Source organism: Emticicia sp. CRIBPO, from assembly GCF_009905725.1.
In the GTDB taxonomy this organism is placed as follows: domain Bacteria; phylum Bacteroidota; class Bacteroidia; order Cytophagales; family Spirosomataceae; genus Leadbetterella.
The window spans coordinates 171563-229233 of record NZ_JAAAKV010000008.1 but is presented as its reverse complement, the minus strand read 5'-3'; the positions used below and the strand labels follow the sequence as shown (position 1 = coordinate 229233).

At 42.5% G+C, this 57671-nt stretch carries 55 protein-coding genes (2 of these 55 running past the window's edge); 26 read left to right on the top strand and 29 right to left on the bottom strand.

Features of this window, described 5'->3' with window-relative positions:
• The 5 genes from GVN16_RS17825 to hemW form a co-directional block, all read left to right on the top strand.
• On the top strand, positions 1–113 hold the end of the coding sequence (locus GVN16_RS17825; RefSeq protein WP_166565282.1) for a chorismate mutase. 982 nt of this gene lie to the left of the window's left edge; only the last 113 of its 1095 coding nucleotides appear in the window; the start codon falls outside the window, past its left edge; its stop codon occupies positions 111–113.
• Between the two features lie 89 nt (positions 114–202).
• A complete protein-coding gene (locus tag GVN16_RS17820) occupies positions 203–661 on the top strand; it encodes a hypothetical protein (protein WP_166565281.1) in 459 nt (152 codons plus the stop codon).
• A gap of 97 nt (positions 662–758) precedes the next feature.
• Positions 759–3173 (top strand): heavy metal translocating P-type ATPase, encoded by a 2415-nt coding sequence (locus GVN16_RS17815; protein ID WP_166565280.1) that lies wholly within the window; start codon positions 759–761, stop codon positions 3171–3173.
• Positions 3174–3271: 98 nt separating this feature from the next.
• Positions 3272–4045: a class I SAM-dependent methyltransferase gene (locus GVN16_RS17810; RefSeq protein ID WP_166565279.1), complete on the top strand. Its 774-nt coding sequence runs from the start codon at positions 3272–3274 to the stop codon at positions 4043–4045.
• Positions 4045–5187: a radical SAM family heme chaperone HemW gene (gene hemW, locus GVN16_RS17805; protein ID WP_166565278.1), complete on the top strand. Its 1143-nt coding sequence runs from the start codon at positions 4045–4047 to the stop codon at positions 5185–5187. The genes GVN16_RS17810 and hemW overlap by 1 nt, the downstream gene beginning before the upstream one ends.
• A gap of 60 nt (positions 5188–5247) precedes the next feature.
• Here hemW and GVN16_RS17800 read toward each other — a convergent pair whose 3' ends face one another.
• From GVN16_RS17800 to sufC, 6 genes are all read right to left on the bottom strand, one after another.
• Entirely contained in the window at positions 5248–5670 is a 423-nt protein-coding gene (locus tag GVN16_RS17800) for a BrxA/BrxB family bacilliredoxin (RefSeq protein WP_166565277.1), read from the bottom strand.
• Between the two features lie 112 nt (positions 5671–5782).
• Positions 5783–6100: a DUF59 domain-containing protein gene (locus tag GVN16_RS17795; protein WP_166565276.1), complete on the bottom strand. Its 318-nt coding sequence runs from the start codon at positions 6098–6100 to the stop codon at positions 5783–5785.
• A 72-nt stretch (positions 6101–6172) separates the two neighbouring features.
• The gene (locus GVN16_RS17790; RefSeq protein ID WP_166565275.1) at positions 6173–6595 is read right to left on the bottom strand and encodes a SufE family protein; all 423 of its coding nucleotides are present in this window, start codon (positions 6593–6595) and stop codon (positions 6173–6175) included.
• Positions 6592–7812, bottom strand: a complete 1221-nt coding sequence (locus GVN16_RS17785; protein WP_166565274.1) for a cysteine desulfurase — start codon at positions 7810–7812, stop codon at positions 6592–6594. Before GVN16_RS17785 ends, GVN16_RS17790 begins: the two co-directional genes overlap by 4 nt.
• Positions 7813–7952: 140 nt before the next feature.
• Positions 7953–9251, bottom strand: a complete 1299-nt coding sequence (gene sufD / locus GVN16_RS17780) for a Fe-S cluster assembly protein SufD (protein WP_229244226.1) — start codon at positions 9249–9251, stop codon at positions 7953–7955.
• Positions 9252–9290: 39 nt separating this feature from the next.
• On the bottom strand, positions 9291–10061 hold the full coding sequence (gene sufC, locus GVN16_RS17775; protein ID WP_166565272.1) for a Fe-S cluster assembly ATPase SufC: 771 nt from the start codon (positions 10059–10061) through the stop codon (positions 9291–9293).
• 420 nt (positions 10062–10481) lie between these two features.
• On the opposite strand from sufC, the gene GVN16_RS17770 reads away from it, so the two are divergent.
• Positions 10482–11948, top strand: a complete 1467-nt coding sequence (locus GVN16_RS17770) for an arginine deiminase family protein (protein WP_166565271.1) — start codon at positions 10482–10484, stop codon at positions 11946–11948.
• Between the two features lie 104 nt (positions 11949–12052).
• Complete coding sequence (gene ctlX, locus GVN16_RS17765) at positions 12053–12985, top strand: citrulline utilization hydrolase CtlX (protein ID WP_166565270.1); 933 nt, start codon at positions 12053–12055, stop codon at positions 12983–12985.
• A 54-nt stretch (positions 12986–13039) separates the two neighbouring features.
• Here the strand turns inward: ctlX and guaA are convergent, their stop codons facing one another.
• The gene (gene guaA / locus GVN16_RS17760) at positions 13040–14569 is read right to left on the bottom strand and encodes a glutamine-hydrolyzing GMP synthase (RefSeq protein WP_166565269.1); all 1530 of its coding nucleotides are present in this window, start codon (positions 14567–14569) and stop codon (positions 13040–13042) included.
• A 329-nt stretch (positions 14570–14898) separates the two neighbouring features.
• On the opposite strand from guaA, the gene GVN16_RS17755 reads away from it, so the two are divergent.
• Positions 14899–16119 carry an FtsX-like permease family protein gene (locus GVN16_RS17755; protein WP_166565268.1) on the top strand — a complete coding sequence of 407 codons (1221 nt, stop codon included), beginning with the start codon at positions 14899–14901 and terminating at the stop codon, positions 16117–16119.
• Here GVN16_RS17755 and GVN16_RS17750 read toward each other — a convergent pair.
• The 5 genes from GVN16_RS17750 to GVN16_RS17730 all read right to left on the bottom strand — a co-directional run bounded on the left by GVN16_RS17750 (position 16116) and on the right by GVN16_RS17730 (position 19693).
• Positions 16116–17024, bottom strand: coding sequence for a polysaccharide deacetylase family protein (locus GVN16_RS17750; protein ID WP_166565267.1), 909 nt, complete (start codon positions 17022–17024; stop codon positions 16116–16118). The two genes, GVN16_RS17755 and GVN16_RS17750, sit on opposite strands and share 4 nt — an antisense overlap.
• A gap of 120 nt (positions 17025–17144) precedes the next feature.
• Positions 17145–18173: a LiaI-LiaF-like domain-containing protein gene (locus tag GVN16_RS17745; protein WP_166565266.1), complete on the bottom strand. Its 1029-nt coding sequence runs from the start codon at positions 18171–18173 to the stop codon at positions 17145–17147.
• Between the two features lie 25 nt (positions 18174–18198).
• On the bottom strand, positions 18199–18708 hold the full coding sequence (locus tag GVN16_RS17740; RefSeq protein ID WP_166565265.1) for a PspC domain-containing protein: 510 nt from the start codon (positions 18706–18708) through the stop codon (positions 18199–18201).
• A gap of 10 nt (positions 18709–18718) precedes the next feature.
• On the bottom strand, positions 18719–18919 hold the full coding sequence (locus GVN16_RS17735) for a PspC domain-containing protein (protein WP_166565264.1): 201 nt from the start codon (positions 18917–18919) through the stop codon (positions 18719–18721).
• Between the two features lie 195 nt (positions 18920–19114).
• Entirely contained in the window at positions 19115–19693 is a 579-nt protein-coding gene (locus GVN16_RS17730; RefSeq protein ID WP_166565263.1) for a hypothetical protein, read from the bottom strand.
• A gap of 115 nt (positions 19694–19808) precedes the next feature.
• Between GVN16_RS17730 and mnmA the strand changes: the two genes are divergently transcribed.
• From mnmA to GVN16_RS17715, 3 genes are all read left to right on the top strand, one after another.
• Positions 19809–20951, top strand: coding sequence for a tRNA 2-thiouridine(34) synthase MnmA (mnmA, locus tag GVN16_RS17725; RefSeq protein WP_166565262.1), 1143 nt, complete (start codon positions 19809–19811; stop codon positions 20949–20951).
• Positions 20952–21019: 68 nt separating this feature from the next.
• Positions 21020–22216: an MFS transporter gene (locus tag GVN16_RS17720; RefSeq protein ID WP_205748905.1), complete on the top strand. Its 1197-nt coding sequence runs from the start codon at positions 21020–21022 to the stop codon at positions 22214–22216.
• A gap of 139 nt (positions 22217–22355) precedes the next feature.
• On the top strand, positions 22356–24017 hold the full coding sequence (locus tag GVN16_RS17715; protein ID WP_166565260.1) for a S8 family serine peptidase: 1662 nt from the start codon (positions 22356–22358) through the stop codon (positions 24015–24017).
• 128 nt (positions 24018–24145) lie between these two features.
• On the opposite strand, the gene hisD is transcribed toward GVN16_RS17715, so the two are convergent.
• Together hisD and hisG are read right to left on the bottom strand one after the other, a co-directional pair.
• The gene (gene hisD, locus GVN16_RS17710; RefSeq protein WP_166565259.1) at positions 24146–25408 is read right to left on the bottom strand and encodes a histidinol dehydrogenase; all 1263 of its coding nucleotides are present in this window, start codon (positions 25406–25408) and stop codon (positions 24146–24148) included.
• Positions 25409–25410: 2 nt separating this feature from the next.
• Positions 25411–26277, bottom strand: coding sequence for an ATP phosphoribosyltransferase (hisG, locus tag GVN16_RS17705; RefSeq protein WP_166565258.1), 867 nt, complete (start codon positions 26275–26277; stop codon positions 25411–25413).
• A gap of 406 nt (positions 26278–26683) precedes the next feature.
• Here hisG and GVN16_RS17700 point away from each other — a divergent pair, with 406 nt between their 5' ends.
• From GVN16_RS17700 to GVN16_RS17670, 7 genes are all read left to right on the top strand, one after another.
• Positions 26684–29746 carry an amidohydrolase family protein gene (locus GVN16_RS17700; protein WP_166565257.1) on the top strand — a complete coding sequence of 1021 codons (3063 nt, stop codon included), beginning with the start codon at positions 26684–26686 and terminating at the stop codon, positions 29744–29746.
• A 19-nt stretch (positions 29747–29765) separates the two neighbouring features.
• Positions 29766–31064 carry an amidohydrolase family protein gene (locus GVN16_RS17695; protein WP_166565256.1) on the top strand — a complete coding sequence of 433 codons (1299 nt, stop codon included), beginning with the start codon at positions 29766–29768 and terminating at the stop codon, positions 31062–31064.
• A 74-nt stretch (positions 31065–31138) separates the two neighbouring features.
• A complete protein-coding gene (locus GVN16_RS17690) occupies positions 31139–32401 on the top strand; it encodes a prephenate dehydrogenase (protein ID WP_166565255.1) in 1263 nt (420 codons plus the stop codon).
• On the top strand, positions 32398–32946 hold the full coding sequence (locus tag GVN16_RS17685; RefSeq protein WP_166565254.1) for a WcaF family extracellular polysaccharide biosynthesis acetyltransferase: 549 nt from the start codon (positions 32398–32400) through the stop codon (positions 32944–32946). Before GVN16_RS17690 ends, GVN16_RS17685 begins: the two co-directional genes overlap by 4 nt.
• 106 nt (positions 32947–33052) lie before the next feature.
• Positions 33053–34237, top strand: coding sequence for an MraY family glycosyltransferase (locus GVN16_RS17680; RefSeq protein WP_166565253.1), 1185 nt, complete (start codon positions 33053–33055; stop codon positions 34235–34237).
• A gap of 133 nt (positions 34238–34370) precedes the next feature.
• Positions 34371–34958: a hypothetical protein gene (locus GVN16_RS17675; protein ID WP_166565252.1), complete on the top strand. Its 588-nt coding sequence runs from the start codon at positions 34371–34373 to the stop codon at positions 34956–34958.
• Between the two features lie 11 nt (positions 34959–34969).
• Complete coding sequence (locus GVN16_RS17670; RefSeq protein WP_166565251.1) at positions 34970–35707, top strand: DUF3307 domain-containing protein; 738 nt, start codon at positions 34970–34972, stop codon at positions 35705–35707.
• On the opposite strand, the gene GVN16_RS17665 is transcribed toward GVN16_RS17670, so the two are convergent.
• The 3 genes from GVN16_RS17665 to GVN16_RS17655 all read right to left on the bottom strand — a co-directional run bounded on the left by GVN16_RS17665 (position 35694) and on the right by GVN16_RS17655 (position 40515).
• On the bottom strand, positions 35694–38084 hold the full coding sequence (locus GVN16_RS17665; protein WP_229244224.1) for a TonB-dependent receptor: 2391 nt from the start codon (positions 38082–38084) through the stop codon (positions 35694–35696). The genes GVN16_RS17670 and GVN16_RS17665 overlap by 14 nt on opposite strands.
• Positions 38085–38112: 28 nt before the next feature.
• A complete protein-coding gene (locus tag GVN16_RS17660; protein ID WP_166565250.1) occupies positions 38113–39252 on the bottom strand; it encodes a DUF4249 domain-containing protein in 1140 nt (379 codons plus the stop codon).
• A 114-nt stretch (positions 39253–39366) separates the two neighbouring features.
• Entirely contained in the window at positions 39367–40515 is a 1149-nt protein-coding gene (locus tag GVN16_RS17655) for a DUF4249 domain-containing protein (RefSeq protein WP_166565249.1), read from the bottom strand.
• Positions 40516–41091: 576 nt separating this feature from the next.
• On the opposite strand from GVN16_RS17655, the gene GVN16_RS17650 reads away from it, so the two are divergent.
• Positions 41092–41547, top strand: coding sequence for a GNAT family N-acetyltransferase (locus GVN16_RS17650; RefSeq protein ID WP_166565248.1), 456 nt, complete (start codon positions 41092–41094; stop codon positions 41545–41547).
• Here GVN16_RS17650 and GVN16_RS17645 read toward each other — a convergent pair.
• A complete protein-coding gene (locus GVN16_RS17645) occupies positions 41538–42284 on the bottom strand; it encodes an RDD family protein (protein WP_166565247.1) in 747 nt (248 codons plus the stop codon). The genes GVN16_RS17650 and GVN16_RS17645 overlap by 10 nt on opposite strands.
• Before the next feature lie 38 nt (positions 42285–42322).
• Here GVN16_RS17645 and GVN16_RS17640 point away from each other — a divergent pair, with 38 nt between their 5' ends.
• Genes GVN16_RS17640 through GVN16_RS17615 form a run of 6 tightly spaced genes read left to right on the top strand, consistent with a single transcriptional unit; the run spans position 42323 to position 48340 of the window.
• On the top strand, positions 42323–43267 hold the full coding sequence (locus GVN16_RS17640; RefSeq protein ID WP_166565246.1) for a stage II sporulation protein M: 945 nt from the start codon (positions 42323–42325) through the stop codon (positions 43265–43267).
• Positions 43260–44117: a hypothetical protein gene (locus GVN16_RS17635; RefSeq protein WP_166565245.1), complete on the top strand. Its 858-nt coding sequence runs from the start codon at positions 43260–43262 to the stop codon at positions 44115–44117. Before GVN16_RS17640 ends, GVN16_RS17635 begins: the two co-directional genes overlap by 8 nt.
• Complete coding sequence (locus tag GVN16_RS17630) at positions 44104–44805, top strand: DUF4129 domain-containing protein (RefSeq protein ID WP_166565244.1); 702 nt, start codon at positions 44104–44106, stop codon at positions 44803–44805. Before GVN16_RS17635 ends, GVN16_RS17630 begins: the two co-directional genes overlap by 14 nt.
• 5 nt (positions 44806–44810) lie before the next feature.
• Positions 44811–46034, top strand: a complete 1224-nt coding sequence (locus GVN16_RS17625) for a DUF4350 domain-containing protein (protein WP_166565243.1) — start codon at positions 44811–44813, stop codon at positions 46032–46034.
• Positions 46035–46036: 2 nt separating this feature from the next.
• Positions 46037–47008 (top strand): MoxR family ATPase, encoded by a 972-nt coding sequence (locus GVN16_RS17620; protein WP_166565242.1) that lies wholly within the window; start codon positions 46037–46039, stop codon positions 47006–47008.
• A 48-nt stretch (positions 47009–47056) separates the two neighbouring features.
• Entirely contained in the window at positions 47057–48340 is a 1284-nt protein-coding gene (locus tag GVN16_RS17615) for a DUF58 domain-containing protein (protein WP_205748904.1), read from the top strand.
• Here the strand turns inward: GVN16_RS17615 and GVN16_RS17610 are convergent.
• Both GVN16_RS17610 and apaG read right to left on the bottom strand, forming a co-directional pair.
• Positions 48337–49110, bottom strand: a complete 774-nt coding sequence (locus GVN16_RS17610; protein ID WP_166565240.1) for an O-methyltransferase — start codon at positions 49108–49110, stop codon at positions 48337–48339. The two genes, GVN16_RS17615 and GVN16_RS17610, sit on opposite strands and share 4 nt — an antisense overlap.
• Positions 49111–49120: 10 nt before the next feature.
• Positions 49121–49507: a Co2+/Mg2+ efflux protein ApaG gene (gene apaG / locus GVN16_RS17605; protein WP_166565239.1), complete on the bottom strand. Its 387-nt coding sequence runs from the start codon at positions 49505–49507 to the stop codon at positions 49121–49123.
• Between the two features lie 187 nt (positions 49508–49694).
• On the opposite strand from apaG, the gene ung reads away from it, so the two are divergent.
• Positions 49695–50360, top strand: coding sequence for a uracil-DNA glycosylase (ung, locus tag GVN16_RS17600; protein ID WP_166565238.1), 666 nt, complete (start codon positions 49695–49697; stop codon positions 50358–50360).
• A gap of 5 nt (positions 50361–50365) precedes the next feature.
• Here ung and GVN16_RS17595 read toward each other — a convergent pair whose 3' ends face one another.
• From GVN16_RS17595 to GVN16_RS17555, 9 genes are all read right to left on the bottom strand, one after another.
• Entirely contained in the window at positions 50366–50818 is a 453-nt protein-coding gene (locus GVN16_RS17595) for a hypothetical protein (RefSeq protein WP_166565237.1), read from the bottom strand.
• A 26-nt stretch (positions 50819–50844) separates the two neighbouring features.
• On the bottom strand, positions 50845–51297 hold the full coding sequence (locus GVN16_RS17590; RefSeq protein WP_166565236.1) for a hypothetical protein: 453 nt from the start codon (positions 51295–51297) through the stop codon (positions 50845–50847).
• A gap of 26 nt (positions 51298–51323) precedes the next feature.
• Positions 51324–51776 carry a hypothetical protein gene (locus GVN16_RS17585; RefSeq protein WP_166565235.1) on the bottom strand — a complete coding sequence of 151 codons (453 nt, stop codon included), beginning with the start codon at positions 51774–51776 and terminating at the stop codon, positions 51324–51326.
• Between the two features lie 450 nt (positions 51777–52226).
• Positions 52227–53354, bottom strand: coding sequence for a signal peptidase I (gene lepB, locus GVN16_RS17580; protein ID WP_166565234.1), 1128 nt, complete (start codon positions 53352–53354; stop codon positions 52227–52229).
• A 138-nt stretch (positions 53355–53492) separates the two neighbouring features.
• Positions 53493–54632, bottom strand: coding sequence for a signal peptidase I (lepB, locus tag GVN16_RS17575; RefSeq protein WP_166565233.1), 1140 nt, complete (start codon positions 54630–54632; stop codon positions 53493–53495).
• Positions 54633–54713: 81 nt separating this feature from the next.
• The gene (gene dapB, locus GVN16_RS17570) at positions 54714–55433 is read right to left on the bottom strand and encodes a 4-hydroxy-tetrahydrodipicolinate reductase (protein WP_166565232.1); all 720 of its coding nucleotides are present in this window, start codon (positions 55431–55433) and stop codon (positions 54714–54716) included.
• Between the two features lie 3 nt (positions 55434–55436).
• Positions 55437–56096 carry a DUF5683 domain-containing protein gene (locus tag GVN16_RS17565; protein ID WP_166565231.1) on the bottom strand — a complete coding sequence of 220 codons (660 nt, stop codon included), beginning with the start codon at positions 56094–56096 and terminating at the stop codon, positions 55437–55439.
• Positions 56097–56144: 48 nt separating this feature from the next.
• Positions 56145–57056, bottom strand: a complete 912-nt coding sequence (locus tag GVN16_RS17560) for a ParB/RepB/Spo0J family partition protein (RefSeq protein WP_166565230.1) — start codon at positions 57054–57056, stop codon at positions 56145–56147.
• Positions 57057–57060: 4 nt separating this feature from the next.
• Positions 57061–57671 carry the 3' portion of a ParA family protein gene (locus GVN16_RS17555; protein WP_166565229.1) on the bottom strand. The gene runs 136 nt beyond the window's last position, so 611 of the gene's 747 nt are visible here — the last part of the coding sequence; the start codon falls outside the window, past its right edge — the gene reads right to left on this strand; its stop codon occupies positions 57061–57063.

The window sequence follows — 57671 nt, the reverse complement described above, 5'->3', positions numbered from 1 at the left end:
AATGGGGCAAAAGCCTTAATCTTTATACCGAAATGGTTGAAGAACTGTTCAAATTGATTCACATGGAATCAATCAGAAAACAAACAGAAGTAATGAATCAGCAAACTGCCTGATTTTAAATAGTTATTTTATCAGGAAACACTCATTTCACAGCGATTTGAGTGTTTTTTGTTTTTATATGGTTTTAAAGCATTCAATTTCAATGGAACAAAAGCTATCTTCAGACCAGGTTGAAGAACTGGTAGGCAGGTTCAGGGCCAGAACATTGGCCAAAGAAGAATGGACACATGAAGCCCACCTCACCGTAGGCCTGTGGTTTGTTTATCATCATGACTTTTTTGATGCCCTTTGCCAGATCAAATCGGGCATTATTACCCTGAATGCCTCCTTTGGCGGCACAAATGACGGAAATTCGGGTTATCATGAAACCCTCACTGTTTTCTGGGCAAAAATAATGGCTGAGTATGTCAGGCTGAGTGAACTGCCTTTTGAAGAAACCATTAACAATTTCCTGTCAACACCTTTGACTGAAAAAAACCTTCCTTTTGAGTTCTATGAAAGAGAAACGCTGTTATCACCGCCTTTCAGAGCTGTTTTTCATGAACCGACACTCAAGACCATTGATCCCGAGGTCATTTCAGCTATATTAAATAAAGCCTGACCACCCTTCAAAGGTAAATCATACCAATATTACAGATAATTATATAATAAGCAGCTGACTATAAGAGCTTAACTTTGTAACATCAAATAAGTAAAAGATGTCAGATAAAAAGATATACCTGCCCCTTGAAAGGGTAGAAAGCGAGCATTGTGCTCTGATTGTTGACAAAGGCCTGGGCAAAGTCCCGGGGGTTAAAGAACATGGCGTAGAACTGAACAATAACAGGGCTTTTATTACCTCAGATCAGATAGAATCAACCATCGGAGAGGCTGTGACAGCCATCAGAGACCTCGGATATGATGTCACGACGGTAAAAAAGAACTTCCCGGTGTTGAACATGTCTTGTGCTTCGTGTGCCAGCAGCAGCCAAAGCATACTGCAGCATCAGCCCGGCGTGGTGAATGTGAGTGTCAACTACGCCAACACCACCGCTTCCGTTGAATATATACCTACCATTACCGACGCCGGCAAATTAAAAGCTGCACTCCAGTCTGTGGGGTATGACCTGATGATTGATGAGACGGAAGAGGCCAAAGATTCACTGGAAGATTTACAAAATGAGCAATCAAGAAAGTTAAAGTTCAAAACCATCTGGTCGATTGCCCTCAGTGTCCCTCTGGTGATCATCGGGATGACACCCGCTTTGATGGAGCACCCTTATGCCAACTACATCATGTGGGCTTTGGCTACGCCCGTAGTGGCCTTTTTCGGAAGACAGTTTTTTATCGGAGCATATAAACAGGCTAAGCATAAATCTGCCAATATGGACACATTGGTGGCTTTGAGTACAGGAGTTGCTTATCTTTTCAGTGTTTTTAACACTCTTTTTCCTGATTTCTGGCATGCCAGGGGCCTACACCCGCATGTTTATTTTGAATCAGCTGCAGTAGTTATTGCTTTTATATTGCTGGGCAAGGTCCTGGAAGACCGGGCGAAGGGAAACACCTCTTCTGCTATTAAAAAGCTGATCGGTTTACAGCCCAAGAGTGTCACGGTGGTTCATCACGGAGGACACCAGATGGAAATGCTCATCTCACAAGTCAAAACCGGGGACATTATCCTGGTCAAACCCGGGGAGAAAATAGCCGTTGACGGCACTGTCACCAGCGGGAATTCCTATGTGGATGAAAGCATGATCAGCGGCGAGCCTGTGGCTTTGGCTAAATTTGAAGGCGAAAAAGTATTTGCCGGCACCATTAACCAGAAAGGGGCATTTCAGTTCAGGGCCGATAAAGTCGGCAGCGAAACGCTACTGGCCCAGATCATCAAAATGGTGCAGGATGCCCAGGGAAGTAAAGCCCCGGTCCAGAAACTGGTGGATAAGATTGCAGGTATATTTGTGCCAGTAGTCATTGGTATAGCCTTGCTGAGTTTACTGGCGTGGGTGATTTTAGGCGGAGACAATGGCTTTACGCAGGGTTTAATGGCTATGGTGACTGTTTTAGTGATCGCCTGCCCCTGTGCTTTGGGTCTGGCCACCCCTACTGCCATTATGGTGGGTGTGGGCAAAGGAGCCAGCCAGGGTATCCTGATCAAAGACGCCGGAAGCCTGGAATCAGCCGGTAAAATCAACGCCATTGTGCTGGATAAAACAGGAACGATCACTGAAGGCAAACCGGAAGTCAGTTCTTTGATATGGCTGAAAAATAAAACAGAAGAACTCAGCAACATTCTGTTCAGTATCGAGAAATCATCTGAGCACCCACTGGCAGAAGCTGTCGTGAAGCATATGAACGGGAAATTCCTTAATAATATAGAGGTCTCGAACATAAGCGGGCAGGGCATTGAAGGCCATTATGAACAAAAAAGATACATCATCGGTAATGAGATCCTTGCCTTATCAAAAGGCATTGCCATAAATGATGAAACAAAGAAAACAATCACCGGACTGGCAGCAGAACCCAGCACAGTTGTTCTTTTTTGTGATGAAACATCGGTAATAGCCGTCATTGCTATTAAAGATAAGATAAAAAGCACCTCCGTTGCCGCCATCAAGGAGCTACAGGACGAAGGCATTGAAGTGTATATGCTGACGGGCGACAATGAACAAACCGCCAGGGCTGTAGCCACAGAAACAGGCATCAGGCACTTCAAATCACAGGTTTTACCAGCAGATAAAGCCGCATTTATAAAAGATCTGCAGCAGAAAGGCAAAATTGTAGCCATGGTAGGCGACGGCATCAACGACAGCAATGCCCTGGCCCAGGCCGACGTAAGCATCGCTATGGGTAAAGGCAGCGATGTGGCCATGGACGTGGCCAAGATGACGATTATCTCAAGCGATCTGACCAAAATCAAACAAGCCATTCACCTATCCAAGAAAACCACGAAGACCATTCGTCAGAACCTATTCTGGGCTTTTATTTATAACCTGGCCGGAATTCCGATTGCCGCGGGTGTGCTGTATCCTTTTACCGGGTTTTTACTCGATCCGATGATAGCCGGGGCAGCGATGGCATTGAGTAGTATCAGCGTGGTCAGCAACAGCCTGAGGCTTAAATGGGTCAAATAAACCGCCGAAACTCAGAAACCTGTCAGACATTTTTTGATTTGTCGGTTAAGGCTCGTAATTTGCATTGTTTTTAGCAAACTAAATGTAAATACCTGTATATGTCATACGCTACGACCGAAATAGCCAGCAAAGAAATCCTGTCAGATAATCCGGTTCATCAGAGATTATATTTCCCTTACGAAGAAGCCGCCAAAGTGATCAAAGGAAAGGTGCTTGAACTGGGCTGCGGCTGGGGAAGGGGCGTAGAAAAGCTGATTGCGGCCTGTGATCATTTTACAGGACTTGATAAAAACACGGAGCTGATCAAGGCTTTACAGGAAAAACACCCCACACATTATTTTAACACGGTCAATTTGCCGTTTCTGGACGAGTTTGAAGACAATTCCTTCGATTATATCGTCACTTTCCAGGTGATTGAGCACATCCAGGATGATCATAAGTTTTTGAAAGAAGCCCACAGGGTATTGAAACCTGGGGGGAAAATATTTCTGACTACTGTAAACAGGGTCTATTCTCTCAGCCGTAATCCATGGCACATCCGTGAATACAACACCCAGGAGCTTAAAAGCCTGATGGAAAAGTATTTCCCGACAGTTGAGACCAAGGGCGTTGGCGGAAACGACAAAGTCTGGGCCTACTACGAAGAAAATAAGGCTTCAGTCAATAAAATCATGAAATGGGACTTTCTTGACCTTCAGCACCGCTTACCGGGCTGGATGCTGCAGGTGCCTTATGAGATACTGAACAGATTCAACAGGAACAAGCTGCTGGACGGAACCGGAGGACTGGCCGCCGAAATCAACTGGGACGATCATTATCTGAGCGATGAGCCGGAAAAATGCATCGATTTCTTCTTCGTGGGCACCAAGTAATGCACCTTTATCTTCATATTCCTTTCTGCAGGCAGGCCTGCTATTATTGTGATTTTCACTTCAGTACCAATCTGAGCCATAAAAGAGAGGTCATTGAAGCCATTTCAAAGGAAATTGAACTCAGGGCAGACTATCTGAAAGAAAAGGAACTGACCACCATTTATTTTGGGGGCGGCACTCCTTCCCTGCTCAATGCATCTGAGTTTGACCTGATTTTTGAGACTGTCGCGAGACATTTCAGCCTTTCATCTGATATTGAAATAACTTTAGAGGCCAATCCTGATGATATTACCATGGATAACCTCCGGTTATGGAAAAAACATGGCATTAACAGGTTAAGCATCGGTATTCAGACATTCAACGAAGAACATCTCAGGTTTATCAACAGGATTCACTCCTCGTTTGAAGCAGAAAACTCCGTTAAGATGGCCCAGGATTTTGGGTTCAAGAACCTGAGTCTTGATCTGATTTATGCGATTCATGGCAAAGAGGAAGGCATTCCGGCCGACAAAAAACATGATATCTGGCTGAAAGACCTGGAAAAGATTGTTTCTTTCGATGTGCCGCACATTTCCTGTTATTGCATGACGATTGAAGAAAAGACCGTTTTCGGTAAATGGCAGAAGACGAACAAGATCCCTCCTGTTGATGATGAATTTGCGTCTGAACAATTCGAATTGCTGATCAGTAAACTGGGTGCATCGGGTTATGAACAATACGAGATCTCTAATTTTGCCAAAAACGGTAATTACTCCAGGCACAATACATCCTACTGGCAGGGACATGAATATTTAGGCGTCGGACCTTCTGCCCATTCATTTAATGGGGTATCACGACAGTATAATGTCAGCCAGAACAGGAAATACACAGATTCTATCGGACTGGGAAAAGTACCATTTGAAATAGAGCATCTGACACCCCAGGAACAGGCCAACGATTATATCCTGACGGGGCTCAGGACCAAATGGGGCATCGACCTTCAACTTCTTCAATCCAAGTCGGGAGAAATAACCAGGGAGTTTGAAGAGACCCTTAAAATGTACATGCATTCTGAGCATCTTCTTTTGGCTGAAAACACCATTACATTAACCAAAAAAGGCAAACTGTTTGCTGACGGCATTGCTTCCGACTTATTTTTCTGAGATAAGGGCATAAAAAAAGACACCTTTGTTCAAGGTGCCTCTTCTCTATTTTTTCAATGATTATTCTGCTACGCAAACGTCATCATAAACAGCGGCCAGGTGCGTACCGATGATCTCGGCAGAACGGCCTTCGATGTGATGTCTCTCAACAAAGTGAATCAATTCACCATCCTTGAAAAGTGCAATCGCCGGAGACGATGGCTGGATAGGAATATACTCTCTTAGTCTTTGGGTAGCCTCGGTGTCCACACCGGCAAAAACGGTCAATAAACGATCAGGCTTATTTTCAGTTTTCTCCAATGACAACTTAACACCCGGGCGGCAAGTACCCGCTGCACAACCACAAACGGAATTGATCACAACAAGAGCCGTACCTTTTTGGTCAGCCATGAAATTGTCTACATCTGAGGGAGTTAACAACTCTTCAAACCCTACTTTGGTAAGGTCTTCCTTCATTGGAGCTACTAAATGAGGAGGATACATAATTATTTACTTTTTTAATCTCTCACCCCTGAAGAGACATTTAAATGAATATTGAAATACCATTTCCGACTTTGAAGAAAAAAGGGGTCTTATTTTTCTCCTCAGTCACAGGTCACATAAATCCAAGTTCCAGTTTCGCCACTTCACTCATCATTTCTGTTGAATAAGGCGGATCAAAAGTCAATTCCAAACTCACATCACTCACACCTTCCACTTCACGCACTTTTTGCTCAATTTCAGAAGGAATACTCTCTGCTGAAGGGCAGGAAGGCGAAGTCAGGGTCATTAATATATAAATATTGTTGACCGGAAAAACCTTTATATCATAAATAAGTCCTAATTCGAACACATCAACGGGAATTTCGGGGTCATACACCTGCTTGATGGCTTCCACCACTCTTTCCTTTAATGCTTCTTCTTCTGCTGTCATATTTTTTGTTTTCTTAATGCTGTCAAAATAACAATCTAAAAATCAATTTAGTTTGTCTGTTTTTCAAAACTATTACTTTTCCAGCGACTCGTACCCGATGGCGTAAATTTTCATTTGTTTTACCATCGATGCAAGGCCGTTAGACCTGGTTTGTGCCAGGTGGCTCGACAAACCGACCTTCTCGATAAAATAAAGATCGGCATCAACGATTTCCCTGGGAGTGTGGCCGGACAATACCTTCAAAAGCATGCTTACCAGGCCTTTAACGATGATAGCCTGACTGTCTGCTTCAAAATAAAGCTTGCCGTCTTCCATAAATGCATTCAACCAAACCACTGACTGACAACCCTTTATGATATTCTCTTCTGTCTTATATTGATCATCGAGTCCTTTCAGGGACTTACCGAGGTCGATGATATACTCGTATTTTTGTTCCCAGTCATCAAATAATTCAAAGTCTTCAATTATTTCGTCCTGGATCTCATTAATGGTCATAATAAAAATTTCTTTACTTTTTCAATACCCGCAACCAATTTGTCGATCTCCTCTTTGGTGTTATAAACCGCAAATGAGGCCCTGGAAGTACCCGGAATGCCGAATCTTTGCATCAGGGGCTGGGTACAATGGTGCCCGGTCCTGACGGCTATTCCCTGCTGGTCAAGGATCACTCCGACGTCCTGGGGATGAATGCCTTCCATGACAAACGATATCACGCTGACTTTTTCTCTGGCCTGCCCTATGATCTTCAGGCCTTCAATCTTCTGTAGCTTCTCAGTGGCATATTCCAGCAATTCATTTTCATAGGCAGCAATATTTTCTTTACCAAGGTTTTTGACATAATCCAGGGCAATCTTTGCAGCTACTACGTCTGCTATATTCGGTGTACCTGCCTCAAATTTATAGGGGAGGTCATTATAGGTCGTTTTTTCGAAAGTCACTTCCTTGATCATCTCACCGCCGCCTCTATAGGGAGGCATGGCATTGAGCAGGTCCTTTTTGCCGTAAAGAATACCCATACCGGTCGGACCATACAATTTATGAGCCGAAAGTACATAAAAATCAACGTCAAGTGCCTGAACATCAATATCAATGTGAGAAGAAGCCTGGGCTCCGTCAATCAACACCACCGCCCCGAATTCATGGGCTTTTTCAATAATCTGTTTGATCGGGTTGATGGTTCCCAGGGCATTGGAAACATGCACTACAGACACGATAGCGGTTTTCTCATTCAAAAGCTGTTCATAAGCTTCAAAAATAAGGTTTCCGTCATCATCAATCGGAATGACTTTCAGGATACAGCCTTTTTCTTCACAAAGCATCTGCCAGGGCACAATATTGGAATGGTGCTCCATGGTTGAAATGATGATCTCGTCGCCTTCTTTCAGGAATTTTCTGCCGTAAGTCTGAGCTACAAGGTTGATACCGTCGGTAGTTCCGTAGGTAAAGATGATCTCCTCCGTAGAAGACGCATTCAGAAACTCACGAAAAGCCTTACGGGTCAGTTCAAAAGCAGAAGTGGCTTTTTCAGCCAGGAAATGTATGCCCCTGTGAATGTTGGCGTTGTACTTTCCGTAATATTCACTTAATGCCTCTAAAACAGGCAGTGGTTTCTGTGTAGTGGCGGCATTGTCAAAATAAATGAGGTCTTTGCCGTTAACCTGTTGGTGAAGGATTGGAAAATCCTGACGGATTTTTTCTATATCTAAGCCCATGAGTTTTATACTTTTTATATCCCGGTCCCGCAAGACGGGAGTCCTTTGACAACAACTTTTAAAACCTTTTAGTTTGTGTGTGGGATAACAAAAAGCACAACCGCCCGGGGCAGTTGTGCTTTATATCGTATCTTCGGAGATTAATTCCCATGCAATTTCTCACGAATCAGCACTTCAAGATAGTTTCTGATGCCATCAATTTTAATTTGCGAAACTACATCTTCAGCAAAGGCCAGTAACTGCAGTTTAATGGCTTCCTGCTTGGGAATACCCCTTGACTGCATATAAAATATAGCGTCGTCGTTCAATTTACCTGTGGTGGTACCATGGGAACATTTAACGTCATCAGCCCAGATTTCGAGCTGCGGTTTTGTGTTCATGGTAGCAGAATCCGAAACAATCACGTTACGGCAGTTCTGATAGGCGTTGGTTTTCTGGGCATCTTCCTGAACAAATATCTTACCATTGAAAACACCTGTTGATTTACCCATCAGGATACCTTTGTAAAGCTCGTTGCTCTGACAATTAGGCTTTCTGTGGTCTACCAGGGTGTGGTTGTCGATATGTTGTTTTTTGTCAGGAATATACAATCCGTACATGTACGAATTAATGTGTTGCCCGTCAAGGATCAGGTTAAGGTTATTCCTGACAAAACCACCGTTGATGGTCACTGTAGCCGAATAAAAATAACTTCTGTCTTTCTGATACACCTGTGTTGTACCGATATGGAACGATTCATCGTTGTCATCCTGTACTTTATAATAATCCACTCTGGCGTCTTCTCCAACGATGATTTCAGTCACAGCATTCACAAAACCTGACTTTTCGCCCAGGGTTCTGAATGATTCTGCAATTTTAACTTCGGCGTTTTTACCGACTACCACGAGGTTTCTTACAAATGAACCTACATTTTCCTCTCTCACATCTCCGATCATCCTCATGATCACCGGTTCTTCGAGTGTCGTATTGTCAGGAATAAAAACCACCACACCGTCATTGGCCATGGCCGTATTGAGGGCGGTGAATGATTCAGTGATGTTATCCGTGAATTTCCCGTAATATTCATTCAGCAAATCCGGAAACTCCGTGATCGCCTGGCTTAAAGTAATGATCTTCAGTTTATCATCCGGAGTCTGTAAGGTAGAAAGCTCGGGGTGAAAAATACCATTAATAAAGTAAAGGATATTTCCGGCAAGATCAGGAATGGGCAATGCTGAAAGCTCATCTTCGCCGGCCTCACTTTTCGGGTGAAAATTATAAGATTTTTCTACCAGTTTTTTAACATTGGAATATTTCCATTCCTCATGTTTGGTGGTAGGAAAACCCAGGTTGGAGAAATTGTCCATTGCGAGCCTTCTCAACTGGTTGAAAGGTGTTTCAGCCTTCCCGTTCAACCCGTTTTGATACGCCTGAAAATCAGACAATAACTGAGTTTGCATATCTGTATTTGACATCTAAATTCTTTATTGGGTTAAAAATTAAGCCACTGAAGCTTCTGCGGCATCCGCTTCGGCCTTGATCCAATCATAACCTTTTTCTTCAAGCTCCAAAGCGAGCTCCTTCGTTCCTGATTTTACGATTCTGCCTTTGTACAATACGTGTACAAAATCAGGGACGATATAATCAAGAAGACGCTGGTAGTGAGTTACTACGATAAATGACCTGTTGGCAGAACGCAGTTCGTTCACGCCGTCAGCGACAATTCTGAGTGCATCAATATCCAATCCTGAGTCGGTTTCGTCAAGAAGACCCAGCTGAGGCTCAAGCATCGCCATCTGGAAAATCTCGTTTCTTTTCTTTTCGCCACCGGAAAAACCTTCGTTCAGAGATCTTCTGAGCAGCTGATCATCTATTTTCACAGATTTGGCTTTCTGCTTCATCAGTTTAAGAAACTGAGCTGCATCTATAGGATCTTTACCGTGATACTTTCTGATCTGATTGATGGCTGTTTTCAGGAAATTGACAGTGGTAACACCCGGAATTTCCACAGGATATTGAAATGCCAGAAAAATACCTTCCGCTGCTCTTTCTTCAGGAGCAAGTTCTAATAAATCCTTACCTAAAAATTCAACTGTGCCTTCTGTAACCTCATAATCCTCTCTTCCAGCCAAAACAGAAGCCAAAGTACTCTTGCCGGAACCATTCGGTCCCATGATGGCATGTACTTCGCCAGGTTTGACTTCAAGATTTATACCTCTTAAAATCTCTTTTTCCTCTACCCTTGCATGTAAATTACTGATTTTCAGCATAATAATAAATTTCAACGTTTTTTTTCGACCACAAAGATAGCACTAAATACTAAAATCATTGTGCTAATATTTATATAAACTCTAAATAAACGAACCACGTTCCCCAAAAGCGAAAAGATTTGACCCGAAAACAGGTTATTTCCTTTACTTTTTGGCAATTTCTTAACATTCAGGCAGCTTATATTAAGTGATCTTTACGAGCATCCCGCCCGATCCCCGAAAGTCTTCAAATTATGATGAATAAGTTTTTTTTTGAACTTAATTATAATAAATTTGTGCAATTCAAATGTTTCATCAATGAATTCCTTTTCGAAAATATACCTGCAGCTACTGCTATTCTTCATTGCTCAGTTTGGGTTTAAATGATTCCCGGTTAATCCCCCGGTTGTTGTTTATTTAATCATTTAAAAGATCATTTCCATGATACATAATACCAGTAATGAGGAAAAAGCCTCATCTATTTTCGTTTGCTCTGAAGTTTCAGCACTTAAAAGACTTTTAATACACAGCCCCGACAGCGGCCTTGGCAAGGTAGTGCCCTCCAAAGCCCAGGACTGGCTTTTTGAAGACATTGTGCATCTGGACACCATGCGTAAGGATGAGTACGATTTTTATGTTAAAATCCTGTTGTACTTTCTCGATACTGAAAAGATAAAAGGCAAACTGAACGACATTGATAACGACCTGTCCAGGAATTTCTATAAACCTGACAAGAAGGAGTATTTCAGGTCTGATAAGGTGATAGAATTTGAAACCCTGCTGGCCGATGTGCTGGATATGAACCAGGTAAAAACACAGCTGGTAGCGGCTGTTTGTGCCATTGAAGAGTGCTCTTATGCGGAAATGCTCAGTTTTATGACGCTTGATTCCATCGAGCTTTCTAAAATCCTGATTACGGGACTTACCTCTGAAGGCGAGATGTTCTTCCCTCCTATTCCGAACCTGATATTTACCAGGGACATCGGCATTGTGGTCAATGACCATATCATATTGAACAAGCCGGCCCGTGCTGCCCGTTCAAGGGAATCGCTTCTGACCAAGTATATCTTTTTTAACCACCCTTATTTCGAAGAGCTGAGGGGTAAAATCATCGAAATTGAAGAAGATGAAGAGCATTTCCTTTTGCCTGAAGACGAACAGGAGAATCGCATTGATACGCTGGAGGGCGGCGATGTGATGATGGTCGCCCCGGGGCATTTGCTGATCGGCATCAGTGAAAGAACGAGTGTGGAAGCCGCCAGGCAGGTCATCCGGAAGTTGCTGGAAAAGAATATTGTGAAGAAAGTAAGCCTGATCAAAATCCCGGCCAAGCGTGATTATATGCACATTGACACCATTTTCACCCAGATCAAGAAAAACGTATGGGTTTTGCTCGGCTCACTGGGCAGAACAAGTGACCAGGCTCAAAAAGAATCCGTGTGGGACGAAATCGGTCAGAAAACCAGCCCGGAAGAGATCATCATTAAGCAGTTTTATGCAGAAGATTCGCAGATCAAACACCGCTCTTTTGATAACCTGGAGGAATTACTCAAATACATTTCTGAGATTGACCTGAAATGCCAGGAGCCGGTGAAATTTGTGTATTCCGGCAACAATATATTCCCTTACGGGGCCCGTGAACAGTGGACGGACTCGTGTAATCTGCTGGTGCTGAAAGATGGCGTAGCTATCGGCTATGACCGTAACGACAAGACCAGCGAGGCGTTCAGAGCCAACGGTTTTTCTACCATCAAAGCAGCAGACCTGCTTCAGAAATTTGAAAACGACGAGCTGTCGCCTGAAACCCTGACCGATACCATTATCCTGTTGCCCTCTGCGGAGCTGTCGAGAGCCAGGGGTGGGTCACATTGTATGAGTTTACCGTTGCTAAGAGCTTCTGTGGACTGATAAAAAAGTATTTTTTCAAGATAATTTTCGGTTATATTTTGAAAAAAATGTAAATTTATTCCAAGTCATATACAGACTTGATCAATTTCAAAAACAAACTAAACATGCAAGAACAAATCACCTCAAATATCTTAATGATCAGGCCTGTCAACTTTGATTATAACGAAGAAACGGCCTACTCAAACAAGTTTCAGAAAAAGTTTGAGAAAGACGATTTTTTTGCACAGGACTCTGCCCAGGAATCGTTTGATTTCTTTGTAAAACAGCTTAAAATCAACGGTATCAATATCTTTCTTTATGAAGATACCCCCGAGCCGTTTACGCCTGACAGTATTTTTCCCAATAACTGGATTTCCATGCATTACAGCGGGAAGGTGATTCTGTATCCTATGGAGGCTGAAAACCGCCGTGCTGAGCGGAGATTGGACATTGTAGATGACCTGCGTAAGCACTTCGACCTGGATGTGGTGCTTGATTTTTCTCATTTCGAAAAAGAAGGAAAGTTCCTGGAAGGGACCGGCAGCCTGGTGCTGGACAGAATGCAGAGAATAGCCTATGCTTGCCTGTCGAGCAGAACCAACGAAGAAGTACTGAAAGCCTGGCAGAAACAGATGAACGGGTATGAAGTAGTGAAATTTCATGCCTCAGACAGGTTTGAGGAGCCTATTTATCATACCAACGTCATGATGTGTATGGGTGACAATTTCTGTGTCGTATGCCTTGATTCTGTCAAAGACCTGGATGAAAGACTTATGCTCAAACAAAAACTGGAAAGCTCAGGCAAGGAAATCATCGAGATCACGCTGGAGCAAATGGAGAATTTTGCAGGCAATATGCTTTTAGTCAAAAATAACCTGGAAAAGAAGTTCCTCGTCATGTCAGAAAGGGCATTGAACTCATTAACGCCTTTACAGGTCAACAACCTGGAAGAAAAAGCCGAAATTCTGGCCTGTGACCTCGGAGTGATAGAAACGCTGGGAGGAGGATCGGCCCGCTGTATGCTGGCAGAGATTCACCTGCCCAAACTCGAAAACTGATTTAACCGATATAGAAAAAGAAAAAGCCACGTGATGAACGTGGCTTTTTTAATATTATTCCCATTCTATGGTAGCCGGCGGTTTTGAGCTGATGTCATACACCACCCTGTTAACCCCTTTCACCCTGTTGATGATGGCATTGGATACATTGGCCAGGAACTCATAAGGCAATTGAGCCCAGTCGGCCGTCATGCCGTCCACGCTGGTCACTGCTCTCAGGGCTACCACGTTTTCATAGGTTCTTTCATCGCCCATGACACCGACACTCTGAACCGGTAAAAGCATAGCACCAGCCTGCCATACCACGTCATAAAGACCGGCATCCTTAAGGCCCTGGATAAAGATATAGTCCACTTCCTGAAGGATCTGTACTTTTTCAGGGGTGATATCACTCAATATCCTGATACCCAGACCCGGACCCGGGAAAGGATGACGACCCAGGATATGTTTCGGCATGCCCAATGAGGCCCCTACTTCTCTGACACCGTCTTTGAAAAGCAGTTTAAGAGGTTCTACGATCTTCAATTTCATGTAGTCAGGCAAACCTCCCACGTTATGGTGCGATTTGATGGTTACCGAAGGTCCTTTTACAGAAACCGACTCGATAATATCAGGGTAAATAGTACCCTGGCCTAACCATTTCACATCTTCTATTTTATGAGACTCATCGTCAAAAACATCAATGAACGTCTTGCCAATGGCTTTTCTTTTTTGTTCAGGATCAACCAAACCTGCCAGAGCATCATAAAAACGCTGTTTGGCATCTACTCCTATGACATTGAGGCCGAGGCCCTTATAAGAATCAAGTACCTGGTCATATTCATTTTTCCTGAGCAATCCGTTGTCTACGAAAATACAATACAGGTTTTCACCGATGGCTTTGTGAATCAATACCGCAGCCACTGACGAGTCAACACCACCTGAAAGCCCCATGACCACTTTATCGTTGCCCAAAAGTTCTTTAAGCTCAGTTACCGTCGACTCCACAAAGGACTCGGACGTCCATGACTGGCTGCATCCGCAGATATCCACCACAAAATTGTGAAGCAATTCCTTTCCGTGATCAGAGTGGGTCACCTCAGGGTGAAACTGGATACCGTAAGTTTGTTCATCTTTAAATGAAAACCCTGCCACTTTCACAGATTCTGTGGAAGCAATCAGTTCAGCACCTTCCGGAAGATCCGTAATCGTATCACCGTGTGACATCCACACCTGGCTGTTCAAAGGAAAATTCTTAAAAAGAGGATGAGCAGCGTTCAGTTCACTCACAATCGCCCTTCCGTATTCTCGGGTAGAGGAAGCTTTAACCTGACCGCCATTTTGCTGAGCCATCAGCTGGGCTCCATAGCAAACTCCCAAAACAGGCACTTTACCCCTTATTTTGGTAAAGTCGATATTCGGTGAGTCCTCGTCTCTTACCGAGCAGGGACTTCCGGAAAGGATGACACCTTTAATCTCATCTTTTATTTCAGGAATATTACTAAAGGGATGTATCTCGCAATAAACATTCAGTTCTCTTACTCTCCTGGCAATCAGCTGAGTATATTGAGATCCGAAATCGATAATCAGAATTTGTTCAGTCATTTCAGTCTTTATAAAGTAAATATTTTTGTCTTCGTTGTTATAAAATGCTTATAAATAGAATTTCCCTTATCCGTGTTCTTCAAAAACATTGATAAGCAGTTGTTCACGTAATTTTTAATCAAAAAAACCGGGGAAATTTCCGGAACCGGGCCCGCAGACAGAAAACCGGATGCTGCGGAGTTGTAAAGAGAAGAGATTGTGTCATTTTTCTGCATCAGGTCATTTTTTTGCACCATCTTTGGATAATTTGCCTTAGATTTACAGAGTAAAGGCAAATACAGAAAAACAAAAGCCGAAATTACACTTATTAATGAATTCATTTATTCTCTATGAATATCGCTGTTTATCTGGCCAATAAAATTCAAAACACCAGAAATCAAACCTTTTCTTCCCTGATCATCAAAGTCGGAATTGCCAGTGTCGCATTAGGGCTTTCAGCTTTGCTTATTTCCTTTTCCGTCTTATTCGGATTCAAAAATACCATCAAGAATAAACTCTTCAGTATCAGTTCCCATATTCAGGTCAGCAAAATTACACTTAATCGTTCGTTTGAAGAAGTTTCTATGACGATTAATTCAGAAATTAATTCATATCTGGCCAAAAACCCTGAAATCAGTACCGTAAACGTGGCCGCCAACAAGTCTGCGATCCTGAAATCAGAGACAGAAATCGCCGGAGTGGTGCTGAAAGGAATTGACAGGAACTTCAACTGGTCCACTTTTGACATGAATCTCTCTGAGGGAAAAGTCTTTCAACACAAGGATACGACCTATTCCAATGATATCCTGATCAGCAGAAAATTAAAAGACCAACTAAACGTCAAACTCAATGACGAAATCCTGATCTATTTTATCCAGGATCCTCCCAGAGCAAGGAAATTGCATATCACAGGCATTTATGAAACGGGGATTGAAGAAATAGACCAGAATTACATTATCGGTGACATTAACCTGATCCGTAAAATCAACGGCTGGAACGATAATGAAATCGGGCACTATGAAATTTACCTGAAAGATTTCAGTCATTTAGACCAGGTGGCGGCCCAGCTGGCTGACGACCTTCCGCAGGACTACCAGATCTCGCCTATCACCAAAATGCTGCCCCAGTTTTTTGAATGGTTCAACCTCCTGGACAGAAACATCATTTTAGTGATCATCCTGATCATTGCGGTGGCTTCTTTTAACATGATTTCAGTACTGCTGATCATGATCATGGAAAGAACACCGATGATTGGCCTTCTTAAATCCATCGGGGCTTTAAACAGCCTTATCAGGGGTATTTTTATCAGGAACGGCCTTAAAATCATCATCAAAGGCCTCCTGGCAGGAAACATCATCGGGCTGGGCTTGTGTTTTATCCAGGACAAATTCAAGTTACTTCACCTTGATCCGGAAAACTATTACATGAGCTTTGTACCTGTTGAGTGGAACTGGCCCGTTTTCATGATCGTCAATGTAGTAACACTCCTGATCATCGGCATGATCCTGATCATTCCTACTTTTGTCACTTCGAGGATCAGCCCTGTGGAAGCTTTGAAATACAAAGATTAACGCATTCCTTCAAATTCCTTTTCGATTTCGGCGATAGACGGCTCCCGTTTCATCAGCCTGCTTCTTTCTGCCGGTTCTTTTATCCAGCGATAAACCCACGAGAAGCCCCATTTACCTTTGAAATGGTCTTTTGAATCATATATCTTGTCTTTCAGGCTTTCTTTAAGGCTCACAAAAGTGTAATTCCTGTTTTGCAACGCGTTGGTGATCTGAGATAAATAATCCGTATTCAGACGATTGTCGTGGCACAGATAAATGTGGCTGATCTGCCTGCCATACAACTCCTCTGATATTTTTTCGAAGAAAGAAAACTGCTCGAGCGTATGACTTACGTATTTATCAGCAATCCGCCTGGCTGAAACCACGTCTCCTTTTTTCAGATAGTGCTCATAAAGACCGTTAAACATCCAATCCGAGCTTTCTACACTAAAAGGCGTATTAATGTATTTTTTTGACCGCAAAAAAGCCAGTATCTGGGCATGCTGAAGGCTGTTAGCTCCCAGGTCATTAAACGGAAATCTGAAATATTCCAGTTTTTTACGATATTTACCAGACAACCGGCGGGTCTGCTCCTCTCCTTTTATAACTTCTTCTTTATAGTTTTCAAGTGTCGATTCTGAATAATGAAGGTGATTGAAAGTATGGTTACCCGTAGTAACATACGGTTTTCTTATCCAGTTTTCGAGCAGGGTCAGGTTCTCAGCAAACGTTTCTGTTTTGTTCAGATGCCCTTCATTGATAAAGATGGCGACTGGAATATTGAGTGAATCAAGCAGCTTAAGAAATTTCGAATCCGATTTTTCTTTGATCCAGACGTTGGGCACGTCATCAATCGTAATAGCTACTTTTTTTTGTGCAGAAAGGCTTAAGGCAGTAAAGCAAAAGAAAATCAGGTATTTATTCATCAGTTAACAGGCTTTTTCATTTTATAAAATCAATTACAATAATAAGCCCGGCATTTTTTAAAACAAAAAAAGCATGCCGTTTATTTACGGCACGCCTTTTAAGAAGTATAGCTTCTGATATTAATATCTTTTCACTTTCACGGCAGAAAGACCACTTTCTACAGAAATGTATATCTTATTCGCCGCTTTGTCAAAATTATCGGTTTGCCATTTGCCGCTGCTTACTTTTGAAAAATCATCAAAATCTTTAGCGTTCAGGGCTCCGTCCATCACGATCTGACAGGCAGCAGATTTAGGAACCAGGATTTCGACTTTAGCCACACCGCTTTTTACCTTCACTTTAGATTCGGTAACAAGATCGCCCAACTTCAAATCGATGGAGGCAGCTCCTGTATTAATGTCCATGTTTTTGACTTTATAGCTGCTCAGATCGAATTTCACGTCGCCGGCACCAATATTAAGGTCAATATTCCATAGTGGTTTTTTGTTCAATTTAAGGTACACATCGTTGTTGATGCCTTTGTTACCCAAATTGATGTCCATGTCGCCTTTGTTCTTTTTAGACTTCATAGAGAACTCTATATCATGAAGGCTGCCAATTTTTTGCTCGCTGAGCTTGTAAGCCCCGCCACTCAATTTTGTTTTTGCTTCAAAAAGGTTCACCGGGGAGTCTTCCAGGTGGAATTCGGCAGCACCACCGCTGAAGTCAAGGGCAGCCTCCGTGATCTCAGGCTCCAATTTTACATTGAATTCCTGCTCAGTTCTGTTGCTGTCGCTGGTATACCCGTCATCATTGTAACTGTCGTCATCATTATCATCATAGTTATTATGATCGTCATCTTCGTCGTCCCAATGAAAATTAAGGTCGTCGTTTACTTCATCCCTTACCCTGTCTACCACATTAGAGGTAGTGCTGTAAATGGCCAGAGGAACAGCAAAAGCAATCAACAAGGCAGATGTTGCATTAAAAATGGTTCGTTTCTCGCTGAAGAACACTGCCACACCGGCCAATACAATCATGAGCGGCCAGAACTTTGCTACTTCCCTGAAAGAAAAGTCAAGGTTGAACCAATGGTAATTATGAGCCAGGAACAGGAATCCGAATACAATCAGAAGAGCCCCCCAAAATATATTTCTTTGCTTTTTCATTTTAGTTTTTTTGTTGGTTTAATGATCAGAAACCGGTGCTTTGTCCCGGGTCAGTGCCTGCTCCACCTCCAAAGTTCGAATTTCCACCAAAACCGGTATGGTCGTCATCTTTTTCTTTCACAATCAGCCAGACACCAAGACCTACGAGAATTAGGGGCCACAATTTGCCTATGTACGAGAATAAATTAATGTCGAAGAATGTTTTGAACGAGAATATCGCTCCCAATATGATGAGGATCAATCCTCCTACCATATTGCCGTTTTTTGATTGGTTACTCATTTTATTTTCTGTTTTAAATTGTTTTGTTTCATATATTAATTCAGGCTCTTCCTGATAAATTTCGTAGTCATATTTTTCCGGTAAGACCATCCATAAGATCACATAACCAATGAATGACGGAAACGGTGTAAAAAACAACACCACAAATAATATCCTCACAATGGTCGGGTCTATCTCAAAATATTTTCCTAAACCCAGACTCACCCCTCCCAAAAAAGTGTCTTTGTTTTTGATCCTATACAGTTTCTTTTTCATCTCTTTAAATTTAATAGGTTAATTGAACTGATTTGGGTAAAAATATCCATAATACAAGGTAAGGAATAACTACAGGTACGGGTGTAAAAAACAAACCTACCATAGCTACCCTTACGATGGTTACGTCAATGTCGAAGTACTCGGCCAGGCCTAAAGCTACTCCTGCAAGTTTACTGTCTCTTCCTTTGATTCTATATAATCGCTTATTCATAATTTGTTTTGTTTGATAATTCAAAGGTATACTTTTATAAAGTACTATGTTATGCAAACTACACAAATGGTAAGATAAAAGGATGAGTTGCAAAAATATGGTTTAAGGTTTATAAATTATATGTAACTACATACTTTTGGAGATAGCACGGGCGGGATATTTCAGTTCATTTTCACTTCAGAATTCAAGGGGATTTCAATCGGTTTCCAGGCTCTCCAGCTTATCCATCAGCTGGTCATACTGATTAAATCCGGGGCGTTCTTCTCTGGAACCTTCAAAGGCAAATCCGGCATCAGTAATCTCAGAAAGCTGTTCAGCGTCCACTGAGTAGCCAACCATCACAGGAAACAGGGCTGCAAGCTTATTAACCTTATTTAATACTTCATCGTCAATTTCATCCGCAATCAGGATAAAGTATTCAACAGAAGAAGAATAGATATTGAGTTTATCTTCCAGGAACGGGTCATTGACCGAAAGCTCCAGGAATATCCCTGTAAGACCAGAGGTAACCGATTCTTCACTGGAAAGCACATATCCGTCCAGCTGATAATCATCCTTCAGTGCTGTCAGTTCGGAAACATCCGTCAGGTGGGTATGTCCCAGCACCTTAATGCCGGTGAGCCAGTTTCTGATTTCATCAAAAGCAGGTTTGGGTAAAAAATGGGGGCTGTCATGATTCAGGTCGAAAGAAAGATATTCGACACCCATACCGGCACAATATCTGGCTTCTGAAAGGTTGGTTATATTTTTTACCAAAACGGTTCTGCTAAGCATAAATCTGTATTTTTTCTGCAAAAATAGGCAAGAACCTATTTTTTCAAACCATTGTTGTCTATTTTTGTATTTTTATATACTAAACGGTGGGCTTTGAACCCACGCAGTCATCATTATGAGCAAACACGGAAGGGTACTTGTCGCTATGAGCGGCGGTATTGACAGCTCTCTCGCAGCTGTATTACTACACGAACAAGGTTACGAAGTCATAGGCATGACGATGAAAACCTGGGATTATGCCTCTTCAGGCGGAACCAAAAAAGAAACCGGGTGCTGCAGCCTCGATTCTATCAACGACGCAAGGGCCATTGCCGTTAACCTGGGCTTCCCTCACTACATTCTGGATATACGCTCCGAATTCGGAGATTATGTGATCGATCACTTCACAGGAGAATACCTGGAAGGCCGTACACCCAATCCATGTGTATTGTGCAACACCCACATCAAATGGGACTCCCTTTTAAGAAGAGCCGATAACCTGGGTTGTGAGTTTATCGCTACCGGACACTACGCCAAAATCAGGGAGGAAAACGGCCGTCATATCATTTCAAAAGGAGTGGACCTGACCAAAGACCAGAGTTATGTGCTCTGGGGTGTCTCGCAGGAAAGCCTTTCCAGGACCATCCTGCCCTTAGGCAATCTTACCAAATCAGCCATCAGGGAAATGGCTAAAGAAAAAGGTTTTTATGACCTGGTGAATAAATCTGAGTCTTACGAAATCTGTTTTGTACCGGATAACGACTACCGCGGATTCCTGAAAAGAAGAGTGGACGGACTGGAAGAAAAAGTAAAAGGTGGCAATTTTGTACTCGAAAACGGTAAAGTGGTAGGCAAACACGAAGGATATCCCTTTTATACAATCGGTCAACGCAAAGGACTGGGAATTGCTTTAGGCTACCCGGTTTTTGTAACGGAAATACGCAAAGAAACCAACGAGGTTATACTCGGCACTGAAGAATACCTGAAAAGAACCGCGATGACCGTTGGAAAACTCAATCTTCAGAAGTATGCTTCCATTCCTGAGGGTGGCATTGAAACCATCACTAAGGTCAGATATAAAGATGCCGGTACTGCAGCTTTTGTAAAACAAATAGAAGCAGACAAAATTGAAGCTAACTTTTACGAGTCTGTGAGTGCCATCGCACCGGGTCAGGCGGCGGTGTTCTATGAAGGCGACGACGTCGTGGGTGGAGGCTGGATCCTTAAAAGCTTCAATACAGAAGTTAAACAGGACCTTTCCCTGTCACTTGCCGAATAAATATAAAAATGAACCGGATGATTATATTCCGGTTCGCTTTACCTGTCCAAAACAAAACCATTAGATTGATGATGACATCTTCCAGGTCGGTTCAGACGACCGTCTACCCTATTCTTTTTGCAGTAAGTATCGGCCATTTGCTCAATGACATGATCCAGTCGGTCATTCCTTCGGTTTATCCGCTTTTAAAAGAAAATTATCAACTGTCATTTACCCAGATCGGGCTGATCACCTTTGTTTTCCAGATTACCGCTTCTATTTTACAACCCCTGGTCGGTAATTATACGGATAAAAACCCGAAGCCATTCTCTTTTGTAGCCGGCATGCTGTTTTCACTGGCTGGCGTTATTCTCCTCGCTTTTGCCACCGGTTTTGCTATGATACTGATAGCGGTTGCCCTTGTGGGCGTGGGTTCATCCATTTTCCACCCTGAGGGATCCAAGGTGGCGTTCTATGCTTCAGGAGGCAAAAGAGGGCTGGCACAGTCCATCTTCCAGCTGGGAGGCAACGGCGGAAGTGCCATCGGCCCTTTACTTGTAGCGATTATTGTTATTCCGTTCGGACAGCACAACATCGTCTGGTTTGTGGCTTCAGCCTGTCTTGCCATTTTTGTTTTATATAATGTTGGTAACTGGTATAAGAGATACCTGAGAATCCGTGCGGTTTCTAAAACCAGCCTGGGTGAAATCAGTAACGGCTTATCAAAATGGAGGGTCATCATTTCGCTGACAATACTTCTGATCCTGATTTTCTCCAAGTTTTTCTACATGGCCAGTATCACCAGCTATTTTACCTTTTACCTGATTGATAAGTTCCATGTCACGGTTCAGCAATCTCAACTGTATCTTTTTGTTTTCCTGGGTGCTGTGGCGGCCGGAACACTTTTAGGTGGCCCGATCGGTGACAAATTCGGAAGAAAAATAATCATCTGGGTATCTATATTAGGTGCGGCACCGTTTACGTTGCTGCTGCCTTACACCAACCTGTTCTGGACAGTAACCCTGGCCGGTATTATCGGCGTCATCATCGCATCGGCATTTTCTGCCATCATTGTCTATGCACAGGAACTGGTGCCCGGCAAAATCGGAATGATCTCGGGTCTTTTCTTCGGGTTTGCGTTTGGTATGGGTGGCCTGGGTTCGGCGGTGTTGGGTTACTGGGCGGATGTCACGAGCGTAAATCACGTCTTTTATATCTGCTCGTTTCTTCCGCTGATCGGAATAATCACCGTGTTTTTGCCCAACATCAGAAAAGCCAGAGCTTAAGGAAATAATTTTTAAGAAATAGGCATAACAAAACCGGTGATTTATGCGTCTTTTTAATAAGTAATTCTGAATAAATTCGGAATTTATAGCTTGAAATCGTATAAATTGTTTAGTTTTAATGGTTAAACACCAATCAGTTATGCCGAAAGTTTACGTTTTCTCCATCTGCTTTTTCCTCATTTGTCTCACTTCCCTTGGACAAAATAAGTACTTTGTTTATTTTAAAGACAAAGCCAATACGGAATACAGCCTTTCAAAACCGGAAGAGTTTTTGAGCAACAGGTCAATAAACAGACGCAAAACACAAAGCATTGCCCTCACTCAGAGGGACTTACCACCCAATAAGTCATATGTCAGCCAGATCAAAAATGCCGGGGTAAAAGTCCTGTATACTTCAAGATGGATGAATGCCGTGCTGATAGAAACTACAGAGTCTAAACTCAACACCGTCAAAAACCTGAGCTTCGTAAAAGGTGTGGAAAGTAACGGGGACATCCGCGGATTAAGAAATTCAACAGATCAATACCTGAAGGCCAGAGAATCTACGAAATTCGGTGTGGAAGATCATTACGAATACGGCACTTCCAAAATCCAGATCGACATGCTGGGAGTCAATAAAATGCATCAGAAAGGATTTACCGGCAAGGGTATCCTGATCGGTGTGCTGGACTCCGGCTTCAAAAATGCCAATACACTTTCTTTTTTCACTCATCTTTTCCAGGAAAACCGCGTCATTGACACCTATGATTTTGTCAATAAGGAAAGAAGTGTTTACGAAGACGATTCGCACGGCACAGCCGTTCTGAGCTGCATGGCGGCCTCAGAACAGGGACGGATCATCGGCACAGCTCCTGAGGCTTCCTATGCCCTGCTAAGGACAGAAGACGTGAATTCGGAAACCAGGATTGAAGAGGTTTACTGGCTGATAGCGGCTGAATACAGTGACAGCCTTGGTGTGGATGTGATCAACTCTTCTCTGGGATACAATACTTTTGACAATGCCTCACAAAATTACTCTTATCAGGACATGAACGGCGACAAATCCATCGTGTCAAGGGCCGCCGACTGGGCAGTGGCCGCCGGAATAATCGTCGTGGTTTCTGCAGGTAACGAAGGCAACAAAACCTGGAAATACATCTCTACCCCCGCTGATGCAGATTCTGTTATTTCCGTGGGGGCTGTAGATGCCGGTACCAATTACGCTGCTTTCAGTTCTATAGGTCCCAGCTCAAAAGGCAGTATCAAACCTGAATTGGCCGCCAGGGGAGCCAGCACCGCTATCGGGACTTTTGCCAATACCGTCAGTGTAAGCAACGGTACCTCCTTTTCTTCGCCGCTGATGGCCGGAATGGTGGCGGGACTTAAACAGGCGTTTCCGCAATTTACGGCCATGGAGTTAAGAGACTTCATGATCAGGTCCGGGAGCCAGTATACCAAGCCCGATGTATATCTGGGATACGGCATTCCTAACTTTGAAAAAGCCGCAGACCTGGCTCAGAAAGCCCTGGACCTTGTGGAGCTTGAAAAGGTCATAAAAGACTCCGGAAAAGACATGATCGTGTTTCCTAATCCTGTAACAGACTTTTCTAATTTATCGGTTTATATCAGTAAGAAAACAGAGCCGAAAGAGCTTTTCCGTGTTAAATTATTTGACAGCCAGGGCAAGCTTCTATGGGAAGATGACAAAGACTCCAAGTTGTTCAGCTTGCCTGCAGAGCTGTCTGCCTTACCTGCCGGAGTGTATCAGCTTAAAGTACACAATGACCAGCTGAATCTCAATTCAAGAATAGTAAAAGAATAATATTCAGGATAAAATCATCCCGAAACACAATCATCAAGAGTTTAAAATACGGGAAAAACCGGGAGAGTATCGGGGTATGGCAAGTAAAAAAAAAGAATCCGGGCCTCAAATAAGACCCGGATTCTGTATTAATCTTTCAATCTTATCGTTACGGCGTTTTTGTGGGCATGAAGCGACTCAGCCTCTGCCATCAATTCCACTACAGGGCCTACGTTTCGCAAACCTTCTTTCGTAATTTTCTGAAAAGTTATCTTTTTAACGAAACTATCAAGCGAAACTCCACTGTATGCCCTGGCAAAACCGTTGGTCGGAAGAGTGTGATTTGTGCCTGAAGCATAGTCACCGCAGGATTCGGGGGTAAAATGCCCCAGGAAAATGGATCCGGCATTCGTAATTTCTTCTGCTATTTCTTCCGGATTTTCAACTGCCAGGATTAAGTGCTCGGCAGCGTATTCGTTCAGAAATTCAACGGCCTGAGAGGTATTTTCCACCAATATGGCTTTTGAATTTTCGAGTGCTTTTCTGGCAATCTCCTGCCTTGGAAGCAAGGCCACTTGCGTTTCTATTTCTTTTAATACCGCGTCAATCACTTGCCTTGAAGTAGCGAGCAGGATTACCTGACTGTCTGTTCCGTGCTCAGCCTGTGATAACAGATCTGAGGCCACATATGCAGGGTTTGATGACTCATCGGCCAGCACAGCTACTTCTGACGGACCAGCCGGCATGTCAATGGCTATGCCTTCTTTGGTGATCAGTTGTTTGGCCGCTGTTACATATTGATTGCCCGGGCCGAATATTTTATAAACTTTAGGGATCGACTCTGTACCGTACGCCAGGGCTGCAATGGCCTGGGCCCCTCCCACTCTGAAAACCTTCGTTATTCCCGCCAGTTTTGCAGCAAAATAAATGGCCGGGTGATTGCTCGGAGAACAAAGGATGACTTCCTTACAACCCGCAATCTGAGCCGGAATACCCAGCATCAGCACCGTTGAAAACAAGGGGGCAGTTCCTCCCGGAATATAAATCCCTACTTTATCAATTCCGACACTTTTACGCCAGCACCATACCCCCGGCATGGTCTCGATCTTTTCAGGTTCCTGTTTCTGTGCCTGGTGAAAAGTCCTGATGTTCTGATACGCCTGGATAATCGCTTCTTTTAATTCAGGGCTCAGTTTTTTTTCAGCATCCAGGATGGTTTGCTGATCAACAGCAAAATCATCTATAAGAACATTGTCAAAATCAAGGGCGAACTTTCTCAGGGCTTCGTCTCCTTTTGACCTGACCGCATCCAATATAGGTTTTACCCTGTTTTCTATTTCCTCAAACTCCAGCACCGGCCTGGCAGCCAGCTGAGCGTATTCTGAAGATTTCGGATACTCAATTATCTGCATGATCAATAAATCATTTTTTCAATCGGGATAACGAGGATACCCTCGGCTCCGGCTGACCTTAATGCTTCGATGTTCTCCCAGAATTCACTTTCTTCCAAAACAGAATGAACCGAACTCCACCCTTCAGTGGCCAGCGGCATCACCGTAGGGCTTTTCATGCCCGGAAGGAAGGAAATGATTTCCTTCAATTTATCATTAGGAGCATTCAGAAGGATGTATTTGTTGTTCTGAGCCCTCTGAACGGCATTGATCCTGAACAATAGTTTTTCAAGAATCGCCTTTTTGCTGTCAGACAATGAGGTATTACCTATAAATACGGCTTCTGATTTGAAAATGACCTCTACTTCTTTCAGTCCGTTGCTCAGCAAGGTACTTCCTGAACTCACGATGTCACAAACCGCATCTGCCAGCCCTATGCTCGGGGCAATTTCCACCGATCCGCTGATTTCATGGATCTGGGCGTTCAGGTTATTATCTGCTAGGTATTTTCCTAATAGTTTAGGATATGAAGTGGCGATATTCTTCTTGTCAAAATAGGTATGGTCCACATAGTCTACTTCCCTGGGCACCGCCAGCGAAAGCCTGCACTTGGAGAATCCCAGTTTTTTGATCACTTCCACCGATTTGGCAGATTCAATCAGCACGTTTTCACCCACGATACCTAAGTCGGCCACGCCGTCTTCGACATAGCCCGGAATATCGTCATCTCTCAAAAAGAGGAACTCAGCTTGAAAGTTAGGAGATTCAGACTTGAGTCTTCCTTTTCCTGCCTCTAATTTAATTCCACATTCCTTAAAAAGCGAAATGGAATCTTCACTTAAACGGCCTGATTTTTGTATAGCAATTCTTAAATTTTCTGACTGAGGCATCTCATTTCCCTTGTGTTATATTAAAATTGTGACAAAAATAGAACCCTTATCTTCAACCTACAAATAAGATGGTGAAAAAACTATAATTATTTTTTCAATATATTTTGAAAATTCAATTCTATCTAATTATATTTGAAACAATAAAAATGGTGTTTTCCTAAATTATTATAATTATGAAACATTTAAATTACTACCGGTCAAAAAACAGCCAGTCATTTTTATCTTTAAGGTCTGTCAGATTTCTCTGCCTGATTGTCCTGTTATTATTTTTTTATTTCTCAATCCATAAATTCTGATCAGTTTGTCTGCTGAATAGTATATTTTGTAAGTTGCGGCTTTTGAGAAAAAGTTTAATTAGCTATTTTTAGGGAATTTATTAATCATTCTTTAAAACAAGCTAAACTTTATGTTGAAAAGACTATTCATCAACCTATTGCTCGTATGCGTAGGTGCGGACTTGTACGCACAGGCCACATTCCCTCTCAATGGCGTGCAGGATCAGAGACTACAAACCTATTTATTTAAAAATGCCACAATACATGTGGATGCGAAAACGGTCCTTACCAGCTCATGGCTATTGATCCAGAACGGAAAAATTGCAAAAGTAGGTAAGGATTTTGACTACCCTAAGAATGCCATCGTTCAGGACCTTGATGGAAAACACATTTATCCCGCCTTTATTGATGTATTCTCAGACTACGGCACTCCCGAAATTCCTAGAACAAGGGGCGGCGGATTCGGAGAGACGAGATTTGAATCTCCGAAAGAAGGAGCTTATGCCTGGAACCAGGCCGTAAAGCCGGAAATCAAAGCCTCCGACATATTCAAAGTCAACGCCAAAACCTCTGAAGAACTCCGCAAAGCCGGTTTCGGTGCGGTGGTTACACATTCACAGGACGGTATTGTAAGAGGAACATCTGCTTTTGTTTCACTTAATACAGGAAAAGAAAATGAGATCATTCTTAAAAACGAGGTAGCCTCTCATTTCTCATTCGATAAAGGAAGCTCAATCCAGACTTACCCGGTTTCACTGATGGGATCTGTGGCTTTGCTTCGTCAGACATTTTTTGACGCCGAATGGTATTCAAAAGGCGGAAAAGAGAAAGAAAGAAACCTTTCGCTTGAATCTTTCTCTAAAAACTTATCATTACCGCTGGTTTTCCATTCAAGAAATGTACTGGATGTTTTGAGAGCCGACCAGGTCGGAAAAGAACTGGGTGTACAGTTTATCATCAAGTCAAATGGTGATGAATATCAGAAAATAGATGAGATCGTAGCTTCCAAGGCCAGCCTGATCGTTCCGGTTAACTTCCCTAAGCCTTTTGATGTGGAAGATCCCCTGGATGCGGAGAGGGTTACTTTATCAGAACTTAAGCACTGGGAGCTTGCTCCGGCAAACCTGGCCAAACTGGCTCAGAACAATGTCAGCTTTGCCATTACCACCTCAGGTCTGATCGACAAAAGCCAGTTCCTGGCCAATGTACAGAAAGCCATCGAAAGCGGACTGGATAAAAGCAAGGCTCTGGCAGCACTGACCAGCGAACCGGCAAAATTCCTGAAACTGGAAGACCAGGTAGGAACTTTGAAAGCAGGTTTACTGGCTAACTTCCTTATTACTTCAGGTGACATTTTTGACGCAAAAACAAAAATCGCTGAAAACTGGATCCAGGGAAATCAGTTCGTGATCAACGACCTGAATATTTCTGATATCAAAGGAAAATATAAACTGGAAATAGACGGCAATTCAAAACTGGCGATGGACATCACCGGTGAGAACGACAAACCGGCCATTGAAGTCATCAAAAATGACACCGTTAAAATCAAAACCACTACAACCAGGGACAAAGACTTTTTGACGATCAACTTCAAAATGAGCCCTTCAGACAAAGGCGTTATCAGGTTGTCGGGTTATATTGATGATAAAGGTATCAGAGGGGAAGGTAGAAATGCTGAAGGAAAAGAAATTACCTGGAGAGCGATTTCCCCTGAAAAATCAGCTAAAACAGAAAAGGCCGACACTACTAAAAAAGCCGACAAAGTGAATGCAGGTAAGATCCTGTTCCCATTCACGGCTTACGGTAACCTTGAAAAACCAAAATCGGAAGACTTACTGATCAAAAATGCGACGGTATGGACCAACGAAAAAGATGGCATTATTGCCAACGCCGACGTTTTGGTAAAAGGTGGCAAAATTGCCCAGGTAGGTAAAAACATCGCTGCGGGTGCAGGTATCAAAGTAGTAGACGGAACCAATAAGCACGTAACCACAGGTATCATTGACGAGCACAGCCACATTGCTTTGTTCTCTATCAACGAAGTGGAAACCGTTTCATCCGAAGTAAGACAAGGTGACGTAATCGACTCTGAAGATATCGACATCTACAGACAACTGGCCGGTGGTGTTACTACTTCTCAGTTGCTGCATGGTTCTGCCGACTGTATCGGCGGACAATCTGCCATCATCAAACTGAAATGGGGAGAAGCTCCTGAGAAACTGAAAATCCCGAACGCTCCGCAATTTATCAAATTCGCCTTGGGTGAAAACGTGAAAAGAGGAAACAGTGCTACGCGTCCCAACCGTTTCCCTGCAACAAGGATGGGTGTTGAGCAGGTTTATTTCGATGCATTCCAGAGAGCTAAAGAATACAAGAAAGAACACGAAGCGTATGCCAAACTGAAAAGCAAAGCAGGTGTTACAGCTCCGAGAAGAGACCTTGAACTGGAAGCCCTGGTAGAAATCCTTGACGAAAAAAGATTCATTACCTGTCACTCTTATGTGCAGTCTGAAATCAACATGCTGATGCACGTTGCCGATTCAATGGGCTTTAAAATCAATACTTTCACCCACATTCTTGAAGGTTATAAAGTAGCTGACAAAATGAAGGAAAGAAGCATCAACGGATCTACTTTCTCTGACTGGTGGGCTTATAAAATGGAGGTTAAAGAAGCCATTCCTTACAATGCGGCCATCATGACCAAGGTAGGTATTAATACCGCTATCAACTCGGATGACGCAGAAATGGCCAGAAGACTGAACCAGGAAGCTGCCAAAACAATCCTTTACGGTGGATTAACACCTGAAGAAGCATGGAAGACGGTTACACTTAACCCGGCTAAAATGCTGCGTCTGGATGCCAAATTGGGAAGTATCAAGGCCGGAAAAGACGCTGACCTTGTGATCTGGAACGAGAATCCTCTTTCAATCTATGCTAAACCTGAAAAAACGATCATTGAAGGAGCCGTTTATTTTGATGCAGAACAAGACAAGGTAAAAGGTGAATCTGTTGCTGAAGAAAGAAACAGGATTATTCAGAAAATGCTGGAAGAAAAGAACAAAGGTGCTGCTACGGTAAGACCTAATACAAGAGTTAGACCATCGGAAGTTCATTGTGATTCTATGCTTGAATTTGGCGGGATTACAGTGGAAGAATTCGAGAACCAGCAATTGCTTAATAACCATAAACATTGATCAAAAACTCTAAATAAGAATGAAAAGAATATTAAAATATATTTTGGCGGCACACCTGGCAGCAGTAAGTGTTTCTATGGCACAAAACCCTGCGGTAGGAAAAGCCTCAAGCAAAGCCATTGTGATTTCAGGAGCTGAAATTCATGTCGGCAACGGAACTGTGATTCCGAATGGTACGATCGTCATCGAAAAAGGCCTGATCAAAGAAGTCGGAGCTTCGGTAAGCAACATTCCTGCAGATGCTGTTAAAATCGATGCAAAAGGTAAAAGGGTTTATCCGGGCATCATTTCTCCTAATTCAACTTTAGGCTTAAATGAGATCGCTTCGGTAAGGGCTACAACCGACTTCAGTGAAATCGGTTCGATTAATCCGAACATCAGAAGTTTAATAGCCTATAATACTGACTCTGAGGTTATTCCTACAGTAAGGGGCAATGGTGTACTGATCAGCCAGGCTACTCCGGAAGGAGGATTGATCTCAGGAAGGTCCTCGATCATGAACCATGACGGATGGAACTGGGAAGATGCGGTTCTTAAAGCAGACGACGGGGTTTGGTTAAGCTGGCCTGCCAGGGTGACCGCTTCTTTTGACTTTGCTACTATGAGCAGGGAAAATAAAAAGAACCCGAATTATGCCAACGTTATCAGAGAGCTGGACGGTTTCTTTACCCAGGCCGAAGCCTATAAAGCTGAAGCCGGAACAACCGCCAATATCAAACTGGAAGCCATGCAGGCCGTTTTAAAGGGCAATGCGAGGTTGTACATCCAGGTAGAGAAAGGAAAAGAAATTATCGATGCCATCAGGTTTTGCAAGAGTCACAAGATCAAATATCCTGTGATCGTGGGAGCGGTAAGTTCAACACTGGCGATTGACGCCATCAAGGAAAACAATATTCCTGTATTGTTGCCTACCACCCACAGACTTCCTGACAACGGCGATGATGAAGTATGGGAAGCTTATAAACTTCCGGCTAAATTATTCGCGAAAGGTATCCTGACAGGTATGTATTATAACGAATCATACTGGAGAACCAGGAATCTTCCGTTTGTAGCAGGCTCTGCAGCTGCCCATGGCCTGAGCAAAGGCGACGCCCTGAAAATGATCACTGAAAACAATGCCAAAATTCTTGGGATTGATAACGTCGTAGGTACACTTGAGAAAGGTAAACAGGCTACTCTTTTCATCAGTGCGGGTGATATCCTGGATATGATGACAGCTAAAGTAGAAAAGGCTTTTATCAAAGGTGCCGAGATTTCGCTGGATGACAAACAAAAGCGTCTTTACAAAAAGTATGCTGATAAATACGGAATAGAATAATTTTCGACCGGATTTGCCTGTTTTGACATAATTCTGTATTATTTTGCAACTATTATCGTGCAAAATAAGAATAAATGAAGATTGGAATAATAGGCTTGGGAGATATGGGAAAGATGTTTGCCAGAATCTGGTCAGCTAAATCTTTCGAAGTGTATGGTTGTGACCTCCCCGAAAATCGAGAAAAACTTACTGAAGAGCTGGCAGACACCAACATCCGCATCCTGGATGATGGTGTCGCCATTTCAAGGCTGTGCGACTTCATTATCTATGCTGTCGAAGCCGAAAAAATAGAACAGGTGGTAAAAGCCTTCGGTCCGTCCACCAAATTCGGTGCCATCGTATCCGGCCAGACCTCTGTCAAATCCCCCGAAATAGAGGCATTCAATAAATACCTTCCCTCTGACACCCAGATCGTTGGTTCTCATGCCTTATATGGCCCCAATGTAAATCCCGAAGGGCAAACCATCGTTGTATTCAACCACAGGGCTACTCCGGAGGCGTTCCAGGAAGCCATTGAAGTTTACCAGGCTCTGGGCTCTGTCATTGAGGTGCTTGAATCTCATGCAGAACACGATAAAATGATGGCAGATATCCAGGTAGTCACCCACATTGGTTTTGAGAGCATCGGAACAGCCTTTATGCATCGTAAGGTGTTCCCTTGGGAAAACGGTGAGCTGAACCACGGGATGGACAATATCAAGCTTCTCCTGACACTGCGTATTTTCAGCTACAAACATCATGTTTATTCAGGTTTGGCCATGCTGAATCCTTTTGCCAAAACGGACGTGAGAAAATATGCCAAGGCCGAAAATGAGCTTTTCGGGATGATGATCACTGAAAATAAGAACAAACTCAGGTCCAGGGTATTAAAGGCCCGTGACAAGGTATTCAAGGACAAAAAAAGTATCCTGATGCTGGATGATACTTTTATGAATGAATACAGCCTGAATAACAAGTTCATTCATAAACCCAACTCACACCTGAGTCTATTGAGTATGGTCTGTACGTGGAGTGACCTTAATACCAATCCATATAAAAACCTGGTCTGTCAGACGCCTCCTTTCAAGTTAAGGGTGGGCTTGTCAGAATACCTGTTTCTGAACGACGATCTGCTGGAAGAAAGTCTGAATGCGGCATTATACGATAAATCTATTCTGGAAGACGATCTTGCCTTTCACACCGCCGTGCATGAATGGGCCAATATTGTAGAGATCGGTGATAAAAAAAGTTATGAGAAGCATTTTGAGGCCACAAAACACTTCCTTTCCCCTCGTCTGGAAGAAGGAAGGGCTAAAAGCAATGAATTGATTGAAAGATTAAATCAATTAAATAAATGAATAAAGTTGATTTAAGCCGGTATGATAATTCATGGTATAAGCCCGGAGGGTTTATCAAAAGGACATTGTGGCATATTTTCAGTATGGTCTTTGTTAACAATTATTTACCTCTTCCAATGATCATAAAAACAAATATTCTTCGTATGTTTGGAGCTAAAATTGGAAAAAAAGTAATAATTAAACCCAAAGTCAATATTAAGTACCCTTGGTTTCTTAGTATCAGCGATCATGTGTGGATTGGAGAACAGGTATGGATTGACAATCTCGCTGATGTTTCAATAGGCTCTAACTCCTGCCTTTCTCAGGGAGCCATGCTTTTGACAGGAAATCATAATTACAAATCTGCCGGGTTCGACTTGATGGTACAACCTATTATACTCCATGAAGGGGTTTGGATTGGTGCTAAAGCTGTAGTCTGTCCTGGTGTTACTTGTCACCATTATTCTGTTCTGACTGTAGGCTCAGTAGCAACAAATAATATGGAAGAGTACGGAATATACCAGGGAACACCGGCAAAAAAAATCAAAATCAGGGTGATCGACTGATCTTTTTTACCTTAAAATAAATTTTTCGCCAATCTTGATCCGATTTATTTTATTATTAGGATGTATTATACTTAATTTTGTTATATACCAACAAGCATCAACTAAGATGAATTTAATATTTGAGAACCTAGTAGCCGACAAAAACTTACAGATTCTGATTTCTATGGTTTTTGCACTTAGCATAACCTGGAGGTCAATACCGGTGATCATCAATATTTGTAATCTCAAGGGCTTAATGGAAGAATCCATCAAACGGAGTTCTCACGAAACCCCCACACCAACTTTCGGAGGAGTAGCTATTTTTGCCGGAACGCTTATCGGTTACATGATGTGGAATTTTCAGGACGAGGGAGTCTTGCTTCATAAAGTTTTTGCCGGTCTTGTTATTTTATTTTTCCTTGGTATTAAAGACGACTTGTTTCCACTTGCTCCCATCAAAAAATTAGGCTCCCAGGTATTGGTTTCTACCCTCATTGTTGTAGGCAGTGATTTAAGGATTACCAACTTCTTCGGTACTTTCGGTATTTATGAAATCCCTTACCTGGTCAGCGTTCTTTTCAGTATCTTTCTTTTTGTAGCTTTAATCAATTCCTTTAACCTGATCGACGGTATTGACGGACTATCCGGCGGTATCGGTATGATCTCAAGCGGCGGTTTCGGACTGTGGTTTATCCTTAATGGCCACTGGTCTCTGGCTTGTCTGAGTTTATCGCTTTCAGCATCCCTCCTGGGCTTCCTGAGATACAATTTCTCCCAGACCAATAAGATCTTCATGGGAGACACCGGTTCGCTTATTGTCGGTTATATTGTCACTATCCTGGCTATTCAGTTTGTTCAGCTTAATGTGAGCGAAAACTTCCTTTATAACTCAAAATTTGTCAACGCCCCGGTTTTGGCCGTCGTTCTACTTTGTGTGCCTATTTTTGACACACTCCGGGTTTTTGGTCTGCGTATCCTTAAAGGTAAATCGCCTTTTAAAGCCGACAGGCTGCACCTCCACCACTTAATGATCGATAACGGCATGACTCACCTTTCTGCGTCTGTCAGCCTTTACATTACTACTGTAGTTTTGACCCTGATCACCTATTACTTAAGACAATTCTTTACCAATACGGAATTAAGTCTTTTTGTTATCGGTCTTTTTGGTGTTTACCTGATGGTTTCTTATTCTCTTGAAGTCAGGAGATACAGGATCCACAAACAGAAAATCACCAATAAGGATGAAGAAGTTAAAAGTAACAGTAACGGCAAGCCCGCTCTTAAATTCCAGAGCAGTATCAATCCGAACTGATTCCCGTACATTTTAATATCTACTTATTTATCGATAATTCAAAAATATCGTATAATTTATCGATAATTTGAAATTATCGGTTTTTTTGTCGATAATTCAAAAATATCGATACCTTTGTAAATAAAAGGAAAAGATGATTAAAATAATAACAGGGGATATCATCGAATCAGAAAAACTCGATGCTGAAAAAAAGAACAGCCTCTTTTCTGAACTGAAAAGCTTATCTGATCAGTCAGCTTCAACATACGATTTTTTTATCAGGGGGGATTCATTTCAGATCCTGTCGAACGGTAATGCCCTCCAGGAAACACTGATACTTCAGGCCTTAATTCACTATAAGCTCAACATCAAAGCGAGGATTTCCATTGGTGTAGGTGAGGCTGATTATCTGAAAGAAAAGCTCTCGGACTCTGACGGTGAAGCTTTCAGGCTTTCAGGAAGAGGCCTTGACAAGCTAAAGGAAGACGACAAACTCTTCGGGGTTTTCACCTATGATGCCTCACTTGACTCTGAATGGAGTATTTACTGTGACATGCTGGATTACTTCTTCAGGAAACAGACAAGAAACCAGTCTGAGGCTATTTACTGGCTGCTGAATGATCTGAATCAAACGGAGATTGCCCTCCAAATAGGAAAGTCACAGTCTTCAGTAAATGCCAGGATCAAAACAACAGGCTGGGATATCATTAAAAGAATAAATGAAAGGTTCGCAACTTTATAAACACCGGATTCATGCTTAAACTATTTACACCTTCCGAAATAGCCATTCTTATTAAATTATTGCTGGCTCATGCCCTATCGGATTATTTTCTTCAGCCTTCGTCGTGGGTAGAAGACAAACGCATTCATAAAATCAGGTCCGTAAAGTTCTATTTTCATATAGCCGTCACCTTCGTATGTGTCCTGGTTTTCACATTCAATATCTGGGCAGCCATATTTATAGCCCTTACTCATTACCTGATCGACCTGTCTAAAATATACCTGAGCAAAAACAAATTCAGGTTCTTCATCATTGATCAGTTGCTCCATTTGGTGATGATCCTCATCACATGGTTATTTATAATCAACGGATTCAAAACGATACAGGGAATCATTCAGCAAAAAGAGGCCAATATCAATTTCTGGGCCATTATCATGGGTTACGCCGTCATCACATTCCCATTGGGGGTTATCATCGATATTTTTATCCACCGGTGGAGGATGGAAATAGATAACATGACACAGGATAAAGTGGTCAGCTTATCCGAAGCCGGTAAATGGATAGGTATCATGGAAAGGATATTGATCCTGACCTTTATTCTGGCAGGTCAGTTTTCTGCCATTGGCTTCCTGATCGCCGCCAAAGCCATTTTACGGTTTAAAGATTCAGACCTCAAGCAAGCCGAATATGTACTGATAGGTACACTCATGAGTTTTACATCCACGATTCTCATCGGCATCGGCATCAAATCACTGCTTACAGGAACTTAAAGTTGTAAGAGAGCGAAACGATCGGAGCACCGAAAACAGTCAGCTTATTGGCCTTGATAGCCGTTCCATCGGTTTTCAGGAAGACCGAATAGGCATTTTTCCTTCCGTAAAGGTTATATACCGTAAACGTCCAGTTACCGGTCCATCTTTTTTTCTTCATCGAAGGATTGTAAATGTTCCAGGCAAAATCAAGACGGTGATAATCAGGAATACGTGCATTATTTCTTTCTGCATAGAAAGGATATGACCTGTCCTGGTAAAGTATGAATCCTTCAGGCAAAGTATACGGCCTTCCCGTGCTGTAAGTAAAGTTAAACGAGAAATCGTGGTGTTTCCCCTGGTTGAGTACCATCGTAGCGTTGAATGAATGCGGACGATCGTAATTGGCCAGGTACCAGTTGCCTAAATTAACCTGCTGGGCCACTTCCGGTCCTTCAGAAACTTTGTTAAAAGACCTTGAAAAAGTATAGTTAACCCATCCGGTCATTTCCCCTTTTTTCTTGGAAACCATCAGCTCGAGACCATAGGATTTGTTCAGCCCCTGTAGCAACTGGCTCTCAGGATACTGCTGTAAAAGAAAATCAGCTCCCGGCTTGTAATCAACAATATTTTTGGTCCATCTCAGGTAGGTTTCCACAGAAAACTCATAAATACTTTCTTTCATATCCTGGAAGTATCCGATGGTATATAATGAACTGATCTGCGGCTTAATGTATTTATCGGATGTTTTCCAGCGGGAAGTCGGAAGCGGTGTCGTGGTGTTCGTAATGACCTGGAGATATTGCCTCATCAGGTTATACCCCATTTTGACAGACTTTCCGGGCGAAAACTCATACCTTAAGCCCAAACGGGGCTCCAGTCCGCCATAGGTATTGATCACCTTATTTTTGCCGTAAGTGAGGGTATCCAGAAGTGAAATTTCATCCCGCGGAACACCAGGTTTATAAAGCCTGGTCGTAGCCGGACCAAGATTCACAAAATATGAGTACCTGAGCCCTCCGGAAAGGGTAAACTTAGGTGAGAAGTCAACTTCATCTTCAATGTATGCCGCAAACTCCATGGCGTTTTCAAGTTGGGTTTTGATCTCTTTTAAATTTGTATTGCTTCCCGGGATCAGCTCCCCGGGATTGATCCGGTAATTGATGGCATCCAGACCGGCTTCCACCTTATGTTTATTTTTAGAATAATTGATATTGCTCTTGAATTGCGTGTATTTCACCCCTGATTTGATCCTGACTTTGTTATCGGAGTTTAACTCAGGCAAAATAGTCACCGGCGAATAATGAGAAGAAATAACCTTGGTCTGAAGGTTAAGGTTAGGGCTGATCGCATAAAACCAGTTAAGGGTATGATTGATTGTCTGGTAATCATACTGGGTATTTACAGAATTGATATCATTAATGGTTCCCAAAACCTCTGTCTGGAAGAAGTCCTTGCTGTAATAAGAAGAAAGTGTAAGGGTGTTCTTGTTATTGACCCTGTAGAATATTTTCGAGGCCCCATCACCGAATTTTGCCCTGATGTTATCCAGTTTTTTGGATACGATAGGCAGCAAAAAGTCATTGAAAGCTCCCCTTCCGGAAATCATGACCCCAAGGCGGTCTTTTATAATGGGGATGTCCATTTTTATCCTGTTTGACACAATGCTGACCCCACCCTGCATTTTAAATTTGTCGAGGGAAGGCTGCGAAAGAGATACGTCAAGAACGGCAGCTGCACGTCCGCCAAATCTTGCCGGAACATTCCCTTTATAAAGATCGAAACTGGAAACAGCTTCAGAAGGAAAGGCAGAAAAAAGGCCGAACATGTGGGTAGGGTTAAAAATGGGAGCGTCATCAAGCAGGATCAGGTTCTGATCTGTAGCCCCTCCCCTGATGTTCACCCCATTGGCAGCCTCTCCGACACTGGTTACCCCCGGAAGCATTTGCAAACCCCGCAAAATGTCGACTTCCCCCAAAGCGGAAGGAATTTTATTGAGGGTTTTAATGCTTAGTGAATTGACCCCTAAAATAGGTCGTTTAACCGCATTCATCTGGCTTTTACTGGTGATGATGATCTCTTCCAGGTCGCTTGAAATCTCAGAAAGCACGACATTCAGTTTGATCTTCTCGACATTTTCAATCGACACCCTGTAAGGTTTGTACCCCACAAAACGAACGACCAGGACGACCCCTTTACGGGCATAGTTAAAGGTAAATTTGCCCTCCTTATCCGCCACCAGCGAAAGATTGCCATAGTTGACGTTAATGGTAGCCCCCGGTAGCGGTTGCCTGGTCAATGAGTCTATAACTGTACCTTCAATACTGCCGAAAGTCTGGCCGTATAAAACATGAGTAGAAAGTATAAAGGCTAAAAAGATAAAAATTCTCTTCATCATATAATGTTTTACAATTTCATGGTTCATTTTAAACCTGGGGATCAACCCAGCCCTTAGGCTTATCAGGTGTTCTGGTTTTACTTTTTATACAAGGTGCTGCCGGTGGTCTGAAAGGCGGCGTCGGTGGCTCAGGATTGGCCGATCTTCCTCCGAATAATCCTGTTGTGTTGCCGGGTACATTATTTCTGTTAATCCAGAAATAAGCCGTTCTTGAGCTGCTGACCATAAAGTACCCTCCTACGCTTTCATACGGGTCTTTTATATTCTTTATATTTCCGACCAAAGCGGCAGGAGGAGTGTCAGCCAGAGAACCTGTATTCTGCGATTGTTCAGCTAATAATTTAAGGTATCTGAAAGAAGTGGGGGTCACAGATTGTTGTTTGACTTCAAGCAAAGCCCCGCTGGTCTGGTATAAAGGTATTTCGGCAATGAGCCTTCCGGTAATCTTGTTGCCGTTAGAATACGTATCGCTCATCACGTTAATGTAGTCCTGGTAATAAATCTCCCAGCAGTCACCCGGACAGAAATAATCATAGATGATCCCGGTGCCCAGTAAGCCACTGGAGCCCACACATCTGCCCGCGGGTAATGGTGTATTGTAATAGAGCCCTTCAAGACATGAAGCACAATACGTCTGCCTCTCATAGAGCTTCCAGTTCCACAGGTAGTTATCCCCGGTTTCCTTAAAATCCTGCGTATTGAGATAAACCCTGTTTCCGTTGATTTTGGAGGAACGATACGGAATATCGCCGATCACCACCTCAGAATAAAGGGAGTCGATTTCGGGCACAGGTTTCATTTTTTCGGACCCGGAAAGGTACTCAGTACCATCCTTAAGCACGATGCTCAGCGTATAATCGGAATTAACTTTCGGTTTAAAACCGGCAGGAAGCACATATCTCCCGAGCCCTTCTTCCACACAATTATACCTGACGGTACCATTTTCAATCACCACCACTTTCGCTTCTCTTTCAGCCAGATAGCTGATATAACCGGTGTTCGGTTGTGTTTTCTTTAGCGTGATTACCTGCGGTTCATCCTGGTCACTGAGTGTGCCGTCTACCACAAGAATTATCTTTTTTGAAGTCAGTTTTATGTCAAATGGCTCCACACAGGCGGCAGTCCAGATCACTATCGAAAGAAGAATCAGAAGAATATTTTGTTTCATTAAATTTAAGACTGTTTTCGGGTTAACAAGTTAAACGGGTAATGATCTGGTGATCAACTATTTGTATAATACGTTATGTGTGCCGGTTAATGTTATTTCCTGATTCCTGTTTTTTTAATCTATCCAGCCCGGCGGACGGTCCGGCGTCCGGTTTTTAGACGCTATACAAGGCAATGCCGGTGGTCTTACGGGTGGCGGATTGGGATTGACCGGCTCAGGATTAGCCATCCTGCCTTCAAACAAACCAATGGCCCTGGCGTTCATCCTGCCCGCCTCTTTCCTGTCTAACCAGAACTGTCGGACCTTATAACCACTGACCAGAAAGTATCCGCCGACACCCTCGTAAGGGTCAGACACGCTCTTGACGTTCCCGATCAAAGGAGCAGGGGGCGTATCAATCAGCGTTCCAGTTTTCTGGGTCTGCTCAACCAGCAATTTAAAAAAGCGATAGGCCTCAGGTGAAATAGACTGCTGATAAACCTCCAAAACAGAGCCGTGCCTTTGAAAATAGGGAATCTGTGCAATATTTCTAGCCTGTATTTTCTGCCCTGAAGAATAAATATCGCTCATTACATTCGTCTGGTTGGAATAAAATATTTCCCAGCAATTGCCCACACAAAAATAATCATATATGGTCCCTTGTCTTTGTAACTGAGGATAATCAACACACCTCCCGTTGTACGGAGCTTCAGTGTGATACATTCCGCCGTTACAAGTCATACAATAATCCTGCCTTTCGAACAATTTCCACGACCACGAAAAATAATCATCCGTACCGGGAAAATCTTTGGTATCGAGGTAAACAATATCCCCGTCTACCTTTATTCCTTTCCAATCCACGCCCAAGGGAGCATATTTTGAATAAACACTGTCTATTTCAGGAACAGGCCTGATGCTCTGAGCATCCGATTCATAAGCCTCCCCTGTTGAGAGTTTAATTTTCAATTGATAGCTGTTTCCGATCCTGCCTCTGAAATTAACCGGGAGGAGGTATTCTCCCTCAGTTTTTTCCACACATTTATACGTTGCAGACCCGTTTTCCGTGACCTCAACCGCAGCTCCTGTCACAGCCTTGAAAACGTTGGTGTTGCTGCTTACATAGGCCCTTCTCAGGAATATGGCCTGCTGTACGTCACGATCACTTATAATACCATCTACAATCAGAATACTTTTTTTATTACCGGCTAGAAATTCGACAGGCTCCACGCAAGAGACCATCCAGATAAATACAGAAAGGAAAAACAGGTAAAACACTTTTTTCATAAACAATAGCTTTCATTATACTTGGCACCTTGCGGTGCAATGGCAAAACGGCAACAATAAATGAGCAAGAACATCAGCTACATCCGGATCAACACAAAAAATCAAACTCCCTGTTCATATATATAGACCCATAATCTGTTCAAATGGTTGAATCATTGAGCGTCAATAATTTACCCGGGATGATCTGTGCCGTTTTTAAAAAACCGGTATTTCTCACCCGCTTTATCAGGACAAGGGAAATTTATTCTAAGCCGAACCAAAACATAAAACTGAAAATCAAACCGATCAGGAATAACCGGGTGAAGTCTCTTTTATAAGGAATGGTTGAATAATACTTTTTACAAAAATAGTACAATTATGCTTTAAACCATTACCGAGTGGGTAACATCCCCGCAATAATCTACTGACACTCTTTTTCAATAGACAAAACGCTGTAAACAATCGTCTTAAATAGATTAAATAAAGATAATGCATGGTAATGACTTAAAACCTTTTCAACTCATAAATTCACAAACCTTTATAATCCCCGATCGGCTTTTTGTAACTTTGCATTTTCGCAGATAAACAAAAAACCTGATGAACCTGGAATCAGCCGAGCCAAAAAACACAGACGACCTCCTTTCGATGATGGGAGATTTCTTTTACATGTTTCAATACCCTTTTGACAGGGAAACGAGGGAAGAACAAATCAAAAAACTATTTACTCAGAAAGACTGGGGCCATTTGTTCATTTTCAGGGAAGGAGACCAGGACGCAGGTTACCTGATGCTGGCTTTCGGATACAGTTTTGAGTTCGGGGGAAGGATCGGTTTTATTGATGAATTGTATATAAAACCTGATTTCCGGGGCAAAGGGCTCGGTAAAATCATCCTGAAACAACTCAAAGAAAAGATGGAAGGCATGGGTCTGGCCTCACTGAGGCTGGAAGTAGAACAATATAACAAACAGGCGATCAGGCTTTACGAATCTGAAGGATTTGAAGTACATCAGACCCGTCACCTTATGACCTTTCCGGGGCCATCTCAGAAGTGAGAAATGTGGGCATAATCTGCCAGAATGGTTTTCAGAAGATCCACATCTGAAAGCCCTTTGGTATTGGTAATTCCCAGGCTTTGTTTCAATTTCAATGCCGCCTGCTCTACCACTTCATAGTTGTCGGCCTCCTGCCATCTGCTCAGCACAAGCTTGATGGTATGAATGTCTTTGTCGCTCAGTCTTTCCACCTCCGGGAAACTCACCTTATGATCTGCAGCTACGTCAACAGGTCTTAAGAGATCCAGCGGCACAAAAGGCTTTTGCCTGATCACTGTTGTTCCGGCGGCCATATCTCCCAGTCTCTGGCCCTTTTCACTAACCACAACGGCAAGCACAGCCACCAGACCTGAAAACATCGTAATGTCCACGAATCTCAGCAACCATCTCAGCAAATAAGCCCCTATTCCCGGCTCAGTCCCGTCGAGTTTGATCACCCTGATCTTCATGATCCTTTTGCCCAGCGACTGGCCGTTAAAAAAATATTCCGACAAAAGGTGATAAAATATAACGGGTGCAAAGCAGAGCACCGCTACAATAATAAAGAATGAAGAATCGGAACTATCTATATTTCCGGACTTGCTAAAAACTACGGCAAAAAATATGAAATACACCACCAGCACATAGAAAAATATGAAAATTGAGTCCAGTATGGTGGCCACTATGCGATCACCGACACCCGCACTTTCAAATTCAATAGATACGTTTTGTGCAGTTAGGATATTAAATTCAGACATACTATATTTAAAGAAATTTTTCAAATATACACATCCGGATGAAGGAATCAGCATTTATAAAGCAAAATTCTGAAAAATGGCGAAACTTTGAATCCATTGATTCTCAAAACCCTGAAAATCTGATTGACAGTTTTATCCAGCTTACTGATGACCTTGCCTACGCCAAAACATTTTTCCCGAAATCACAGACGTACGCTTATCTCAATTCCCTGATAAGTGAGTATTACCGGAAAATATACGCCACCAAAAAAGAAAAGAAAGGCCGCTTTGTCACGTTCTGGTCCTATGAACTGCCTTTCCTGTTTTTTCAGTATCAGAGGCAGTTGCTTTATTCCTTTATATTCTTTGTGCTGGCCATGATCGTTGGTGCTTTATCGACAGCCAATGATGATACTTTTGTCCGGCTCATCCTGGGCGACGATTACGTCAACACCACACTTGAAAACATTCAGAAAGGAGACCCTCTGGCGATTTACAAATCGGCCGATTCCACATCAATGTTCTTTTCGATTACCATCAATAACATTCGTGTGGCCTTCATGGCTTTTGTGCTTGGGATTACCTTTTCTTTCGGCACTTTCTGGATATTGTTTTCCAACGGAATCATGCTGGGAGCGTTTCAGTACTTTTTCTTTCAGAAAGGATTCCTGCTTCAGTCGTTCCTTACCATCTGGATTCACGGTACACTGGAGATATCCGCTATCGTGATCGCAGGCTGTGCAGGTTTTGTGATGGGCAACAGCCTTTTGTTTCCCGGCACCTACGCCAGGTCCGTTTCCTTCAGAAAAGGAGCCGCTGACGGTTTGAAAATCACCGTTGGCCTGGTGCCCATATTCATCATGGCCGGTTTCCTGGAGAGCTTCGTGACAAGGCTCAAACTGCATCCTGCAGTCAGCCTTCTGATTATTTTCTCTTCACTTTCTCTTATTCTCTGGTATTTCATCCTATTACCCAATAAATTAAATAAAAATAACCATGAGTAAAATTGTACTTCAACAGGAGCGGGACTTCGGTTCTAAAATAAATGCCACTTTTGTGTTTATCAAACAGGAATTTAAACCCCTCCTTACCTGCCTCGCTTATATGGTACTTCCGCTGGCTTTACTGGCCGGTGTTGCTTATGGCCTGTTTAATGCCAACCTCTACAAGAGCATTGCGGAAAACAGCCTGGTCAATCAGTCTACGCTTCCGTTTGAACAATTAATGGCCATGTTTTCAGGATTTGGTCTTCTTTATATCTTTGTTTCTGTTTTATCCGGTCTTTTACTTTTTTCCACGGTTCTTTCTTACATGAAGCTGTATAAGCAGGGACGTGAAAATATCACGCCTGCTGACGTGTGGTCTGTGACAAAAGGACACATCGGGATGCTTTTCATTCTCGCGATCGTTAACTACATCCTGATCATTGCCGGTACTTGCCTGTTATTACTTCCAGGTATTTATGTGTCCATCGTCCTATCCATGAGTTTTTGCATCATGGTTTTTGAAGATGCTGATATTTCGCATTCCATCAGGGAGTCTTTCTCCATCACCAAAGGAAAGTGGTGGTCCACATTCGGACTTATCATGATCCTTGGTCTTATCTCCGGAATCATCAGTGTATTTTTCTCGTTACCCAATACCATATATACGACCAGCCTGATAAACGATCCGGGTCAGATTGATGCCTTTACTACTTCTGTCTTGGGTGTTCTGTATCTTTTGGGCGTTTATCTGGTTTATGTTATCCTGATCGTCGGGATAGCTTTCCAGTACTTTAACCTGAATGAAAGAAAATACGCCACAGGCCTTATTGATGATATTGAATCCATCGGACAAAATGCTGAAGAGTAAGCTTAGATTTTTATTTATATTTCTCCTGATAACACTTAACGGATCGGGCCTCCGGGCACAAGATTCCTTAAGTGTTGATTCATCACGACTTGAAATAAGAGAGCCCCGGACTTCCCTGACGGAACTGAAAGGCCAGAAAGATTATCAGTATGGTTTCGAAATTACCCCACCCCTGAATACCTGGTGGGAAAAATTCATTAATTCTGTTGTGAAAGCGTACGATGATTTTTTCAATGATATCAGCAAAGGTTCTTACCGTAAATTCTTTTTCATCCTGGCTATTACCCTGGCACTGGCTTACCTTGTGCTCCGTTTTTTTGGATTTGATGTAAGTTCTCCTTTTCAGCGGAAGGAGAAAAACATTGAATTGAGTTACTATTCTGAAAAAGAAACCATTCATGGCCGCGATTTCAAAAAAGAGATTGAAGCTGCCATCAATATCGAAGATTTTAAACTGGCCATCAGGCTGTACTATCTGAAGACCCTGAAGGCACTGGCCGATAAGCACCTCATTGCCTGGCAACCCAACAAAACCAACAGGAGCTATTATCATGAACTTAAACCCGCTGTGCAGAAAGACTTCGGCAGCCTTACGGATGCTTTCGAGTACAGCTGGTACGGCAACTTTGAAGTAGGAAAAACCGACTTCGAAGAAATAAAAATGAAGTTTGAAAATTTTAAAATCTGACCTGTTTGAAATACAACAAACTTTATATCGCTTTTATTCTCGGCCTGATCCTCGCGATCGTGTATGTTGATTACAATACACCGAAGAAAATCGACTGGACTCGTACCTTCAAAAGTACCGACAAGAACCCTTTCGGGCTGGAAATTTTCCACAAGATACTTCCTGAGTTTTTCCCTGACCGTGCGGTTGAAACTGTCAGAATACCGGCTTATAACCTGCTTACTGAAGGCAAACTGCCCCAAAAGAGCAATTATATCATAATAGACCAATATCTGGGTGAAGGCTATCAGAACAAAGGTTTGTCGGAAATGGACGTTGATAAGCTGATGGATTACGCTGCTGATGGTAATTACCTCTTTATAGCTTCCAATTCTTTTCCTGAAAAACTGCTGGACACCCTAAATCTTAAATTAAAGCAAGCCAACCTGGCTTCTGTTTTAAAAAATAAACTGAACCCAAAGCTGAAACCTCTTAAAATCAGGCTGACCAATCCTGTTTTTAAGAACAAAACCGCTGAACTTGAAAAAGAAAGCTCAGAAGCCTATTTTGTAAGCAAAGATACCCTGGGTGTTAAAGTGCTGGCAGTAAATGATTCTTCAAAAGCGAACTTTATCAGCTACCAGGTCGGAAAAGGAAAGTTGTTTCTCTTATCTGTTCCGGAAGTCTTCTGCAATTACTACCTGCTCAAAGACGACAGGAACCCGATTGCTACCCGGATCATCTCCTATCTGCCTGTTTTGCCTACTTATTATGATGAATATACCAAGCAGGGGCGTTTGGGTGAAGAATCTGTTTTCAGATTTATGAAAAGTAAGCCGGCTCTTTACTGGGTTTATTATCTTTGTCTCTATGGCATGCTGCTGTATCTTTTCTTTGAAGGCAAAAGAACCCAGAGGATTATTCCTGTCATTAATCCCAAACAAAACACAACGCTTGACTTTATCAGGACCATCGGGCAGCTTTATTATCACAAAAAGGACAACATTTCGCTGGCTGCCAAAAAAGTGGAATACCTGAAATGGACCATCCTTAAAAAGACCGGGATCCGTTTTGAAGGCTATTCTGAGGAATTCCGGGAAAAACTCGCTCATAAAACCGGAGTGACCCGGGACGAAATAAAAACACTTACAGAATGGATGGAAAGCATCGATTCTTCACAAGACATCAGTGATCAGGACTTAATTACTTTCAATCAGATGGTTGAATCATTTCATAAAAAAACCTTGTAAAAATGAATTACGAAAATCGTATTGATTTATCTGAACTATCAGAGTCCGTCCGGAAAATAAGAGAGCAGGTTTCTCAGATCATTATCGGTCAATCCAGGTTTGTGGATTACCTGCTGACGGCCTTGTTTGCAGAAGGCCATGTATTAATAGAGGGGGTTCCGGGCGTAGCCAAAACCCTGACGGCCAAGACACTGGCCAAAACGCTTTCAGTAGATTTCAGCAGGATTCAGTTTACACCGGATCTTATGCCCTCTGATATCCTCGGCACAGCGATATTTAATCCGAAAACAGTAGATTTTGAATTCAAATCCGGGCCTATTTTTTCGAACCTTGTCCTGATCGACGAAATAAACCGCTCTCCGGCTAAAACCCAGGCGGCTTTATTTGAAGTCATGGAAGAGCGGCAAATCACCAACAGCGGGTCTACCTACCTCCTTGAAAAGCCATTTATGGTACTGGCCACTCAGAACCCGGTTGAACACGAAGGTACTTACAGACTCCCTGAGGCTCAGCTGGATCGTTTTCTGTTTAAAATTCTGATTGATTACCCCGACCTGGAGCAGGAAATCGAAATCCTGAAAGGACATCACCTGCATCCCGACAGAACCAAGGATTTATCCGGTATCATTGCCCTGATTTCAAAAGAACAGATCAATTCTATCCAGGAAAAAGTAAAACAGGTTTTTGTTGAAGATAAATTACTGGAATATATCGCTAAAATCATTTCTGAGACCAGGAGCAGCAAAAGCATCTTCCTGGGAGCCTCGCCGAGAGCCTCAGTTGCTTTGCTCAACGCCTCAAAATCATTTGCAGCCATCAATGGCCGTGATTTTGTGACACCTGAGGACATACAGGAGCTGGTTCCGGCGGTGTTAAGACACAGGATCATCCTCACCCCAGAAAAAGAAATGGAAGGGCTCAGCACCGACCAGGTTATTCATCATATTGTTCAAAAAATTGAAGTACCGAGATAAGTGAAATTCCTCCGGCATTTGTTTTTAACCAGGCGGTTCTTTACAGGAATGATCGTTTTCATCTTCCTGTTTATGTTCGCCTACTTTATTCCCGCCATTTTTGTGGTGTCGGAGATTCTCTTTGCTTTCTTTTTGTCCTTCGTTATTATAGATTACCTGCTGCTGTTCATTCCCTCGGGGGCACTGTTTGCCCGAAGGTCAATGGCTGACAGATTTTCCAATGGTGACGAAAATCCGGTTTCTATTTTAATAGAAAATAACTACAAATTCAAGATCGGTGTCCAGGTCATAGACGAAATCCCGTTTCAGTTTCAGCGGAGAGACGTGCTGTTTCCTGATGTCATAGAAGCGGGAACAGCCAGAACCATCCATTACTCCATCCGCCCTACACAAAGGGGTGAATACGACTTCGGGAAGATCAATTGCTACGTCTCCAGTCCCCTGGGTTTTGTCAGAAAGCTGTTTGCTTTTGATGAGCAGAAAATGGTAGCGGTTTATCCTTCCTTCATCAACATGAGGAAATATGAATTAATGGCCATTTCAAACAGGTTGACAGACATCGGTTTGAAGAAAATCAGGAAGCTGGGACAAAGCCAGGAGTTTGACCAGGTCAGGCATTACGCCACCGGTGACGATATCCGGACCATCAACTGGAAAGCTACCGCCCGCAGGAATGAATTTATGGTCAATGCCTACCAGGACGAGAGAGCCCAGAATGTTTATTGCCTGGTAGACAAATGCCGGGTCATGGAAATACCGTTTGCCGGACTTTCCCTGCTGGATTACTCCATTAATGCGGCACTGGTGCTCAGCAAAATCGCCCTGTTGAAACAGGACAAGGCCGGACTTGTTACTTTTTCAAGGAAAATAGACCAGTTTGTAACCGCTCAGAGACAAACTGCCCAGATCCAGACCATACTGGAAGTGCTGTACAAACAGGAGACAGATTTTTCTGAAAGTGACTACGAGAGGCTTTACACTGCTGTGAGATCAAAAATAAGCCAAAGAAGTTTACTCGTACTTTTCACTAATTTCGAAACGGTGAATTCTATGAAGCGGCAATTAAGGATGTTGAGAAAACTCAATGAAAATCACCTGCTTATGGTAGTTATTTTCGAGAATACGGAGCTTGATGCCTTTATGAATCAGCCTGCAGGGAGTCTGAAAGAAGTGTACACCAAGTCGATTGCCGAGAAATATAAATTCGAGAAGGAACTGATTGTCACAGAATTGAAAAAATATGGCATCCAGACCCTGCTGACCAAACCTGAAGATCTCACCATCAACACCATCAATAAATACATTGAGTTTAAATCAAAGAACCTGATTTAAAAATACCTCAGGATAAAATGTTCCCTGGCCTGACCTTTTCTAAAAAAAACCAACCCGACAAAAAATAAATCGATCGTTACGGTAACCTCTTCGTGCTGTTTGATCTGTTCCCAGGCCGCTTTCATTTCATCTGACCAGTAAATGTCATCAAAAACAAAACAGCTGTTTTCATTTTTCCTGGCCAGGCAGATCTCAAAATACCTCAACGTAGGCTCATACCTGTGATTGGCATCAAAGAAAACCATGTCCGCAACCGGCATTTCAGAAACCCTGGCAGTTAAGGTTTCATCTATATTCCCTGTGATCAGCTCAATATTTGAAAGGTTGAGTTTTTTAAAATTCTCTTTGGCAATGTCAGCAGTTTCAGGGCATCCTTCAAAACTGATTACACGTGCAGCCGGATCAGCCACAGCCTGATAAGCCGTGGTGATACCGAATGAAGTACCCAGGTCAATGATCTGCCTGTAACCAAACTTTTTAATGATATAATGAAGCAAAATACCCCATTTGGGTGCCTTTTCGGCAGATTTAATGATATCTGAGACTTTCCTTTGCTTCTTTCCGTCTTTCTTTGAACCCGCCCCGAAATCAACTATATTGATCATACGGTCATCTTTTTTAAGAGATTTCCTGAGATGTTCAATCTGCTGTGATACATCCGGTTTTACCTTGGATCTGACCACAGAATTGTAAAAATCATACACAAAAGGGGAATGTATACCATGGTGATTTGTAGCTCTGTACAAATACCTGAAAAAGTCAGAAAGCATCAATAGCGGTTTAGTTTAACAAATAAGGCGTCACCATCGTGAATTCAGGAATCTCAATGCTTAGTTCTTTGCCGTCAATAAGACGCTCCATCAGGAAAGTCCCGTACATTTTACCGACAGAAGAACTCAGGTTACAACCTGACACATACTCATGAAATTCTCCGGATTCGATGACCGGCTGTAAGCCTACCACACCTTCTCCTTCCACTTCATAATTATGACCGATAGAATCAACAATGTGCCAATGCCTTCTCAACAGCTGAATAGTATTTTCACTCTGGTTTTCAATCCTTATTTTGTATGAAAAAACAAAATGGTTTTGAAAGGGATTCGAATAGAATGGCTGAAATTCAGTTATTACACTGACTTTTATGCCCTGAGTAATAGCGGTTACCATTGTTTTCTGATTTAAAAATTTGTAATTGCTTACTATAAATAACGCAAATTTAATATTAAAATTCAAACCTGAATCGAAAATTATCGGGAATAAGCCAATTCTTTGATGATAAAATCTCAATGAGATTCACTTAATCTGATATTTAGCCATAACTTTGTTTTACCAAAACATTAATCATTCTTAGCAGATGAGTGTCAAAATTGAGCCCAGCTGGGCTACCAGACTGGAGCCTGAATTCCATAAGCCTTACTTCACCCAACTTACAGATTTTGTTAAATCAGAATACCAGAAATACGTCTGTTATCCTCCCGGAAAGCTGATATTCAATGCCTTTGACAAATGTCCTTTTGACGAAACAAAAGTCGTCATCATCGGGCAAGATCCTTATCATGGTCCAAATCAGGCTCACGGACTCTGCTTTTCTGTCAATGACGGCATTGCTTTCCCACCATCCCTGATGAATATTTTCAAAGAAATCAAGGAAGACCTCGACAAACCGATTCCTGTCTCAGGAAATCTTGAAAAATGGGCTGAGCAAGGCGTACTTTTACTTAACGCCACGCTCACGGTAAGGGCGGCCCAGGCCGGATCACATCAGAAAATAGGCTGGGAAACCTTTACAGATGCGGTGATTGATGTTCTCAACAGGGAAAAAAGCAACCTGGTTTTCATGCTCTGGGGTTCATATGCCCAAAACAAAGGCAAATTCATAGATTCCAGCAAGCATTTCGTGCTGAAAGCCAAACACCCCTCCCCGCTCTCAGCTAATTTTGGTGGCTGGTTCGGACAAAAACACTTCAGCCAGGCCAATAATTACCTGAAAGCCAGGGGATTTGAGGAGGTTAACTGGTGATTCTTCTACTCAACGGCCTCAATCTTCGTGATTTCAAATGGCAGGCAATCATCTGAATCATGCGGTTGATTGGAAGGATTTGCCACGAGATTTTGATAGAATTTAAGAGAACTTCTTTCTATTCTCGAAATGCCGCTGATTCTAAGTTTTTGTCCTTCCTTTTGAAGTTGTGCAGGTAAGTTGCAGGGGCAACAATTCGGCCCCAATTCATGTCTGAGTTCCGGGTAGAAAAGCTTTAATTTGGAATCCAAATGAGTCGTATCTCTGAACATTACTCTGAATCTTCCTGAAGCTTTGTGCAGGCCGGTAACAACAACCTCAGCATCCTTTAATTCATAGTATGTTACAGGATCCGTAGGTGAACATTGATCTGGTCTCTGATTTACCTTCGCTACGTCCTCTTTACAGGAAATTAATATCGTTAATAAAATCAACATCGGCATACTTATTTTTTTCATTGTTGTGTTTATGTTTGATTCCATTTCTAATCAATTGCTTCGATCTTCGTGATTTCAAATGGCAGGCAATCATCGCCATCGTGAGGCTGATTTGTAGGATTTTCTACCAGATTCTGATAAAACTCGAGAGAACTTCTTTCTATTCTGGATACCCCACTTATCTTAAATGCCTGTCCTTCTTTTTGATATTGTACAGGCAAATTACACGGGCAACAATCAGGGGTCAATTCATGTAGCAGCTCAGGATAGAACAGCTTTAATTTAAAATCCATATTAGTAGTATCTTTAAAGATAACTCTGAGTCTTCCGGAAGCTTTGTGGAGTCCAATGACAACGACCTCTGCATCCTTTAATTCGTAATACGTCACCGGATCCTGAGGTTTGCATTGATCTGGTCTCTGATTTACCTTCGCTACATCCTCTTTACAGGAAAATAACATCGTTGATAAAATCAACATCGACATACTTAGCTTTTTCATTGTCATTTTTAGTTTTGATTCCATTTCTACTCAATCGCTTCGATCTTCGTGATTTCAAACGGCAAGCAATCATCGCTATCATGAGGCTGATTTGTTGGGTTCTCTACCAGGTTCTGATAAAACTCGAGAGAACTTCTTTCTATCCTGGAAATGCCACTGATTCTGAATTTCTTTCCTTCCTTTTGAAATTGCACTGGTAAATTACACGGACAGCAATTATATCCTGCCAATTCATGGATTAGCTCAGGATAAAAATGCTTTAATTGAGCAGAATACTGAGAAGTATCTGAAAATCGGACTCTTAGTCTACCAGAATCCTGATGAGTGCCAATGACATAAGCTGTCAATTCTATTGCTTCAAAATAAGGGACTGGATCCTTTGGATTGCATTGATCCGTTTTTTGAATTACTTCTAGGTCGATTTTCTTGCAAGCACTGCCTATTAAGAAAACCGATATGAAAAGAGTAACTTTTTTCATTATTATGTCATTTAAAGTGTAACCTGACTTTTTCTATTTTATTATTATTCAATATATGTTGAAGTGTAAGGACCAGAAGAGTTTGTCCAGACTGCCATATATGTTGTAACAAAAATTTAAAGAGAAGTCAGCTGAAAATACGCCTTTAACTTAGAACAGGTGACGATCCGTTCTCTAGTGTTAAGTTGTGATAAGACTGTCCAAACGATTCAGAAACAAGAACAAGCAGGAGAAGGAGGATAATGTGTTTTTTCATATTATTGTTGAATTTATATTATTATACGAGCAATAATAACAGAAAGAAAACAATAATCCAATAAAAAAATTATTTAACGGTAAATTATATTTATTCGCTTTACACATAAAATATAAATCCGTATGGAATTTACACGCCCCATTACGCAAAAAAACCGGGTTTAGACCCGGTTTTACATTTATATAATCAATCACTTATCTGATCAAACTAAACAACCGCTTCCATCTCAGTTTATTAAAGAAATTGGCGTCTGCGTCTATGGACATCCAGATAAATACCGCCTTCCCTACCAGGTGGTCTTCGGGCACAAAACCCCAGTATCTTGAGTCGTCTGAGTCATAGCGGTTATCGCCCATCATAAAGTAATAGTTCTGCTTAAAAGTATATTCAGTGATCTGTTTTCCATCCAGATAGATTTTCCCGTCTTTATATTCGGCTTTATCATTATGATCAAATGTGGTGATGATTCCTTTGTAAAGAGCTGTATTCTTTTCATCCAGCTGGATTTTCATACCTTTTTTGGGCACGGTCAACGGCCCGAAATTATCGCGGTTCCAGTTAAACCTATTATTATAAGGAAATGATTTGTAAACTGTGAGACTGTCATTGGCCTTCAGGATATCCGGATATACATTTTTGACAAAGTCCTCCCCTTTCAGTTTTTCAAGTGCTCCTTTGGTAGCAGTTATATCATAATAGTATTTACCATCCTGCGTTGCCGAACCCCTGTCTGTTACACCAAGCTTCTTGAACAGGTTCGGATTGATGTTGGTATTGCTTTCAATACGGTACCATTTCTGCATAAACTCCGGATCCGGGAATACCTTACCATTGACAGTGATCACCGTCTCTTTTGATTCCACCACATCGCCCGGTATGCCGATACATCTTTTGATCAGGTTTGTTCTCAGATCAAGCGGGTATTTATCATAGCCCCCGAACTCGTCAGGCCGCTCAGGACAGCCCGGATAGTTAAATACCACTACATCCCCGTTCTTGACGGAAGTAAAGCCAGGAAGCCTGTAATTGGGCAACTGTATCCAGTCCAGGTACGAAGGTATTTCGGTAAACCAGATTTTCTGGTGGGTAAGTGGCATCTGCAGGATGGTCTTGGGTGTACGGCTGCCGTAATGCACCTTGCTGACAAACAAAAAGTCGTTGATCAGAAGACTTTTTTCCATAGAGCCCGTGGGGATGGTATAGGCCTCTAAAAACAGCCAGCGGATCAGCGTGGCGGCTACAACAGCAAACAGGACGGAGTCAAACCACTCTCTCAGCGGCGATTTCTTTTTCTTTTCAGCAGTTTCTTTTGTTGCGGTCATAACAGGCTTCGGGTTTAAATACGAACGCAAGTAAATCAAATCACAAAAAAAGAACAGGCTTTTAGGATAAGCGGTTGATTCAAGTTGATGAATGAAAGACACTTAAAACAAAAAAGCCGGGCTAAACCCGGCTTTTTATTATTTTATCAGACTGAATAACCTGTTCCATCGCAGCTTGTTAAGGAAACTGCCATCCTTATCGATCGACATCCAGATAAACACTGCTTTTCCTACAATATGGTCTTCAGGCACAAAACCCCAGTATCTTGAATCATCAGATTCATAACGGTTATCACCCATCATGAAGTAATAATCCTGTTTGAAAGTATACTCAGTGATCTGCTTACCGTCAATGAAGATTTTGCCATCTTTATACTCAGCATTTTTATTGTGATCAAAAGTAGTGATTACACCTTTGTAAAGGGCCGTATTTTTCTCGTCCAGTTTAATCGTCATTCCTTTCTTAGGAACAGTCAACGGGCCAAAATTATCCCTGTTCCAGTTAAACAGCTTAGGATTATACGGAAAACTCTTATAGTAAGTAAGACTATCGTTGGCCTTAAGAATGTCAGGATAAACGTTCACTACAAAATCAAGGTCTTTAAGTCCTTTGATCGCCGCTTCTGTGGCTGTAATGTCATAGTAGTATTTTCCGTTTTCAGAAACAGAACCTCTGTCGGTAATACCGTGCTTGATAAACAACTTAGGGTTAACACTTTCTTTTGCTTCTAATTTGTACCATTTCTGCATAAATTCCGGGTTTGGAAACAACTTGGAATTTACATAGATATTGGTCTCTTTAGATTCCACCACGTCGCCAGGAATACCGATACATCTTTTGATGTAGTTCGTCCTTAAATCAACCGGGTATTTGTCATATCCACCGAATTCATCAGGTCTTTCAGGACATCCGGGATAGTTAAACACCACCACATCCCCGTTTTTCACAGATGTAAAGCCGGGAAGTCTGTAATTAGGCAACTGGATCCAGTCCAGGTAAGAAGGTATATCAGTAAACCAGATTTTCTGGTGAGTCAAAGGCATCTGAAGGATAGTCTTAGGTGTACGGGTACCATAATGCACCTTGCTGACAAACAAAAAGTCGTTTATTAAAAGGCTTTTTTCCATCGAACCCGTAGGGATGGTGTAAGCTTCCAATAATAACCAACGGATAAGGGTAGCCGCAACTACAGCAAAAAGTACCGAATCGAACCATTCTCTCAGCGGCGACTTCTTCTTTTTCTCAATAACTTCTTTTTTATCTTTTACTTCTGTCATCACAGATTTTGAGTTTTAAATTTTGGCGAAAGTAACTTATTTTATTGAAATAACCCATTTTTAAGGGATAAACATATACACTCAGCTCAATTTAAGCATATCATCCATACCCAGGATTCCCTGCTTATCTGAAACCCATTCGGCAGCAAGCACGGCTCCCAGAGCAAAACCCTGACGGCTGCGGGCCTCATGTTTGATTTCGATCTGATCCACGTCAGAAATGTACTTGATGATGTGTGTTCCCGGCACTTTTCCTTCTCTTAGTGACCAGATAGGAACTTCAGCATTACCGGCAATCTGGTTATTGACCCATTGTGTTTTGGAACCCAGGTTGTCAATGATGCCTTCTGCGAGCGTGATGGCCGTTCCGCTGGGTGCATCAAGCTTCTCTGTATGATGGATTTCATCCGTACTTACCTCGTACTGGTTCTGTCCTTTCATCAGCTTGGCCAGAAAACTGTTCAGTTTGAAGAAGAGGTTAACCCCGATGCTGTAATTGCTTGCATAAAAGAAGGCCGCCTGGTTTTCAATGCACATTTTTTCAATTTCAGGCTTGTGCTCCAGCCATCCTGTGGTGCCGGAAACCGTCCTGATTCCTTTTTGCATACAGAACTTAATGTTATCAAAAGCAGCAGCAGGAGAACTGAATTCAATCACCACATCGGTGTTGGAAGCGGTCAGCTTATCACGATCACCGCTGTTCGAAACGTCAATCCTTGCCACAATTTCATGTCCTCTTTCCAGAGCTATTTTTTCAATGGTTTTACCCATTTTCCCGTATCCGAGCAACGCTATTCTCATTCGTTATTTAATGTTAAGTTCAAATTTGACCCCGAATGCTGCATTCATGGGGCCGTTTAAAACAGTTGGTGTGATTTTCATGGAAATGTCCTCACTCATGTCAAAAGTCTTGAGATGGGCGGCCACATTGGCTTCAACCGCAAAAATCAGCCAGCCGGCCGTAAATCCGATGATGTTTAAGTCCCTGTATCGCCTGAATGTATTGGTGGCGGAAGTAACCCCCTGCAACGAGTAAGGACCACGGCCGTCAATCGTTATTTCAGTCAATCCCTTATCATTCATTTCAATCAGGTAGCTCCTGTAATTCTTGTACTTTCTGTTCAGACTTCTGATCCAGAAAACATCTCCGACAGCGGCTCCGACAATGATCGGCACTTTCCAGTATTGTTTGTTGGTAATCTGCCCGGTGCCTGGTATGATCAGTGAACGGATAAAAGCAATCTTCGGTCTTTCATCAGGCTCTATTTTTTCGGCCCCCGCCACCTTTTTCATGGTAGTTCCAAACGCCTTAAGCTTCGATATCTTTTTGGAGGTATCGGCGGTCATGGCTTTCGAAACCATTTTCTGTACAGAATCTACCTTCACTTTCAGACTATCCTGGGAAAAGCCTTTCTGAAGACCAAAAACCGTTAAAACAACAATAAAAAAGATCTTATTAAACATCCTCAAATTTAACTGAAATTGAGCCTCAATTCCTTTTTTTATGAATTTTTAAGCATTTGATTTCAACAGGTTGATAATGTCATCAAGATCTTCTTTAGATATGAAAGGAATTTTGATTTCTCCCTTATGTTTATCATCAGCTACGACACTCACTTTCTTACCAAACCATCCGGTTAAACGATCCTGAACTTCGGATATTTCTCTTTTAACAGATTTTAACCCTTCCGGTTTAGCAGATTTAGGACTGTCGTCATTGAGCTTCCTGACCGCCTCTTCTACTTTTCTTACAGACAATTCCTCCGTAACGGTAATATAAAACAGCTTTTCCTGGTCTTTTTTATTTTCAAGACTCAACAAAGCCCTGGCATGTCCCATGCTGATTTTTTTGTCTCTCAGACCGGCCTGAATCAAGGGCGGCAGTTTCAGCAGACGCATGTAGTTGTTTACCGTCGAACGGTCCTTCCCTACCCTGTCGCCCAGCTCTTCCTGTTTCAGGTCACAGTCCTGCATCAGACGCTGATAACTCAGGGCAATTTCAATCGCATTCAGGTTTTCACGCTGGATATTCTCAATCAGGGCCATTTCCAGCATCTGCTGGTCATCTGCTTCCCTGATATAAGCCGGAATAGCCTTCAGATCTGCCAGTTTGGAAGCCTGCAGACGCCTTTCACCCGAAATCAGCTGATACTTGTTAGGCCCGAGTCTTCTGACTGTAATCGGCTGGATAATCCCCTGCACACGGATAGACTCTGAAAGCTCCATCAGGGCTTCTTTATCAAAGTTAGTTCTGGGTTGAAAGGGGTTCGTCTCAATTTCGTGAAGTGGAATTTCGTTTGAAATCGCCGCTTCTACAATTTCTGCTGACTCTGTAGCTGTCGAATCTTCAGTCTGAGCAGGGACGTCAGCCAGCAATGCACCCAGGCCTCTTCCCAATCCAATTCTCTTTTTATTTTTATCCATGACTTTAAGATTCTGTTACAGATTGTTTTTCAATAATTTCATTGGCCAGTTTCAGATAATCTGCAACGCCGAAGTGTGTGGTTTTATTTAACAATGCTTCAAATGAGCAATCGGGTAAACCCAGGTAGTAATTTCTCGGAATAATGGACTCAAAAACGAGGTCAGAGAAAATCTCCTTCATCTTAGCCAGCAAGGTCGGCGAAAATGAATTGTTGGCATCAAACCTGTTGAGCAAAATACCCTCAATCAGTACATCCTGAATCGTAATGAGACATTCAAAAGTCTTGTCCAGCGTATCCAGACCAAAATACTCGGATTCCACAGGGACAATGACCGAATCTACGCTTTTAAAAAGAGCATTCGGAGTCTGATAGGTCCTCGAAGGAAAATCTATAAAGACATAATCAAACTGAGCCCTGATTTTTTCCAGTTTCTGAACATCGAGGTTGTTTTCATCCTGGTACAACCCCTGTCCCGAATGGGCAGAGGCATAAGGAATACATGACCAGGAAGCAGAATTAGGCTTATACACCGTAATGTCTTTCTGGGTATCTTCTCTGAACAAATCCTGGAAAGTAAGTGTGCTCTGACTGGTTTTCAGTCCGAGAAAAGCCG

Coding starts and splice junctions, on each gene's coding strand:
- GVN16_RS17820 (WP_166565281.1), top strand. CDS start 203: ATGGAACAAAAGCTATCTTCAGACCAGGTTGAAGAACTGGTAGGCAGG.
- GVN16_RS17815 (WP_166565280.1), top strand. CDS start 759: ATGTCAGATAAAAAGATATACCTGCCCCTTGAAAGGGTAGAAAGCGAG.
- GVN16_RS17810 (WP_166565279.1), top strand. CDS start 3,272: ATGTCATACGCTACGACCGAAATAGCCAGCAAAGAAATCCTGTCAGAT.
- hemW (WP_166565278.1), top strand. CDS start 4,045: ATGCACCTTTATCTTCATATTCCTTTCTGCAGGCAGGCCTGCTATTAT.
- GVN16_RS17800 (WP_166565277.1), bottom strand. CDS start 5,670: ATGTATCCTCCTCATTTAGTAGCTCCAATGAAGGAAGACCTTACCAAA.
- GVN16_RS17795 (WP_166565276.1), bottom strand. CDS start 6,100: ATGACAGCAGAAGAAGAAGCATTAAAGGAAAGAGTGGTGGAAGCCATC.
- GVN16_RS17790 (WP_166565275.1), bottom strand. CDS start 6,595: ATGACCATTAATGAGATCCAGGACGAAATAATTGAAGACTTTGAATTA.
- GVN16_RS17785 (WP_166565274.1), bottom strand. CDS start 7,812: ATGGGCTTAGATATAGAAAAAATCCGTCAGGATTTTCCAATCCTTCAC.
- sufD (WP_229244226.1), bottom strand. CDS start 9,251: ATGCAAACTCAGTTATTGTCTGATTTTCAGGCGTATCAAAACGGGTTG.
- sufC (WP_166565272.1), bottom strand. CDS start 10,061: ATGCTGAAAATCAGTAATTTACATGCAAGGGTAGAGGAAAAAGAGATT.
- GVN16_RS17770 (WP_166565271.1), top strand. CDS start 10,482: ATGATACATAATACCAGTAATGAGGAAAAAGCCTCATCTATTTTCGTT.
- ctlX (WP_166565270.1), top strand. CDS start 12,053: ATGCAAGAACAAATCACCTCAAATATCTTAATGATCAGGCCTGTCAAC.
- guaA (WP_166565269.1), bottom strand. CDS start 14,569: ATGACTGAACAAATTCTGATTATCGATTTCGGATCTCAATATACTCAG.
- GVN16_RS17755 (WP_166565268.1), top strand. CDS start 14,899: ATGAATATCGCTGTTTATCTGGCCAATAAAATTCAAAACACCAGAAAT.
- GVN16_RS17750 (WP_166565267.1), bottom strand. CDS start 17,024: ATGAATAAATACCTGATTTTCTTTTGCTTTACTGCCTTAAGCCTTTCT.
- GVN16_RS17745 (WP_166565266.1), bottom strand. CDS start 18,173: ATGAAAAAGCAAAGAAATATATTTTGGGGGGCTCTTCTGATTGTATTC.
- GVN16_RS17740 (WP_166565265.1), bottom strand. CDS start 18,708: ATGAAAAAGAAACTGTATAGGATCAAAAACAAAGACACTTTTTTGGGA.
- GVN16_RS17735 (WP_166565264.1), bottom strand. CDS start 18,919: ATGAATAAGCGATTATATAGAATCAAAGGAAGAGACAGTAAACTTGCA.
- GVN16_RS17730 (WP_166565263.1), bottom strand. CDS start 19,693: ATGCTTAGCAGAACCGTTTTGGTAAAAAATATAACCAACCTTTCAGAA.
- mnmA (WP_166565262.1), top strand. CDS start 19,809: ATGAGCAAACACGGAAGGGTACTTGTCGCTATGAGCGGCGGTATTGAC.
- GVN16_RS17720 (WP_205748905.1), top strand. CDS start 21,020: ATGATGACATCTTCCAGGTCGGTTCAGACGACCGTCTACCCTATTCTT.
- GVN16_RS17715 (WP_166565260.1), top strand. CDS start 22,356: ATGCCGAAAGTTTACGTTTTCTCCATCTGCTTTTTCCTCATTTGTCTC.
- hisD (WP_166565259.1), bottom strand. CDS start 25,408: ATGCAGATAATTGAGTATCCGAAATCTTCAGAATACGCTCAGCTGGCT.
- hisG (WP_166565258.1), bottom strand. CDS start 26,277: ATGCCTCAGTCAGAAAATTTAAGAATTGCTATACAAAAATCAGGCCGT.
- GVN16_RS17700 (WP_166565257.1), top strand. CDS start 26,684: ATGTTGAAAAGACTATTCATCAACCTATTGCTCGTATGCGTAGGTGCG.
- GVN16_RS17695 (WP_166565256.1), top strand. CDS start 29,766: ATGAAAAGAATATTAAAATATATTTTGGCGGCACACCTGGCAGCAGTA.
- GVN16_RS17690 (WP_166565255.1), top strand. CDS start 31,139: ATGAAGATTGGAATAATAGGCTTGGGAGATATGGGAAAGATGTTTGCC.
- GVN16_RS17685 (WP_166565254.1), top strand. CDS start 32,398: ATGAATAAAGTTGATTTAAGCCGGTATGATAATTCATGGTATAAGCCC.
- GVN16_RS17680 (WP_166565253.1), top strand. CDS start 33,053: ATGAATTTAATATTTGAGAACCTAGTAGCCGACAAAAACTTACAGATT.
- GVN16_RS17675 (WP_166565252.1), top strand. CDS start 34,371: ATGATTAAAATAATAACAGGGGATATCATCGAATCAGAAAAACTCGAT.
- GVN16_RS17670 (WP_166565251.1), top strand. CDS start 34,970: ATGCTTAAACTATTTACACCTTCCGAAATAGCCATTCTTATTAAATTA.
- GVN16_RS17665 (WP_229244224.1), bottom strand. CDS start 38,084: ATGATGAAGAGAATTTTTATCTTTTTAGCCTTTATACTTTCTACTCAT.
- GVN16_RS17660 (WP_166565250.1), bottom strand. CDS start 39,252: ATGAAACAAAATATTCTTCTGATTCTTCTTTCGATAGTGATCTGGACT.
- GVN16_RS17655 (WP_166565249.1), bottom strand. CDS start 40,515: ATGAAAAAAGTGTTTTACCTGTTTTTCCTTTCTGTATTTATCTGGATG.
- GVN16_RS17650 (WP_166565248.1), top strand. CDS start 41,092: ATGAACCTGGAATCAGCCGAGCCAAAAAACACAGACGACCTCCTTTCG.
- GVN16_RS17645 (WP_166565247.1), bottom strand. CDS start 42,284: ATGTCTGAATTTAATATCCTAACTGCACAAAACGTATCTATTGAATTT.
- GVN16_RS17640 (WP_166565246.1), top strand. CDS start 42,323: ATGAAGGAATCAGCATTTATAAAGCAAAATTCTGAAAAATGGCGAAAC.
- GVN16_RS17635 (WP_166565245.1), top strand. CDS start 43,260: ATGAGTAAAATTGTACTTCAACAGGAGCGGGACTTCGGTTCTAAAATA.
- GVN16_RS17630 (WP_166565244.1), top strand. CDS start 44,104: ATGCTGAAGAGTAAGCTTAGATTTTTATTTATATTTCTCCTGATAACA.
- GVN16_RS17620 (WP_166565242.1), top strand. CDS start 46,037: ATGAATTACGAAAATCGTATTGATTTATCTGAACTATCAGAGTCCGTC.
- GVN16_RS17615 (WP_205748904.1), top strand. CDS start 47,057: ATGATCGTTTTCATCTTCCTGTTTATGTTCGCCTACTTTATTCCCGCC.
- GVN16_RS17610 (WP_166565240.1), bottom strand. CDS start 49,110: ATGCTTTCTGACTTTTTCAGGTATTTGTACAGAGCTACAAATCACCAT.
- apaG (WP_166565239.1), bottom strand. CDS start 49,507: ATGGTAACCGCTATTACTCAGGGCATAAAAGTCAGTGTAATAACTGAA.
- ung (WP_166565238.1), top strand. CDS start 49,695: ATGAGTGTCAAAATTGAGCCCAGCTGGGCTACCAGACTGGAGCCTGAA.
- GVN16_RS17595 (WP_166565237.1), bottom strand. CDS start 50,818: ATGAAAAAAATAAGTATGCCGATGTTGATTTTATTAACGATATTAATT.
- GVN16_RS17590 (WP_166565236.1), bottom strand. CDS start 51,297: ATGAAAAAGCTAAGTATGTCGATGTTGATTTTATCAACGATGTTATTT.
- GVN16_RS17585 (WP_166565235.1), bottom strand. CDS start 51,776: ATGAAAAAAGTTACTCTTTTCATATCGGTTTTCTTAATAGGCAGTGCT.
- lepB (WP_166565234.1), bottom strand. CDS start 53,354: ATGACCGCAACAAAAGAAACTGCTGAAAAGAAAAAGAAATCGCCGCTG.
- lepB (WP_166565233.1), bottom strand. CDS start 54,632: ATGACAGAAGTAAAAGATAAAAAAGAAGTTATTGAGAAAAAGAAGAAG.
- dapB (WP_166565232.1), bottom strand. CDS start 55,433: ATGAGAATAGCGTTGCTCGGATACGGGAAAATGGGTAAAACCATTGAA.
- GVN16_RS17565 (WP_166565231.1), bottom strand. CDS start 56,096: ATGTTTAATAAGATCTTTTTTATTGTTGTTTTAACGGTTTTTGGTCTT.
- GVN16_RS17560 (WP_166565230.1), bottom strand. CDS start 57,056: ATGGATAAAAATAAAAAGAGAATTGGATTGGGAAGAGGCCTGGGTGCA.